At 66.8% G+C, this 56,664-nt stretch carries 54 protein-coding genes and 2 tRNA genes (1 of these 56 only partly in view); 18 read left to right on the top strand and 38 right to left on the bottom strand.

What is annotated here, in order from left to right; translation table 11 throughout:
• Together AC1D2E_RS11375 and hemE are read left to right on the top strand one after the other, a co-directional pair.
• Nucleotides 1–384, top strand: partial view of a redoxin domain-containing protein gene (locus tag AC1D2E_RS11375; protein WP_478197503.1) — the 3' portion only. 309 nt of this gene lie to the left of the window's left edge; 384 of the gene's 693 nt are visible here — the last part of the coding sequence; its start codon lies beyond the left edge, outside the window; the stop codon is at nt 382–384.
• Nucleotides 385–423: 39 nt separating this feature from the next.
• The gene (gene hemE / locus AC1D2E_RS11370; RefSeq protein ID WP_478197502.1) at nt 424–1,527 is read left to right on the top strand and encodes a uroporphyrinogen decarboxylase; all 1,104 of its coding nucleotides are present in this window, start codon (nt 424–426) and stop codon (nt 1,525–1,527) included.
• 35 nt (nt 1,528–1,562) lie between these two features.
• Here hemE and AC1D2E_RS11365 read toward each other — a convergent pair whose 3' ends face one another.
• Nucleotides 1,563–1,757 (bottom strand): hypothetical protein, encoded by a 195-nt coding sequence (locus tag AC1D2E_RS11365; RefSeq protein ID WP_478197501.1) that lies wholly within the window; start codon nt 1,755–1,757, stop codon nt 1,563–1,565.
• 140 nt (nt 1,758–1,897) lie between these two features.
• Between AC1D2E_RS11365 and AC1D2E_RS11360 the strand changes: the two genes are divergently transcribed.
• The gene (locus AC1D2E_RS11360) at nt 1,898–4,000 is read left to right on the top strand and encodes a primosomal protein N' (RefSeq protein WP_478197500.1); all 2,103 of its coding nucleotides are present in this window, start codon (nt 1,898–1,900) and stop codon (nt 3,998–4,000) included.
• Between the two features lie 14 nt (nt 4,001–4,014).
• On the opposite strand, the gene AC1D2E_RS11355 is transcribed toward AC1D2E_RS11360, so the two are convergent.
• A complete protein-coding gene (locus AC1D2E_RS11355) occupies nt 4,015–4,221 on the bottom strand; it encodes a hypothetical protein (protein ID WP_478197499.1) in 207 nt (68 codons plus the stop codon).
• Nucleotides 4,222–4,436: 215 nt separating this feature from the next.
• On the opposite strand from AC1D2E_RS11355, the gene AC1D2E_RS11350 reads away from it, so the two are divergent.
• From AC1D2E_RS11350 to AC1D2E_RS11330, 5 genes are all read left to right on the top strand, one after another.
• Nucleotides 4,437–5,078, top strand: a complete 642-nt coding sequence (locus AC1D2E_RS11350) for a hypothetical protein (protein WP_478197498.1) — start codon at nt 4,437–4,439, stop codon at nt 5,076–5,078.
• 263 nt (nt 5,079–5,341) lie between these two features.
• On the top strand, nt 5,342–7,441 hold the full coding sequence (locus AC1D2E_RS11345; RefSeq protein WP_478197497.1) for an ATP-dependent helicase: 2,100 nt from the start codon (nt 5,342–5,344) through the stop codon (nt 7,439–7,441).
• Nucleotides 7,438–7,914: a hypothetical protein gene (locus AC1D2E_RS11340; RefSeq protein WP_478197496.1), complete on the top strand. Its 477-nt coding sequence runs from the start codon at nt 7,438–7,440 to the stop codon at nt 7,912–7,914. The genes AC1D2E_RS11345 and AC1D2E_RS11340 overlap by 4 nt, the downstream gene beginning before the upstream one ends.
• Nucleotides 7,911–9,053: a phospholipase A gene (locus AC1D2E_RS11335; protein ID WP_478197495.1), complete on the top strand. Its 1,143-nt coding sequence runs from the start codon at nt 7,911–7,913 to the stop codon at nt 9,051–9,053. Before AC1D2E_RS11340 ends, AC1D2E_RS11335 begins: the two co-directional genes overlap by 4 nt.
• A 36-nt stretch (nt 9,054–9,089) precedes the next feature.
• Nucleotides 9,090–9,773: a YceH family protein gene (locus AC1D2E_RS11330; protein ID WP_478197494.1), complete on the top strand. Its 684-nt coding sequence runs from the start codon at nt 9,090–9,092 to the stop codon at nt 9,771–9,773.
• A 13-nt stretch (nt 9,774–9,786) separates the two neighbouring features.
• Here the strand turns inward: AC1D2E_RS11330 and AC1D2E_RS11325 are convergent, their stop codons facing one another.
• On the bottom strand, nt 9,787–10,035 hold the full coding sequence (locus tag AC1D2E_RS11325; RefSeq protein ID WP_478197511.1) for a tripartite tricarboxylate transporter substrate-binding protein: 249 nt from the start codon (nt 10,033–10,035) through the stop codon (nt 9,787–9,789).
• A gap of 2 nt (nt 10,036–10,037) precedes the next feature.
• On the opposite strand from AC1D2E_RS11325, the gene AC1D2E_RS11320 reads away from it, so the two are divergent.
• The 3 genes from AC1D2E_RS11320 (at nt 10,038) to AC1D2E_RS11310 (ending at nt 12,629) form a co-directional block, all read left to right on the top strand.
• Nucleotides 10,038–10,637 (top strand): TetR/AcrR family transcriptional regulator, encoded by a 600-nt coding sequence (locus tag AC1D2E_RS11320; RefSeq protein ID WP_478197493.1) that lies wholly within the window; start codon nt 10,038–10,040, stop codon nt 10,635–10,637.
• 158 nt (nt 10,638–10,795) lie between these two features.
• The gene (locus tag AC1D2E_RS11315; protein ID WP_478197492.1) at nt 10,796–11,608 is read left to right on the top strand and encodes an oxidoreductase; all 813 of its coding nucleotides are present in this window, start codon (nt 10,796–10,798) and stop codon (nt 11,606–11,608) included.
• Nucleotides 11,609–11,627: 19 nt separating this feature from the next.
• Nucleotides 11,628–12,629: an NADP-dependent oxidoreductase gene (locus tag AC1D2E_RS11310; RefSeq protein ID WP_478197491.1), complete on the top strand. Its 1,002-nt coding sequence runs from the start codon at nt 11,628–11,630 to the stop codon at nt 12,627–12,629.
• A 39-nt stretch (nt 12,630–12,668) separates the two neighbouring features.
• Here the strand turns inward: AC1D2E_RS11310 and AC1D2E_RS11305 are convergent, their stop codons facing one another.
• The 25 genes from AC1D2E_RS11305 to AC1D2E_RS11185 all read right to left on the bottom strand — a co-directional run bounded on the left by AC1D2E_RS11305 (nt 12,669) and on the right by AC1D2E_RS11185 (nt 41,118).
• Nucleotides 12,669–13,886 carry an RtcB family protein gene (locus AC1D2E_RS11305; protein ID WP_478197490.1) on the bottom strand — a complete coding sequence of 406 codons (1,218 nt, stop codon included), beginning with the start codon at nt 13,884–13,886 and terminating at the stop codon, nt 12,669–12,671.
• A 332-nt stretch (nt 13,887–14,218) separates the two neighbouring features.
• Nucleotides 14,219–14,294: transfer RNA gene (locus AC1D2E_RS11300), tRNA-Phe, on the bottom strand.
• A gap of 18 nt (nt 14,295–14,312) precedes the next feature.
• Nucleotides 14,313–15,008, bottom strand: coding sequence for a response regulator (locus AC1D2E_RS11295; protein WP_478197489.1), 696 nt, complete (start codon nt 15,006–15,008; stop codon nt 14,313–14,315).
• Nucleotides 15,009–15,083: 75 nt separating this feature from the next.
• Nucleotides 15,084–17,408 (bottom strand): sensor histidine kinase, encoded by a 2,325-nt coding sequence (locus AC1D2E_RS11290; RefSeq protein WP_478197488.1) that lies wholly within the window; start codon nt 17,406–17,408, stop codon nt 15,084–15,086.
• Entirely contained in the window at nt 17,405–17,983 is a 579-nt protein-coding gene (locus AC1D2E_RS11285; RefSeq protein WP_478197487.1) for a DUF4390 domain-containing protein, read from the bottom strand. The genes AC1D2E_RS11290 and AC1D2E_RS11285 overlap by 4 nt, the downstream gene beginning before the upstream one ends.
• A gap of 34 nt (nt 17,984–18,017) precedes the next feature.
• Nucleotides 18,018–19,382: a 16S rRNA (cytosine(967)-C(5))-methyltransferase RsmB gene (gene rsmB, locus AC1D2E_RS11280; RefSeq protein WP_478197486.1), complete on the bottom strand. Its 1,365-nt coding sequence runs from the start codon at nt 19,380–19,382 to the stop codon at nt 18,018–18,020.
• Nucleotides 19,383–19,439: 57 nt separating this feature from the next.
• Nucleotides 19,440–20,036, bottom strand: a complete 597-nt coding sequence (locus AC1D2E_RS11275) for a LemA family protein (protein ID WP_478197485.1) — start codon at nt 20,034–20,036, stop codon at nt 19,440–19,442.
• An 84-nt stretch (nt 20,037–20,120) separates the two neighbouring features.
• The gene (gene rpoC, locus AC1D2E_RS11270; protein ID WP_478197484.1) at nt 20,121–24,359 is read right to left on the bottom strand and encodes a DNA-directed RNA polymerase subunit beta'; all 4,239 of its coding nucleotides are present in this window, start codon (nt 24,357–24,359) and stop codon (nt 20,121–20,123) included.
• A gap of 65 nt (nt 24,360–24,424) precedes the next feature.
• Nucleotides 24,425–28,549, bottom strand: a complete 4,125-nt coding sequence (gene rpoB, locus AC1D2E_RS11265; protein WP_478197483.1) for a DNA-directed RNA polymerase subunit beta — start codon at nt 28,547–28,549, stop codon at nt 24,425–24,427.
• Nucleotides 28,550–28,842: 293 nt separating this feature from the next.
• A complete protein-coding gene (gene rplL, locus AC1D2E_RS11260) occupies nt 28,843–29,217 on the bottom strand; it encodes a 50S ribosomal protein L7/L12 (RefSeq protein WP_478197482.1) in 375 nt (124 codons plus the stop codon).
• A gap of 43 nt (nt 29,218–29,260) precedes the next feature.
• Nucleotides 29,261–29,797: a 50S ribosomal protein L10 gene (gene rplJ / locus AC1D2E_RS11255; protein WP_478197481.1), complete on the bottom strand. Its 537-nt coding sequence runs from the start codon at nt 29,795–29,797 to the stop codon at nt 29,261–29,263.
• Between the two features lie 256 nt (nt 29,798–30,053).
• Complete coding sequence (rplA, locus tag AC1D2E_RS11250; protein WP_478197480.1) at nt 30,054–30,752, bottom strand: 50S ribosomal protein L1; 699 nt, start codon at nt 30,750–30,752, stop codon at nt 30,054–30,056.
• On the bottom strand, nt 30,753–31,184 hold the full coding sequence (rplK, locus tag AC1D2E_RS11245; RefSeq protein WP_007831051.1) for a 50S ribosomal protein L11: 432 nt from the start codon (nt 31,182–31,184) through the stop codon (nt 30,753–30,755).
• A gap of 201 nt (nt 31,185–31,385) precedes the next feature.
• Nucleotides 31,386–32,000: a transcription termination/antitermination protein NusG gene (gene nusG, locus AC1D2E_RS11240; RefSeq protein WP_478197479.1), complete on the bottom strand. Its 615-nt coding sequence runs from the start codon at nt 31,998–32,000 to the stop codon at nt 31,386–31,388.
• Nucleotides 32,000–32,383 (bottom strand): preprotein translocase subunit SecE, encoded by a 384-nt coding sequence (gene secE, locus AC1D2E_RS11235; protein WP_478176954.1) that lies wholly within the window; start codon nt 32,381–32,383, stop codon nt 32,000–32,002. Before secE ends, nusG begins: the two co-directional genes overlap by 1 nt.
• Before the next feature lie 137 nt (nt 32,384–32,520).
• A tRNA-Trp gene (locus tag AC1D2E_RS11230) sits at nt 32,521–32,596 on the bottom strand.
• A gap of 13 nt (nt 32,597–32,609) precedes the next feature.
• Nucleotides 32,610–33,803: an elongation factor Tu gene (tuf, locus tag AC1D2E_RS11225; protein ID WP_021005418.1), complete on the bottom strand. Its 1,194-nt coding sequence runs from the start codon at nt 33,801–33,803 to the stop codon at nt 32,610–32,612.
• A 185-nt stretch (nt 33,804–33,988) separates the two neighbouring features.
• Nucleotides 33,989–36,091, bottom strand: coding sequence for an elongation factor G (gene fusA / locus AC1D2E_RS11220; protein WP_478197478.1), 2,103 nt, complete (start codon nt 36,089–36,091; stop codon nt 33,989–33,991).
• Nucleotides 36,092–36,177: 86 nt separating this feature from the next.
• Entirely contained in the window at nt 36,178–36,651 is a 474-nt protein-coding gene (gene rpsG / locus AC1D2E_RS11215; protein WP_478109883.1) for a 30S ribosomal protein S7, read from the bottom strand.
• Nucleotides 36,652–36,824: 173 nt separating this feature from the next.
• A complete protein-coding gene (rpsL, locus tag AC1D2E_RS11210; RefSeq protein WP_013543948.1) occupies nt 36,825–37,202 on the bottom strand; it encodes a 30S ribosomal protein S12 in 378 nt (125 codons plus the stop codon).
• A 170-nt stretch (nt 37,203–37,372) separates the two neighbouring features.
• Nucleotides 37,373–38,542 (bottom strand): D-alanyl-D-alanine carboxypeptidase family protein, encoded by a 1,170-nt coding sequence (locus tag AC1D2E_RS11205; RefSeq protein WP_478197477.1) that lies wholly within the window; start codon nt 38,540–38,542, stop codon nt 37,373–37,375.
• Between the two features lie 11 nt (nt 38,543–38,553).
• The gene (locus AC1D2E_RS11200) at nt 38,554–39,186 is read right to left on the bottom strand and encodes an alpha/beta hydrolase (protein ID WP_478197476.1); all 633 of its coding nucleotides are present in this window, start codon (nt 39,184–39,186) and stop codon (nt 38,554–38,556) included.
• 13 nt (nt 39,187–39,199) lie between these two features.
• Nucleotides 39,200–39,553, bottom strand: a complete 354-nt coding sequence (locus tag AC1D2E_RS11195) for a (2Fe-2S) ferredoxin domain-containing protein (protein ID WP_478197475.1) — start codon at nt 39,551–39,553, stop codon at nt 39,200–39,202.
• A 9-nt stretch (nt 39,554–39,562) separates the two neighbouring features.
• Nucleotides 39,563–40,684, bottom strand: coding sequence for a VanZ family protein (locus AC1D2E_RS11190; RefSeq protein WP_478197474.1), 1,122 nt, complete (start codon nt 40,682–40,684; stop codon nt 39,563–39,565).
• A 5-nt stretch (nt 40,685–40,689) separates the two neighbouring features.
• Nucleotides 40,690–41,118 (bottom strand): CopD family protein, encoded by a 429-nt coding sequence (locus tag AC1D2E_RS11185; RefSeq protein ID WP_478173229.1) that lies wholly within the window; start codon nt 41,116–41,118, stop codon nt 40,690–40,692.
• Nucleotides 41,119–41,467: 349 nt separating this feature from the next.
• On the opposite strand from AC1D2E_RS11185, the gene hemB reads away from it, so the two are divergent.
• Nucleotides 41,468–42,472, top strand: a complete 1,005-nt coding sequence (hemB, locus tag AC1D2E_RS11180; protein ID WP_478197473.1) for a porphobilinogen synthase — start codon at nt 41,468–41,470, stop codon at nt 42,470–42,472.
• 78 nt (nt 42,473–42,550) lie between these two features.
• Nucleotides 42,551–43,684, top strand: a complete 1,134-nt coding sequence (locus AC1D2E_RS11175) for a magnesium transporter CorA family protein (protein WP_478197472.1) — start codon at nt 42,551–42,553, stop codon at nt 43,682–43,684.
• A 145-nt stretch (nt 43,685–43,829) separates the two neighbouring features.
• On the opposite strand, the gene AC1D2E_RS11170 is transcribed toward AC1D2E_RS11175, so the two are convergent.
• The gene (locus tag AC1D2E_RS11170; protein ID WP_478173226.1) at nt 43,830–44,177 is read right to left on the bottom strand and encodes a DUF4148 domain-containing protein; all 348 of its coding nucleotides are present in this window, start codon (nt 44,175–44,177) and stop codon (nt 43,830–43,832) included.
• 213 nt (nt 44,178–44,390) lie between these two features.
• Entirely contained in the window at nt 44,391–44,741 is a 351-nt protein-coding gene (locus tag AC1D2E_RS11165; protein ID WP_478197471.1) for an alpha/beta hydrolase, read from the bottom strand.
• A 122-nt stretch (nt 44,742–44,863) separates the two neighbouring features.
• On the opposite strand from AC1D2E_RS11165, the gene AC1D2E_RS11160 reads away from it, so the two are divergent.
• Nucleotides 44,864–45,766, top strand: coding sequence for a LysR family transcriptional regulator (locus tag AC1D2E_RS11160; RefSeq protein WP_478197470.1), 903 nt, complete (start codon nt 44,864–44,866; stop codon nt 45,764–45,766).
• Here the strand turns inward: AC1D2E_RS11160 and AC1D2E_RS11155 are convergent.
• Genes AC1D2E_RS11155 through AC1D2E_RS11145 form a run of 3 tightly spaced genes read right to left on the bottom strand, consistent with a single transcriptional unit; the run spans nt 45,759 to nt 47,973 of the window.
• Nucleotides 45,759–46,649 (bottom strand): amidohydrolase, encoded by an 891-nt coding sequence (locus AC1D2E_RS11155; RefSeq protein WP_478197469.1) that lies wholly within the window; start codon nt 46,647–46,649, stop codon nt 45,759–45,761. The two genes, AC1D2E_RS11160 and AC1D2E_RS11155, sit on opposite strands and share 8 nt — an antisense overlap.
• Nucleotides 46,650–46,663: 14 nt before the next feature.
• On the bottom strand, nt 46,664–47,347 hold the full coding sequence (locus AC1D2E_RS11150; protein WP_478197468.1) for a dienelactone hydrolase family protein: 684 nt from the start codon (nt 47,345–47,347) through the stop codon (nt 46,664–46,666).
• A gap of 2 nt (nt 47,348–47,349) precedes the next feature.
• Entirely contained in the window at nt 47,350–47,973 is a 624-nt protein-coding gene (locus tag AC1D2E_RS11145) for a DsbA family protein (protein ID WP_478197467.1), read from the bottom strand.
• A 74-nt stretch (nt 47,974–48,047) separates the two neighbouring features.
• Here AC1D2E_RS11145 and AC1D2E_RS11140 point away from each other — a divergent pair, with 74 nt between their 5' ends.
• Complete coding sequence (locus tag AC1D2E_RS11140) at nt 48,048–48,794, top strand: SDR family oxidoreductase (RefSeq protein ID WP_478197466.1); 747 nt, start codon at nt 48,048–48,050, stop codon at nt 48,792–48,794.
• Nucleotides 48,795–48,808: 14 nt separating this feature from the next.
• Nucleotides 48,809–49,450: a MarC family protein gene (locus tag AC1D2E_RS11135; protein ID WP_478107523.1), complete on the top strand. Its 642-nt coding sequence runs from the start codon at nt 48,809–48,811 to the stop codon at nt 49,448–49,450.
• A 3-nt stretch (nt 49,451–49,453) separates the two neighbouring features.
• Here AC1D2E_RS11135 and AC1D2E_RS11130 read toward each other — a convergent pair whose 3' ends face one another.
• Genes AC1D2E_RS11130 through AC1D2E_RS11110 form a run of 5 tightly spaced genes read right to left on the bottom strand, consistent with a single transcriptional unit; the run spans nt 49,454 to nt 53,594 of the window.
• Entirely contained in the window at nt 49,454–49,912 is a 459-nt protein-coding gene (locus tag AC1D2E_RS11130) for a metallophosphoesterase family protein (RefSeq protein ID WP_478197465.1), read from the bottom strand.
• A gap of 29 nt (nt 49,913–49,941) precedes the next feature.
• Nucleotides 49,942–50,592 (bottom strand): ABC-type transport auxiliary lipoprotein family protein, encoded by a 651-nt coding sequence (locus AC1D2E_RS11125; RefSeq protein WP_478197464.1) that lies wholly within the window; start codon nt 50,590–50,592, stop codon nt 49,942–49,944.
• A gap of 19 nt (nt 50,593–50,611) precedes the next feature.
• Nucleotides 50,612–51,595, bottom strand: a complete 984-nt coding sequence (locus tag AC1D2E_RS11120; RefSeq protein ID WP_478197463.1) for an MlaD family protein — start codon at nt 51,593–51,595, stop codon at nt 50,612–50,614.
• A 5-nt stretch (nt 51,596–51,600) separates the two neighbouring features.
• Nucleotides 51,601–52,428: an ABC transporter ATP-binding protein gene (locus tag AC1D2E_RS11115; protein WP_478197462.1), complete on the bottom strand. Its 828-nt coding sequence runs from the start codon at nt 52,426–52,428 to the stop codon at nt 51,601–51,603.
• Nucleotides 52,428–53,594: an MlaE family ABC transporter permease gene (locus AC1D2E_RS11110; protein WP_478197461.1), complete on the bottom strand. Its 1,167-nt coding sequence runs from the start codon at nt 53,592–53,594 to the stop codon at nt 52,428–52,430. The genes AC1D2E_RS11115 and AC1D2E_RS11110 overlap by 1 nt, the downstream gene beginning before the upstream one ends.
• A 200-nt stretch (nt 53,595–53,794) precedes the next feature.
• Between AC1D2E_RS11110 and AC1D2E_RS11105 the strand changes: the two genes are divergently transcribed.
• Entirely contained in the window at nt 53,795–55,423 is a 1,629-nt protein-coding gene (locus tag AC1D2E_RS11105; protein ID WP_478197460.1) for a GMC family oxidoreductase, read from the top strand.
• A gap of 292 nt (nt 55,424–55,715) precedes the next feature.
• The gene (locus AC1D2E_RS11100) at nt 55,716–56,471 is read left to right on the top strand and encodes a sulfite exporter TauE/SafE family protein (protein ID WP_478197459.1); all 756 of its coding nucleotides are present in this window, start codon (nt 55,716–55,718) and stop codon (nt 56,469–56,471) included.
• Nucleotides 56,472–56,664: the final 193 nt, after the last annotated feature.

Genomic DNA, 56,664 nt, shown 5'->3' with positions numbered 1-56,664 from the left:
TCCCAGAAGGCCGCCACCGCCAAGGGCGTGGTCTGGCTGGCCATCAACTCGACCGAGCGCGGCCACGGCGACTACCTGAAGCCGGCGGCGCTGGCAGACTGGATGAAGGCGCAATCCGGCGCCCCCACCGCGGTGCTGATGGACGAGGACGGCGTCATCGGCCGCGCCTACGGAGCCCGCACCACGCCCCACATCTTCATCGTCGACCCCAAGGGCACGCTGGTCTATGCCGGCGGCATCGACAGCATCCCCTCGGCCCGCGCGGAGGACATCAAGACCGCCACCAACTACGTCAACCAGGCGCTCGGCGAAGCCTTCGGCGGCAAGGCGATCAGCGCCGCAGCCACCCGCCCGTACGGCTGCTCGATCAAGTACAAGACTTGAGGCCGGCCGGGGCGGGGTGGCCCCTGCGACAATCGCAGGATGCCTTTCGCCCCCCTGAAGAACGACACCTTCCTGCGCGCCTGCTGGCGCCAGGCCACCGACCACACGCCCGTCTGGCTGATGCGCCAGGCCGGGCGCTACCTGCCCGAGTACCTCGCGACCCGCGCCAAGGCCGGCAGCTTCATGGGCCTGGCCACCAACGTCGACTTCGCGACCGAGGTCACGCTGCAGCCGCTGGAGCGCTTCCCGCTCGATGCCGCGATCCTCTTCTCCGACATCCTGACGGTTCCCGACGCGATGGGGCTGGGCCTCTCTTTCGAGGCCGGCGAAGGCCCGCGCTTCGCCCGGCCGGTGCGCGACGAAGCCGGCATCGCGGCCCTGGCCGTGCCCGACATGGACAAGCTGCGCTACGTCTTCGACGCCGTGGCGTCGATTCGCCGCGCGCTCGACGGCCGGGTGCCGCTGATCGGCTTCTCGGGCAGCCCGTGGACGCTGGCCTGCTACATGGTCGAGGGCGCGGGATCGAGCGACTACCGGCAGGTGAAGAYGCTGCTCTACAGCCGTCCCGACCTGATGCACCGGCTGCTGGCGGTCAATGCCGATGCCGTGGCCGCCTACCTCAACGCGCAGATCGATGCCGGCGCCCAGGCCGTGATGGTGTTCGACAGCTGGGGCGGTGTCCTGGCCGATGGCGCCTTCCAGGCCTTCAGCCTGGCCTACACCCAGCGCGTGCTGTCGCAGCTGAAGCGCGACGGCGCCGATGGCAGGCCGGTGCCCCGCATCRTCTTCACCAAGGGCGGCGGACTCTGGCTCGAGGAGATGCAGCCGCTGGACTGCGAGGTGCTCGGGCTGGACTGGACCGTCAACCTCGGCCGCGCGCGCGCGCTCGTCGGCGAAGGACCGCGCGGCAAGGCCCTGCAGGGCAACATCGACCCCAACGTGCTGTTCGCGCAGCCGCGGCAGATCGAGGACGAAGTCGCCAAGGTGCTGCAAAGCTTCGGCCGGCCGCACACCGACCCCGCCAGCACCGGACCGACGCACATCTTCAACCTCGGTCACGGCATCAGCCAGTTCACGCCGCCGGCGCATGTCGCTGCGCTCGTGAATGCGGTGCATTCGCAGTCACGCATGCTGCGTGATTGAGCGTTCTGTTATGAGTTGTAAGTGTCGAGAACGCCTCACAGGCGTTTGTCAAGCGCCAAAAGCGTAAGGAGGGACTGACTTATGCACAAAACGACTGCTGCGGTGCGCAAAACCTTCTGACCTTTGTCAAGGCTTGCTCCTAAAGCGATAGCGAAGCTAAGTTGTTGATTCATATAGGATTTGAACTTTGCTTTTTTTGCGGGCATTCCAGCGGGAGCCTTGATTTTCAAGGGCTGGCGACGTGTCGAGCCCTGATATCAACAAAGTTATCCACAGAAACTCTGGATGTCCCGCAAAGCGCTGAAAAATCAACGACTTAAGCCGTTTTGCTCCACTTCTCTTTAACAAACCTGCCTAGTGGGAAGCTGCCTTGACTTGGTGCATCGACGTCGCCGTTCAGACTCCGGCGCACAGTGCACTAGGGGATGTACTTAGCTACAAAAGCCCCGCCGCTGTGGCGCCGGGCGCACTGGTACGGGTGCCTTTGGGCCGCCGCGAGGTGCTGGGAGTCGCCTGGGCGGCCCGCGGCCCGGACGACGTCACGCCGTCGGCCATGGAACTCAAGTCCTTGGCCGGTGTGCTGGACGCCTTGCCGCCGCTGGGCGAGGCCTGGCGCGACCTGGTCGCCTTCGCGGCGCGCTACTACCAGCGCTCGCTCGGCGAGATCGCGCTGGCCGCCCTGCCGCCGCAGCTGCGGGACCTGAGCGCGGTCCAGCTGGCGCGACGGCTCAAGCGCCAGGGCGGCCCTACGGCGCGCACCGGCGGCGCGGACACCGTGGCGCCCGCGGTGGCGCTCACCGCCGAGCAGACCGCCGCGCTGGCCCGCTTCGAGGCCGAGCCCGGCCCTTTCCTGCTGTTCGGCAGCACCGGCAGCGGCAAGACCGAGGTCTATTTGCGCAGCGTGGCGGCATTGCTCGAGCGCGAGCCCGATGCGCAGGCGCTGGTGATGGTGCCCGAGATCAACCTGACGCCGCAGCTCGAAGCCCGCTTCAAGGCGCGCTTCGGCGCCGATGCGGTGGTCTCGCTGCACAGCGGCATGACCAACCCGCAGCGGCTCGCGAGCTGGCTGGCGGCGCACGGCGGCGCGGCGCGCATCGTGCTCGGCACCCGGATGGCGGTATTCGCCTCGATGCCGGCACTGCGGCTGATCGTGGTCGACGAGGAGCACGACCCCAGCTACAAGCAACAGGAGGGCGCGCGCTACTCGGCCCGCGACCTGGCGGTGTGGCGCGGCCGGCGTGAGGGCGCCAAGGTGATCCTCGGCTCGGCCACGCCCTCGCTCGAGAGTTGGCACCGCAGCCGGCCGGCGGAGGGCACGGATGCCGGCGGCAGCTACCTGCGGCTGGCGATGCCCTCGCGCGTGGGCGCCGGCGCGCTGCCCGCGGTGCGGCTGGTCGACATGAACCTGCAGCCGCCGAAGACCGTGCTGTCCGGCGCGCTGCTCGAGGCCATCGGCCAGCGCATCGCGCGCGGCGAGCAGAGCATGGTGTTCCTGAACCGGCGCGGCTACGCGCCGGTGCTGACCTGCGGCGACTGCGGCTGGAAGAGCGAATGCCCGCATTGCAGCGCCTACCGCGTGTTCCACAAGATCGACCGCACCCTGCGCTGCCACCACTGCGGCTTCACCGAGCGCGTGCCGCGCGCCTGCCCGGCCTGCGGCAACCCCGACATCGCGCCGGTCGGCCGCGGCACCGAGCGCCTGGAGGAGCACCTGGGCGAACTGTTCGCCGCGGTCCGGCGGCCCGACGGCAGCGCGGTGCGCATCGCCCGCATCGACGCCGACAGCACGCGCAAGCAGGGGGCGCTCGAATCGCAGCTCGCCGCCGTGCACGCTGGCGAGGTCGACGTGCTGGTGGGCACGCAGATGATCGCCAAGGGCCACGATTTCCGCCGCATCACGCTGGTCGCGGCCGTCAACCCGGACGGCGCGCTGTTCTCGAGCGACTTCCGGGCGCCGGAGCGGCTGTTCAGCCTGCTGATGCAGTCGGCGGGCCGCGCCGGCCGCGATGCCGCCTACCTGACGGCGCAGGAAGCCACCGCCGAGATGTGGATCCAGACTCACCATCCGCAGCACCCGCTGTTCGCGGCGCTGCGCCGGCACGACTACGCGGCCTTCGCCGAGGGGGAGCTGAAGGAGCGCGCGCCCGCCGGCATGCCGCCCTTCGCCTTCCAGGCGCTGCTGCGGGCCGACGCGCGCACGCAGGAAACCGCGCAGGCCTTCCTCAACGCCGCCAGTGCCGCGGCCGACGCGCTGCCGGGCGCCGACCGGGTCACGCGCTATCCGGCGGTGCCGCTGACGATCCAGCGGGTGGCGAACGTGGAGCGGGCGCAGATGCTGATCGAGAGTGGTTCTCGCGCGGCCCTGCAGCGGCTGCTGGCGCAATGGCAGCCGCTGCTGCACGCTCTGCGCCGCCAGCCCGAGGGCAAGGGCGTGATCCGCTGGCTGGTCGATGTGGATCCGCAGAGCATCTGAGCCCCGCAGCGGCGTCAGAGCAGGCCGACCGGCTCCTTGCCCATCTCCACGTATTGAAGGCCGGACCGGCGACGTCGCACGGTCACGGGAAGCAGAAAGAGCAGCGGGCTCGGCAAGATCGCCGCCAAGGCGGCGCCGGTCCCGAGCGAACCGGCGAACCACAGCCAGCCGATGCCGGCCAGCCATGCCATCCAAAGCACCCCGCGTGTCAAAGTCGTCATGCCACTCTCCCGGTCCAGGAAGCCACTGTAGCAGCGCTTCTGAGTACCGAAGCATTAGTCGAAAGCAATATTGCACGAAATTCGGATCTGAAACGACCGGCGGCAGGAAATACTCTGCAACAACGGTTGACTCTGCGCCGGCGGGCTGGACAAGCTATCGACGCGGCAGGGCTCAGTCCGGGCTCCTGCGAAAGGCTCATCCGGTGAAGTCGCTCTTGAGGATTTTGTGCTTCCTTGCCCTCAGCGGCATGGTCGCCAGCGTGCCGGCAGCCACCCTGGAGCTCGAGGGCAACCGCCTGCTGGTCAGCGGCATGCTCGACGGCAGTGCGTTCAAGGAGTTCGAATCGCAGCTGGCCAGTGGCCGGGTTCGCACCGTGGTCTTCGAGAACGCGTTGGGCGGCTCGGCCGAGGTTGCCGGCGACTACGCGCATGCGATCCGGGCCGCCGGCGCCAACACCGAGGCCAAGGGCCAGTGCCAGGCCGCCTGCGCCTTTGCCTTCCTGGCGGGCAAGGAACATCGCTTCGGCCGCGGCTTCCAGGTCAACGCGCTGCTGATCCCGGTCGCCAGCCGGCCCCGCCCCGGCGAACTCGCCAGCCGCTGGAGCGGCGAGGACGCTCAGCGGATGCTGGCGGAGTTCATCGCCCCGGCCGGCGAACCGGCGGCCGCGGCAGCGGCCGAGCCGGCCGCCAAGGACCGGTGGCAGCCGAACCAGGGGGTGCTGTTCACCTCGTCGCCGACCCTGTTCGGGAAGGTCTACAACACCTTTTATTGCGACGGCACCCAGGGACGCGACCTGTCACGTTGCGAGTTGCTGTCCGACGCCGATCCACACAAGCTGGGCGTCCTCACGCCCTGACCCAGACCGCGGCCAAGGGGAAGCTGAAGAAGGCCAGGGCTGTGGTCCACAGGATGATGCGGGCGATGCGCCCAGCCGCATAGCCTCCGGCTATCAGGGGGCGAAGAAGGGAACGGCAACAACGAAGATCTGCAGCACGCAGCGATTGCGCTTGGCGCCGCCGGCCATCCCGGCCTGCGGGCGCCCTAGCACACTCCGGCGACCCGGCGCGCGCGGTGCCCCCCGTATCATTGCCCGTTTGCGCCTTCCGTTCCCGCACCTCCATGTCTTCCGGTCTCAATCTCGCGCAACAAGAAGCCGTCAACTACATGCACGGCCCCTGTCTGGTCCTCGCCGGCGCTGGCTCGGGCAAGACGCGCGTGATCACCCACAAGATCGCGCGCCTGATCCAGGCCGGCCTCGAACCCAAGCGGATCGCGGCCATCACCTTCACCAACAAGGCGGCCTCCGAGATGCGCGAGCGCGCCAAGGGCCTGATCGGGCGCGACGCCAGGCACGTGGTGGTCTGCACCTTCCACGCTTTAGGCGTGCGCATGATGCGCGAGGACGGCGCGGTGCTGGGGCTGAAGCCGGCCTTCAGCATCCTCGACAGCGACGACGTGACGAAGATCCTCAAGGATGCCGGCGGCACCACCGATRCCGCCACCGCGCGGATCTGGCAGTGGACCATCAGCAAGTGGAAGAACATGGGCCTCAACGCGGCCCAGGCCGAGGCGCTGGCAGCCGACGACAACGAGCGCATCACGGCCCGCATCATGGCGCGCTACGAGGAGCGGCTGGCGGCCTACCAGAGCGTCGACTTCGACGACCTGATCGGCATGCCGCTGAAGCTGCTTCAGCAGCACGACAAGGTGCGCGCCAAGTGGCAGGCGGCGCTCGGCCACGTGCTGGTCGACGAATACCAGGACACCAACGCCACCCAGTACGAGGTGCTGAAGGCGCTGGTCGGCGAGCGCGGCCGCTTCACCGCCGTGGGCGACGACGACCAGTCGATCTACGGCTGGCGCGGCGCCACGCTCGACAACCTCAAGAAGCTGCCGGTCGACTACCCGAACCTCAAGGTCATCAAGCTCGAGCAGAACTACCGCAGCACCAGCGCGATCCTGCGCGCGGCCAACAACGTGATCGGCCCGAACCCGAAGCTGTTCCCGAAGACGCTGTTCAGCGAACTCGGCGAGGGCGAGCCGGTGCGCATCGTCGATGCCGACAGCGAAGCCCACGAGGCCGAGCGCACGGTGGCGCGCATCCAGAGCCTGCGCGCCGGCGACGCCACCGCGCAGGGCCCGCAGTTCAAGGAGTTCCGCGACTTCGCGATCCTCTACCGCGCCAACCACCAGGCCCGGGTGTTCGAGCAGGCGCTGCGCCGCGCGCAGATTCCGTACAAGGTCTCGGGCGGCCAGAGCTTCTTCGACCGCGCCGAGATCAAGGACCTGTGCGGCTGGTTCCGGCTGTGGGTCAACAACGACGACGACCCGGCCTTCCTGCGTGCCGTGACCACGCCCAAGCGCGGCGTCGGCCACACCACGCTGGCCAGTCTCGGCACCTTCGCGAGCCAGTACAAGCTGAGCCTGTTCGAGGCGCTGTTCAGCCCGTCTCTGCCGAGCGTGATGCCCAAGCGCGCCCAAGAGGGCCTGCACGAGTTCGGCCGCTACATCAACGACCTCGAATACCGGGCCCGCCGCACCCTGGGCGCCGAGGATGCGCGCGCCTTCCTGGCCGAATGGCTCAAGGAGATCGACTACGAGAAGCATCTCTACGACGGCGAGGACAGCGAGCAAGCCGCGGCCAGCCGCTGGACCAACGTGATGGAGTTCTGCGACTGGATGTCGCAGCGCTGCGGCGGCCAGATCGACGACGCCTCGGGCGCCACCGTCGAGAGCGAGCGCAAGAGCCTGCTCGAAGTCGCGCAGACGATCTCGCTGCTGTCGACCATCAGCGAGCGCGAGCAGGACCAGAACGTGGTCACGCTGTCGACGCTGCATGCCTCCAAGGGCCTCGAGTGGCCGCACGTGATGCTGGTCGGCGTGACCGAAGGCCTGCTGCCCTTCAAGCTCGACGACGACGGCGGCCGGCAGGAGAAGATCAGCGACGACACGCTGACGCGGCTGCAGGAGGAACGCCGGCTGATGTACGTGGGCATCACGCGGGCCCAGCGCAGCCTGGCCGTGAGCTGGACCAAGCGGCGCAAGAAGGGCCGCGAGATGGTCGCCGCGCAGCCGAGCCGATTCATCGCCGAGATGGCGCTCGACAAGAAGACCGCCAAGGAAGACCCGCGCGAGAAACTCAAGGCGCTGCGCGCCGAGTTCGCGCGCAAGGTGCAGGACAACGCCGCCGCAGCAGCAGCGGCCGCCTCGGCGCCATGAAGTGGCTGCGGACGGCCGGGCTCGCTGCCGGCTTGATTGCAGTGGCCGCCGCCGCGCAGGACGCCCCCAAGGGCGCGCCGGCGCCCAGCGCCGCGGCCTGCCCCGCCAGCGCATCGGAGCTGCCGCTCGCGGCGCTGTTCGGCACCTGGGAAGCGCGCATCGACGGCCAGAAGGGCGTCGCAAAAGTCAAGCTCGACCCACATCCCGACTACGCCGGCGTGCGCGGCACAATCAGCCGGGGCGGCGACGGCGCTCCCGCCACCGTCTCCCAGCTGGCGGGTGACATCGACGACGACGGCATGCTGAGCCTCGACGAATCGCTGGACGGCCGCGCCATCAGCGGCGTCTGGCTGGGCGCGCTGGAAGCGGCGTCGTGCGGCCGGGAGTTCAAGGGCATCTGGCGCGATGCCGCGAGCGACAGCACCCATCCCTTCGTACTGAACAAGACTGGCAATTCGGCAACCGATCGATGAATCAACGCATTCTGTTTTTCACCGCTCTCTTCGCCGGAATCGGCGCCACCGCTGTGCAAGCCCAGGCGGTGGACAAGCCGCCCAGCCCCCTGGCCGAATCTCAACTGACCTGGCAGCAGTGCCAGCGCCTCGCGGGCAGCGACAACAAGGAAGCGCGGCTCGCCTGCTTCGATCGCTGGGCCCAGCAGCAGACCCTGCCGGCCGCGGCGGTGCCGCCGGCGCCGCCGGTGCTGGCCGAGACGCAGCCGCCCGTGGACGCCACGGTGCCGGCCACGCGCGTGATCACCCTCACCACCGAGGACGGCTGCCGCGACCGCCAGTACTCGCCGCTGTCGCGCTTCTGGGAACTCGAGGCCGGCAGCAACTGCGGCACGCTCGGCTTCCGCGGCTACCGGCCGCTCAGCGTCGGCGTCGGCGTGGCGGCCCGGGAGCCGGAAACCCCGACGTCGCCGGCGCCCAACCACACCGGCGTCGACCGGCCCTACCAGGCCCAGGACATGCGCATCGGCCTGTCGGTGCGCACCAAGCTCGCGCAGGGCCTGCTCACCGGGGACGACCCGAGCAAGAAGGACGGCCTCTGGTTCGCCTACTCGCAGGCCTCGACCTGGCAGGTGTTCAACGAAGATCTCTCGCGCCCCTTCCGCACCACCGACCACGAACCCGAGCTGATCTACAGCTACCCGACCGATTTCAAGCTCGGCGGCGGCTGGCGCATGCGCTACACCGGCCTGGGCCTGGTGCACCAGTCGAACGGCCAGGACTTGCCGTATTCGCGCAGCTGGAACCGGGTCTACCTGATGGGCGGCGCCGAGCTCGGCGACAAGTTCGTCGTCACCGGCCGGGTGTGGAGCCGAATCTCCGAGAATTCCGCGGACGACGACAACCCCGACATCACCAAGTACCTGGGCCACGCCGAGGTGCGCGGCGCCTGGCAGATCGACCGCCTGAACCAGGTCGGCGTGGCGGTGCGCGGCGGCAAGGGCGCGGTCCGGCTCGAGTGGCTCAAGGCGATCGGCGACCCGGTCAAGAGCAACCTGCGCTTCCAGGCCCAGCTGTTCTATGGCTACGGCGATACGCTGGTCGACTACAACCGCAAGCGCACCGTGTTCAACGTGGGCTTGGCGCTGGTCGACTTCTGATCGGGGGGCGGGCGAGGCCGCGACGACAATGCCGCCATGACGCCCACTTTGCCCACCCTGTCGCTGCTCGAAACCCGTGTGCTGGGGGTGCTTGCCGAGAAGCAGCGCACCGTGCCCGACAGCTATCCGCTGACACTCAATGCGCTGGTCGCCGGCTGCAACCAGAAGACCAGCCGCAACCCGATCCTGGAGGTGACGGATGCCGAGGCGCAGGCGGCGCTCGACAGCCTCAAGGGCTACAGCCTGGTGTCGGAGACCAGCGGCGGGCGAAGCTTCCGCTACGCCCACAACATCGACGGCGTGCTGCGCATCCCCTCGCAGTCGATCATCCTGCTGACCGTGCTGATGCTGCGCGGCCCGCAGACCGCGGGCGAACTGCGCATCGCCTGCGACCGGATGCACAACTTCGCCGACATCTCGGCGGTGGAGGGTTTTCTGGACGAGATGGCGGAACGGCCGGCGGGTGCGCTGGTCGTGAAGCTGGCGCGGCTGCCGGGTGCGCGTGAAAGCCGCTGGGCGCATTTGCTGAGCGGAGCGCCGGCGGAGGATGCGGGCGGTGGTGCCTTTGCAGGGCCGGCGGCGGGCGCAGCAGACGTGTCGCTGGGCGAAGTCGCGGCGCTGAAGGCCAATGTGGCGCGGCTGGAGGCCGAAGTCGCGGGACTGAAGGCCCTGGTGGCGCGGATCTGTTCCGAACTGGGGATCGAGGCCGGAGGCCGCTGAGTTCCCGCCGAACTCACTCCAGCTTGATGCCCGCCTTGGCAATCACGTCGCGGGACCTCTGGTTGTCCACGTGCGCGACGCTGCCGGTGCCCGAGGTGGCGAAGCCCATCGGCTTGGCCTTGGCAGCTTTCAGGAAATCGGCCCAGGTCTTGTACGGCGAGGCTTCGTTGACCAGCAGCACCATGGGCGCTTCCACCGCGAGGGCGATGGGCGTCAGGTCCCGGCCGGATCTCTTAGGCGCCGTACGTGCTTTGCGAAAAATGTATGATGCGCATCATGCGAAACACGAAGCACAAGGTCAGAGCAGCGGCCAAGGAAGCCTCGCACGAGCGCATCGTGTCCGTCGCTGCGCGGGCGATCCGTCGTAGCGGCTACGACGGTACCGGAGTCGCCGACATCATGAAGGAGGCCGGCCTGACCCATGGCGCCTTCTACGCCCATTTCGCATCGCGCGAAGCCATGTTGGCAGAAGCAGCGAATCGGGCGTGCGCCGAGTCGGCCGCCGTCGCGGCGAACGTCGTTGCCAGCGTGCCGGCCGAGCAGGCTTTGGCATCCATGCTTCGCACCTATCTCTCGAGGGAGCACCTGGAGCATGTGGAGATGGGGTGCCCCCTGGCCGCGCTGGGCTCGGAGACGCCTCGCCAGGCACCCGAAGTCCGCCGAGCAACCACCCGGCATGTCAAGGAAATGATTGATCTTGTCGCCCGTCAGTCGCCTGACTGGGGGCAGCCCGGTGCCCACGAACGCGCACTCGTGACCGTCTCCACCATGGTGGGCACATTGCTGTTGGCCCGTGCAGTCGACGAGCCCGCGCTCTCGGACAGCCTGTGCGAGGCCGCACTGAAGCATCTGGCCCCCGCCTGAATCCACTGAGACACGCTGCCTGTTCGCTCGCCTAGAAATATGATGATCATCATTCCAAATGGACATGACGCCCTTCAAGCGCGCCCTTGTCCTTCTGTTTGGCAGCGCACCCCGCATGCCGACGCGTCCCGAATCCCACACGCCGAAGGAGAAACGTCATGAACTTGAACAGCAAGGTTGCCCTCGTGACGGGGGCCTCCTCGGGCATCGGCGAAGCGACCGCGCAGCGGCTTGCGATGGCCGGCTACAAGGTATACGGCACCAGCAGACGTGGGGGCCAGGCAGGCCGACGATCGTTCGAGATGTTGCCCCTTGATGTGACCCGGGACGAGTCGGTCGAAGCTGCGGTCCGGAAGGTCATGCAACTGGAAGGCCACATCGACCTTCTCGTCAACAACGCCGGCTTCGGGGTCGCTCCAGCCGGAGCGGAAGAGAGCTCGATCGAGCAGGCCCAGTCGATCTTCGATACGAACTTCTTCGGGATGGTCCGGATGACCCGGGCCGTCGTGCCGCATATGCGCCGCCAAAGGGGTGGGCGCATCATCAACATCGGCTCCGTGCTGGGTTTCCTGCCAATGCCCTACATGGCGCTGTATTCCGCCACCAAGCATGCGGTCGCGGGCTATTCGGAATCGCTCGACCATGAACTGCGCACGATGGGCATCCGCGTCTCAGTGGTCGAGCCCGCCTACATCAATACGCCGTTCGACGCGAACTTGTTGAAACCCGATGCTTCCCTTGAGGTGTATCGCGAAGTCCGCGCGGGCGTGGAGAAGCGGGTCAAGGAAGTGCTGGTGGGTGCTGATGGGCCTGACGTCGTGGCCGAAATCGTGTTGAAGGCGGCCAAGGCGGTTCATCCGAAGATCCACTACGCCCCCGGCCTCGCCAGCCGCATGCGCCTGCTGCGCAGGTTTGCGCCTGCCCGCGTGCTCGATGCAGGGGTTCGAAAAGACCTGCGGCTCGGCGCATAGGCAGGAACAAGGAAGAACCATGAAAGCATTTGTTCTCGATCGATACGGCAAGAAAGGTGCGCTGCGGTCGGCAGACATGCCGACTCCGGAATTGCGCGATGACGAGGTCTTGGTCCAGGTCCACGCCGCTGGCGTGAACCTGCTGGACGCCAAGATCAGGAATGGTGAGTTCAAGCTCATCCTGCCCTATCGCCTGCCCCTCATCCTGGGCCACGACGTGGCAGGCGTCGTGGTCAAGGTCGGACCCCGCGTGCGGCAGTTCAAGCTGGGCGACGAGGTCTATGCGCGGCCGGATGATTTTCGGATCGGTACCTTCGCTGAATTCGTTCCCGTCAAGGAAGCTTCCCTGGCGCTCAAGCCCAAGGGTCTCACGATGGAAGAAGCCGCTTCCATTCCCCTGGTGGCTTTGACGGCTTGGCAGGCACTGATAGCGAAGGCCGACCTGAAGAAGGGGCAGAAGGTCTTCATTCAGGCTGGCTCCGGCGGCGTAGGCACTTTTGCCATCCAGTTGGCCAAGCATCTGGGCGCAACCGTTGCCACGACGACGAGCACGACCAATGTCGCGCTCGTGAAGAGTCTGGGCGCAGACATCGTCATCGACTACAAGACGCAGGACTTCGAGGATGTCCTGCGCGACTATGACGTGGTCCTGAACAGCCAGGACGGCAAGACACTCGAAAAATCCCTCCGCGTGCTCAAGGGCGGCGGGAAGCTCATCTCCATCTCCGGACCGCCTGATCCCGAATTCGGCAAGGAAAGCGGGGCACCCGGGTTCGCGAAACTGGTCATGCGGCTGCTGAGTTCGGGAATCCGACGAAAGGCAAAGCGCCGCGGGGTCAGCTTTGCGTTCCTCTTCATGAAGGCGAACGGGAGCCAACTGCGCGAGATCACCCGCCTCTTCGATGCTGGCGTCATCCGCCCCGTGATGGACCGGGTCTTCCCGTTCGAGTCAACCAACGAGGCCATGGCCTACGTCGAAGCAGGCCGCGCAAAAGGCAAGGTCGTCGTCAAGGTGAGATAGAGCGGGCGGGTTCGGTGTCCCGGCGGCCCGGCTTCGCGCTCAGCCCTTCACGCACACCACCTGCTTCAAGGTGTGGACGACTTCAACCAGGTCCTTCTGCGCCTCCATCACCGCATCGATGTTCTTGTACGCGGCCGGCGTTTCGTCGATCACGTCCTTGTCCTTGCGGCATTCGACGCCTTCGGTCGCCGCGCGGTGATCCGCCAGCGTGAAGCGGCGCTTGGCCTCGCTGCGGCTCATCACGCGGCCGGCGCCGTGCGAGCAGCTGTCGAAGCTGTCCGCGTTGCCCTTGCCGCGCACGATGTAGCTGCGCGCGCCCATGCTGCCGGGAATGATGCCCAGTTGCCCGGACTTTGCGCTGACCGCGCCCTTGCGGGTGACGTAGACGTCCTCTCCGAAGTGGCGTTCCTTCTGCACGTAGTTGTGGTGGCAGTTCACCGCCTCGATGTGGCTCTGGAAGCTCTTTCGGATCACCGTCTTCGCGGCCTCGATCACGCGCTTCATCATCAGCTCGCGGTTGATGGCCGCGAACTTCTGCGCCCAACCCACCGCGCGCACGTAGTCGCCGAAGTAACGGCTGCCTTCCTCGAAGTAGGCGAGGTCGCGGTCGGGCAGGTTGACCTGGTGGCGCATCGCGTCCTGCCTGRCCAGCTCGATGAACATCGTGCCGATGAAGTTGCCCACGCCGCGCGAGCCCGAGTGCAGCATGAACCACACGAACCCCGCTTCGTCCAGGCAGACCTCGATGAAGTGGTTGCCCGTGCCCAGCGTGCCCAGGTGCTGGATGTGGTTGGTCTTCGCCAGCTTCGGGTAGTCGCGGCACAGCGCGGTGAACTCGGGTTCGAGTTGCGCCCATGCGGTATTGACCGAGCCCGGCGCCTTCTGCCACGCGCCCGGGTCGCGCGCGCCGGGCGAGCGGCCGTGCGGCACGGCGCGCTCGATGGCCGAGCGCAGCGGGGCCAGGTTGTCCGGCAGGTCTTCGGCCACCAGCGTGGTCTTGCAGGCGATCATGCCGCAGCCGATGTCCACGCCCACCGCCGCCGGAATGATCGCGCGGAGGGTCGGGATCACCGAGCCCACGGTGGCGCCGATGCCGAAGTGCACATCGGGCATGGCCGCGATGTGCCTGAAGACGATGGGCAGGCGCGCAGCGTTGGTCAACTGGCGCTTGGCCGCGTCTTCGACCGGCACGCCGCGCGTCCACATCTTGATGGGCACGCCGCCGGGCACGTCTTCGTGGAGGCAGTTGGTTTCCATGGTGTTCTTGCATTGTTGAGCACGATGGGGCTCGAGCCCGTGTCACTGCGAGGAACAGGGGTTTGATCGAGCGGCAATGCGGCATTGATGCCCATTGGCTCGACCAGGAAGGCCTCGGACTTCTTCCGCGATCTCTGTCCGCGTAGCGCATCGCCGCGATCCATGACGGGCCCCGGCTCGATCTCGGTTTGAGTCACCGCCTGAGGCAGTTCCTCAACTCAGGCAGCGCTTGACCCTGAGGGACGGTCGCACAGCGCCCGAGCCGTGAAGACATCGGCGCAACAAACAAAACGCCCCAGGACCCGAATCGGGCACTGGGGCGCTTGAATATCTGGTGGCCTGGGGCGGAATCGAACCACCGACACGCGGATTTTCAATCCGCTGCTCTACCAACTGAGCTACCGGGCCTTGGTGTGCAGCCCGCGATTATACAGCGCTTCTGCGCCCTCTCGAAAGATCGACGCCAAGTTGCTTCAGTTTTCGATACAGGTGGGTGCGCTCGAGACCGGTCTTCTCGGCCACGCGCGTCATCGAGCCGTTCTCCATCGCCAGGTGGAATTCGAAGTACGCCTTCTCGAAGCCATCGCGCGCATCGCGCAGCGGGCGGTCGAGATCGAAGCTCTGCGTCGACTGGGGGCCCAGGTCGGCCGCCGGCAGCGCCGGCGCGGCCGGCACCAGCGCGCTGTCGCCGACCGTGGTCACGACCGCGGCGAAACTGCTCGACGGCGGCACCACGCTGGCAGCGGCACGGCGCGCGCTTTCGCGCGCCAGCCCCTGCTCGACCGCCTTCAGCAGCTTCTGCAACGTGATCGGCTTCTCGAGGAAGGCGAAGGCACCGATGCGCGTGGCGTCGACCGCGGTGTCGATCGTCGCGTGGCCGCTCATCATGACCACCGGCATGCTCAGCAGGCCGGCCGCCGACCACTCCTTGAGCAGCGTCACGCCGTCGGTGTCGGGCATCCAGATGTCGAGCAGGACCAGGTCGGGGCGGGCCCGCTGTCGCGCGGCGCGCGCCTCGGCCGCGTTCTCGGCGAGTTCCACGTTGTGGCCTTCGTCATTGAGAATTTCGAAGAGCAGGTCCCGGATGCCCAGCTCGTCGTCGACCACGAGGATGTTTGCCATGTGTGCTTGAGTGTGCGCGTTGTAGTTAGAGTGATCGGTCCGTTTGCCGGGTCCACTGCCGCGCGCGGCAAGCGCTCAGATGATGGATGACTTCGAATCTTCGGTGTAAGCGGCCGCTACCTGCGGCTGCGCTGCAAGCGCGAATGATAGCGAGACTTGCGCCCCAGCCACAGCCCCATCGACCAGGCGGTTCGAAAGTTCGATCCGGGCCCCGTGCTCGTCGGCGATCTTCTTGACCACCGCCAGGCCCAGCCCGGTGCCCTTGGCCTTGGTCGTGACGTAGGGCTCGAAGGCCCGCTTGAGGATGTGCTCGGCAAAGCCGGGGCCGCTGTCCTGCACCGTGAGGCGCACCCGCTGGCCCGATTCGCCGAGGCGGGTGCGGATCACGACCTCGGCCGGCTGCCCGGTGCGCCCGGCATTCGCCTCCGCCGCATCCTGGGCGTTTTGCAACAGGTTGTGAATGACCTGGCGGATCTGCTGCTCGTCGGCCCGGATCGGCGGACAGCGCGCGTCGAGTTCGGGCCGCAAAGCCACCGGCRCATTCTCGGCCGGATAGAGATGCAGCACATCCAGGATCAGACCGTTCAGGTCGACCGGCCGGAGATCGGCCGCGGGCAATCGCGCGTAGTCCCGGAATTCGTTCACCAGCCGCTTCATCGCGTCGACCTGGTCGACGATGGTCTTGACCGACTTGGTCAGGATCGCCTGCTCAGGCTGGGCGACCTTGCCCGAGAGCTTCATCTCGAGCCGCTCGGCCGAGAGCTGGATCGGCGTCAGCGGATTCTTGATCTCGTGGGCCAGCCGGCGCGCCACCTCGCCCCAGGCCTGCGCGCGCTGGGCCGAGACGATCTCGGAGATATCGTCGAACACCAGCAGCCGCTCGGCGCCCGGCAGTTCGGCGCCGCGCGCCACGATGTTGATGGTGTCCTGGTCCATGACGTCGCCGCCCGCGTGCAGCTCGAAGGCGTGCTGCCAGTGATCGAGGCCGTGCTGGAGCCGTTCGACCTCGAAATCGTCGAATTGCTGCTGGACGTTCTGCGCGAACTCCGTCAGGCCCGGCACGTCGGACAGCCGCTGGCCTTCGAAGGCCGCCAGCGGCGCCCTCAACACCCGCGTCGCGCCGGGGTTGGTCGAACGGATGAAACCCTGGGCGTCGAGCACGATCACGCCGGAGGTGAGGTTGTCCAGGATGGTCTGCAGGTTCGAGCGGGCGGCGTCGAGCTCGCCCATGGTCTTCTCGACCGCGCCGCGCGCATCGGCGAGCTGCTGCGTCATCATGGCGAAGGAGCGCGTCAGGCCGCCGAGCTCGTCGCGGCCCTGCAGCACCGCAGTGGGCCGCAGGTCGCCGCCGGCCACCTGCCGCACGCCGTCGGCCAGCACCAGCAGCGGCCGGGCCAGCTGGGTGCCGAACAGCACGGCCAGCAGGACGGCGCCGAACACCGCCAGGAACAGGGTCAGCGTCAGCGTGCCGATGTACATGCGGCGCAGCCCCTCGCGCGCCAACGCCCGCTCCTGGTACTCGCGGTTGGCCTCCTGCACCGCCAGCGCGTTGCTCACCACGGCCGGCGGCAGCGGCTGGGTGATCTGCAGGAAGCGCGGCTCGGTGTTGAACTCGAAGCCCTGGCTCTGCACCAGCGCCAGCGCCCTGACGCTGGCGACCGGCGCCGGCGCGCCCGGCGCCGAGCTCTCGTCGAGGCCTTCGATGTGCGCGACCGCGCGGTCGGCCCGCACCTGCCGCAACTGCTGCGGGGTCGGCCGCTCGGGGCTGAGCTGGAAGCGCGACGCGCCCGCGCTGGCCACCAGCTGGCCGCTGCCGGTCCAGAGGATGACATCGGTGGCGCCCAACTGGTCCCGGATGCGCTCGAGCACCAGCCCGGCGCGCGTGTCCGGCACGTTGGCCAGCTGCGCACTGGCGGTGCGCGCCTTGCTCGCGAGCTCGTCGGCCAATGAATCCAGCGTGGCGCGTCCGAGGTTCAAACCGGCGTCGAGGGCGCCTTCGACCTTGACGTCGAACCAGCTCTCGATCGAACGGGCGACGAACTGGTAGGAGACCACGTACACCAGCAAGCCCGGCACCACGCCGACCAGCGCGAAGATCATCGCCAGGTTGATCAGCAGCCGGCTGCCGAACTTGCCCTGCCGCAGTCGCCGCAGCAGCCGGAACGCGACCCATCCGATGACGATCACCAGCACGGTCGCGACCACCACGTTGATGCCGAACAGGCGGGTGTAGTTGCGCTCGTACAGGGCGCGGTTGTTGGTGGCCTGTGCCAGCAGGAACATCAGCACCAGGCCGATGGCCGTGACCAGCGCGGCCACCACCCCGATCGCCCAGCGGATGGCGCGCGAGCGCCGCGCCGCCGGCGACGCCCGAGGGGTCGCCCGCAGGTTTGTGCTCACTTCGATTTCTCCAGCGGAAGCCGGACGCTCTTTTCGACCGAGATGTTCCAGTCGGTCTGGCCGACCGCACCGATCTGGAAGGGCCGGGGCAGCTGCGAGGTGTCGAGCCGGAAGCGGAAGCTCACGGGGTGGGTGGCGTCGTCACCGATTTCGGCCAGGTCGCCCAGCCGCAGCCGACCGACCCGGCTGATGGCCTCGAGGGCATCGGCGAGGGTGTCGAAGTTCTGGTTCAGCGAGACGCCGAAGCCGGAGTTGGTGATGGGCACGGGGGATACGTTGAGACGCCATCGGCGGGTCAGGGGCTGGTAGGCCAGCCGCATGTAGCGCGCCGCCTGAGCCATTTTGAGATCGGTCCAGTACCAACGTTCCCGGTACAGCTCGGCCTCGGCCACGAAATAGATCGCGATGCCCTTTTCGAGCACCTCCTCGACCACCGGCGGCAGCTCGAACTGGACCTGGGCCGTGAGGTAGACGCCGTCGTCCGCCTGCTCGAGCCGCAGATGGGAGATCGAGGGACCACGCGAATCCGCCCAGGCGGAGCCGGGCAACCAGGCCGATAGCACCCAGACCAGCATCAGGAACGCGGCCAGCCGAGCCGGCCAGCGCCTTTCAGCGTGGCAGCTTCTCGAGCAGCGCGTAGAAGAAACCGTCGTGATCACCCAAGGCATTGTCCGGGACGCCGCGCGCATTCACCCCGCTTTGGGGTAGCAAATGGCCCGGCGAGGGCAGCAAACGGGCATCGGTGTTGTGTCCAAGGAACGCCTCGATCTGGTGCGCACCCTCCTCGAAAAACACCGAACAGGTGCAATAGAGCAGCCGGCCGCCCGGCCGGACCAGCGGCCACAGGCCCGCCAACAGCATGGCCTGCTGCACCGCCAGTTGCTCGATGTCGCTTTCGCGCCGCAGCCAGCGCACATCGGGATGGCGGCGAACGATGCCCGATGCGGTGCATGGGGCGTCGAGCAGGATGGCGTCGAAGGGTTGGCCGTCCCACCAGTCGGAGGGCCGCGAGGCGTCGGCGACGACGACCCTGGCGCCCAGGCCGAGCCTGGACAGGGTCTCCTCGATGCGCCGGCTGCGGGCCGCATCGACCTCCAGCGCGGTGACTTCGATCGCCGCGCTGCCGGCCGCCTCGAGCAGATGCGCCGTCTTGCCGCCCGGCGCCGCGCAGGCGTCCAGCACCCGCAGCGGCGCGCCGCCCCGCCGGCCGAGGCCGGACAGCAGCAAGGGGGCGGCGATTTGCGCGGCCKCATCCTGCACCGAGCATTCGCCCGCCGAGAATCCGGGGATCTGGGACACCGGCCGGGCTCGCGCCAGCTGCAAGCCGCTGGGGCCGACCGGGACCGCCGGCAGGTCCGCGGCGGCCAGGCCCTGGCGGAACGCGGCGACGCTGGTCTTGCGCAGGTTGACGCGCAGGGTCATCGGCGCCTGGGTGTTGTCGGTTGCCAGCACGCGCTGCCATTCGCGCGGATGCTGGCGCTTGAGCCGCTCGATCCACCAGCGCGGATGGTTCCACTGGGCGACCGGCTCGCGGTCGGTGATCTCCACCAGTTCGTCGCGCTCGCGCAGGAAACGCCGCAGGCAGGCATTGATGAAGCTGGCCTGGGCCCGGGTGCCCGGATTGCGCTTGGCGGCCTCGACCGCCTGGTCGACCAGCGTGAAAGGCTCGTAGGGCGAGCGCTCGGCGTCCCAGGCCAGCGCCAGCGCCGTGCAGAGCAAGGCGTCGGCGGCCGGTGGCGGGGTCCTCTTGGCCAGCTGGCGGCGCAGCGCCTCGGCGCGGCCGAGCCAGCGCAGCACCTGGAAGCCGAGCGCCTGCACGCCGGGCCGGAGCGCCGGCTCGACGGCCTCGAAGGCGGCCGAGCCCGACTGCCCGCTGCGGATCGAGGCGAGCGCCGCGGCGGTGCACTGCAACTGGCGCCACAGGGGCGGCGAAGCGTTCGGCGAAACGGAAGGGGTGTCTGAAAGATCTGGCAACTTGGGTCGATGGTAAAGGCGCGGGAAATGAGAGGGGCGGCGATTGCCGCGAGCGAGTCAGCGCAACAGGGCCGCCGGACGCAGCTGCATGATCCACGCCACCAGCAGCGCGGGAAACTGGCCGATCGCCGCGTTGTACCGCAGCACCGCCTGGTTGAACTGGCTGCGGGCGATTTCCGCCGCCGCCGAGGGCTCGGGCCAGGCCAGCGGCACGCTGTCCGGCGCGGGCTCGTCGGTGCCGTGGAGGGGCACCGGCCGCGACAAGGTGCCGTCGGCCTCGAAGCTGACGACGGCTTCCGGATGCAGGTGCAGCCAGGCCGCCAGCAGCACGTGCAAGGCGGTGCCCAGGGCGGCGATGCCGGCCGGGTCGAGCGGCCGCAGCCGGGTCGCGGCCAGCAGCGTCGCCAGCTGGCCGGCCGCGGCCTGCAGCGAAACGCCGGAGGGCGGCTCGGCGGACGCCGTTGCGGCCGCGTCGGACTCGGCCGTCCGCGCCAGCACGAACTCGAGCTGGCGCACCAGCGCGGCGTCGAGCGTCGCATAGGCCTGCAGGGCGGCCGAACGCAGCCGCACCAGCCGGTTGTAGGCGCCGACGAACCAGAACAGCGCCAGCGCGCCGCCGATCCAGAACGGCAGTGAATCGGGCCAGCTGCTCATGTCGCCGGCCTGAATGAAAAAGCCCCCGATCCGCGGGCGGAAAGGGGGCTTCGTGTTCCGGTCATGGCCGGAGATGCTAACCAGTTATTCGCTGGCCGCACCTTCGCTGGCATCGACCGTGGTCGTGGCTTCGTCGGCGACGCTGCCGGCACCGGCCAGTTCGGCCGCTTCCGACTCGGCGATCGCGCGCCGCTCGGCCTCGTCCATCGCGTCCTTGACCTTGCGTGCCTGGTGGTACGCCATGCCGGTGCCCGCAGGGATCAGGCGGCCGACGATGACGTTTTCCTTCAGGCCGCGCAGCTCGTCGCGCTTGCCCATGATCGCGGCTTCGGTCAGCACGCGCGTCGTTTCCTGGAACGATGCGGCGCTGATGAAGCTGTCGGTCGAGAGCGATGCCTTCGTGATACCCAGCAGCAGGTTGGTGAACGTCGCGGGGATCTTGCCAGCGGCGCGCAGAGCGTCGTTGGTGTTGAGCATCTCGCTGCGTTCGACCTGTTCACCGGCGATGTAGTTGGTGTCGCCGACGTTCTCGACCACGACCCGGCGCAGCATCTGGCGAACGATCACCTCGATGTGCTTGTCGTTGATCTTCACGCCTTGCAAGCGGTACACGTCCTGCACTTCGTCCACGATGTAGCGCGCGAGCTCTTCCGAACCCAGCAGGCGCAGGATGTCCTGCGGGTCCGCCGGGCCGTCGACCACGCTTTCGCCCTTGTTCACCACCTGGCCTTCGTGCACCAGGATGTTCTTTTCCTTCGGCACCAGGTCTTCCCAGACCGTGCCTTCGGGGTCGGTGATCTGCAGGCGGATCTTGCCCTTGGTCTCCTTGCCGAACGACACGGTACCGGTCATCTCGGCCAGCATGCCCTTGTCCTTCGGCGAACGGGCCTCGAACAGCTCGGCCACGCGCGGCAGACCGCCGGTGATGTCGCGGGTCTTCTGGCCTTCGACCGGAATCCGCGCCAGCACTTCGCCGGGGCCCACGTCCTGGCCGTCGCGCACCTGCACCAGCGCGCCGATCGGGAAGCCGATCGTCACCGAGTGGTCGGTGCCGGGGATCTTGACCTCGGCGCCCGAGGCGTCGATCAGCTTCACTTGCGGACGCACGACCTTGGCAGCGCCGCGGCGCTTCGGATCGATCACGACCAGCGTCGACAGGCCGGTGACTTCGTCCACCTGCTTGGCGACCGTGAGACCTTCCTCGACGTTCTCGAACTTCGTCAAGCCGGCGAATTCCGTGATGATCGGGCGGGTCAGCGGGTCCCAGTTGGCCAGCACGTGGCCGGCCTTGATGGTCTGGTCGGCCTTCACCGCCAGGATCGCACCGTACGGCACCTTGTGGCGCTCGCGCTCGCGGCCGTGCTCGTCATGGATGACGATCTCGCCCGAACGCGAAATCACGACCAGCTCGCTCTTGCTGTTGGTCACGTAGCGCATCGTGGCGTTAAAGCCGATCGAACCGTTCGACTTGGCTTCGACGCTCGAGGCGACCGCCGCACGCGAGGCCGCGCCACCGATGTGGAAGGTCCGCATCGTCAGCTGGGTGCCGGGTTCGCCGATCGACTGGGCGGCGATCACGCCGACCGCTTCGCCGTTGTTGACCAGGCCGCCGCGGCCGAGGTCGCGGCCGTAGCACTTGGCGCAGATGCCGAAGCGGGTCGCGCAGGTCAGCGCGGTGCGCACCTTGACCTCGTCGACGCCTTCGGCTTCGAGCKCTTCGATCAGGTCCTCGTCGAGCATGTCGCCGGCGTTGGCCAGCACCGCACGGGTTTCCGGATGCAGCACGTCCTCGGCCGCGGTACGGCCCAGGATGCGGTCGCGCAGCGATTCGATGACTTCACCGCCTTCGACGATCGCGCGCATCACGGCACCTTCGTGGGTGCCGCAATCCTGCTCGATCACGACCAGGTCCTGCGTCACGTCGACCAGGCGGCGCGTCAGGTAACCGGAGTTCGCGGTCTTCAGCGCCGTGTCGGCCAGACCCTTTCGGGCGCCGTGGGTGGAGATGAAGTACTCCAGCACGTTCAGGCCTTCGCGGAAGTTCGCCGTGATGGGCGTCTCGATGATCGAGCCGTCGGGCTTGGCCATCAGGCCCCGCATGCCGGCCACCTGGCGGATCTGCGCGGCGGAACCGCGAGCGCCCGAGTCGGCCATCATGTAGATCGAGTTGAAGGACTCCTGCTCGACTTCCTTGCCGTGGCGGTCGATGACGGTCTGCTTCGACAGCTTGGCCATCATGACCTTCGACACTTCGTCGCCGGCCTTGCCCCAGATGTCGACCACCTTGTTGTAGCGCTCGCCGGAGGTCACCAGACCCGAGACGTACTGCTGCTCGATCTCCTTCACTTCCTTGGCGGAGCGGTCGATGATGCCGTGCTTCTCGGCCGGAACCAGCATGTCGTCGATCGCGATCGAGATGCCGGCCTTGGTCGCCAGGCGGAAGCCGTTCTGCAACAGCTTGTCGGCGAACACGACGGTCTCTTTCAGGCCGCACTTGCGGAACGAGACGTTGATGAGCTTGGAGATCTCCTTCTTCTTCAGCGCCTTGTTGATGTTCGAGAACGGCAGGCCCTTCGGCAGGATCTCGGACAGCAGCGCACGGCCCACGGTCGTGTCCACCAGCGAGGTCGACGGCACGAACGCGCCGCTTTCCTTGTCCTTGGTGTACTCGGTGATGCGGACCGCGACCTTGGCGGTGAGCTCGACCACGTTGGCGTCGAGCGCGCGCTGGACTTCGCCGATGTCGGAGAAGATCAGGCCTTCGCCCTTGGCGTTGATGCGGTCGCGGGTCGTGTAGTACAGGCCCAGCACCACGTCCTGCGAAGGCACGATCGACGGTTCGCCGGAGGCCGGGAACAGCACGTTGTTGGAGGCCAGCATCAAGGTGCGGGCTTCCATCTGCGCTTCGACCGACAGCGGCACGTGGACGGCCATCTGGTCGCCGTCGAAGTCGGCGTTGAAGGCCGCGCAGACCAGCGGGTGCAGCTGGATCGCCTTGCCTTCGATCAGGATCGGCTCGAAGGCCTGGATGCCCAACCGGTGCAGCGTAGGCGCACGGTTCAGCATCACCGGGTGTTCCTTGATCACTTCTTCAAGGATGTCCCAGACCACCGGCGTGCCCGATTCCACTTCCTTCTTGGCCGCCTTGATGGTGGTCGCGATTCCCATGGCTTCGAGGCGCGAGAAGATGAAGGGCTTGAACAGTTCGAGTGCCATCAGCTTCGGCAGGCCGCACTGGTGCAGCTTGAGCGTCGGGCCGACCACGATGACCGAACGGCCCGAGTAGTCGACGCGCTTGCCCAGCAGGTTCTGGCGGAAGCGGCCGCTCTTGCCCTTGATCATGTCGGCCAGCGACTTCAGCGCGCGCTTGTTGGCGCCCGTCATGGCCTTGCCGCGACGGCCGTTGTCCAGCAGCGAGTCGACCGCCTCTTGCAGCATCCGCTTCTCGTTGCGCGCGATGATTTCCGGCGCCTTGAGCTCCAGCAGGCGACGCAGACGCGAGTTGCGGTTGATGACGCGGCGATACAGGTCGTTCAGGTCGGAGGTGGCGAAGCGGCCGCCGTCCAGCGGCACCAGCGGACGCAGGTCCGGCGGCAGCACGGGCAGCACTTCGAGCACCATCCAGTTGGGCTTGATGCCCGACTTGCGGAAGGCTTCGAGCACCTTGAGGCGCTTGGAGTTCTTCTTGACCTTGACTTCGGAGCCGGTCAGGTCGCCGCGCAGGCGTTCGATCTCGCTGTCGAGTTCGATGCCTTCGAGCAGGTCCTTGATGCCTTCGGCGCCCATCTTGGCGACGAACTCGTCGCCGTATTCCTTGCGTTTGGCGTCGTAGTCGTCCTCGGACATGATGTCGCGCTTCTTGAGCGGGGTCATGCCGGGGTCGGTGATCACGTAGGCTTCGAAGTACAGCACGCGTTCGATGTCGCGCAAGGTCATGTCGAGCACCAGGCCCAGGCGCGACGGCAGCGACTTCAGGAACCAGATGTGGGCGCAGGGCGCGGCCAGGTCGATGTGACCCATGCGCTCGCGACGCACCTTGGTCTGCGTGACTTCGACGCCGCACTTCTCGCAGATCACGCCGCGGTGCTTCAGGCGCTTGTACTTGCCGCACAGGCACTCGTAGTCCTTGATGGGGCCGAAGATCTTGGCGCAGAACAGGCCGTCGCGCTCGGGCTTGAAGGTCCGGTAGTTGATCGTCTCGGGCTTCTTCACTTCGCCGAAGGACCACGAACGGATCTTCTCGGGCGAGGCCATGCCGATGCGGATGGCATCGAAATGCTCGTCCGGCGTGAATTGCTTGAACAGGTCGAGTAATGACTTCATGTGACTCTTTCCTAGTAAATCAGTTGAGGACAGAGCACGCTTCGCGTGGTCTGTCCCGCAAGGTCTCAGGACCGTTCGAGTTCAATATCGAGACCAAGGGAACGAATTTCCTTGACCAGCACATTGAACGATTCCGGCATGCCGGCTTCGATCGAGTGTTCGCCCTTGACGATGCTCTCGTAGACCTTGGTACGGCCCACCACGTCGTCGGACTTCACCGTGAGCATTTCCTGCAGCACGTAGGCGGCGCCGTAGGCTTCGAGCGCCCACACTTCCATTTCACCGAAGCGCTGGCCACCGAACTGGGCCTTGCCGCCCAGCGGTTGCTGCGTGACCAGCGAGTACGGGCCGGTCGAGCGGGCGTGCATCTTGTCGTCCACCAGGTGGTGCAGCTTCAGGAAGTGCATGTAGCCGACGGTGACCGGACGCTCGAACTGGTCGCCGGTGCGGCCGTCGTACAGGTAGGCCTGGGTGCGGGTATCGGTCAGGCCCTTGAGCTTGGCGATCTCGTCCGGATAGGCGAGCTTCAGCATGCCGCGGATTTCTTCTTCCGAGGCGCCGTCGAACACCGGGGTCGCGAAGGTCACGCCGCTCGACAGGTTGGCCGCCATCTCGAGCACGTCGGAGTCGCTCAGCTTGCTGAGGTCTTCCTTGCGGCCCGAGCCGTTGTACAGCTCGTCCATGAACTTGCGCACTTCGGCCACCTTGGCCTCTTGCTGCAGCAGGTCGCCGATGCGCTGGCCGATGCCCTTGCCGGCCCAGCCCAGGTGCACTTCGAGCACCTGCCCGACGTTCATCCGCGAGGGCACGCCCAGCGGATTCAGGCAGATGTCGCACGGCGTGCCGTCGGCCATGTGCGGCATGTCTTCGACCGGAACGATCTTCGACACCACACCTTTGTTGCCGTGGCGGCCGGCCATCTTGTCGCCGGGCTGCAGGCGGCGCTTGACGGCCAGGTAGACCTTGACCATCTTGAGCACGCCCGCGGGCAGCTCGTCGCCCTGCGTGAGCTTCTTGCGCTTTTCTTCGAACGCGAGGTCGAAGCTGTGGCGCGTCTGCTCGAGCGAGTTCTTGATCGACTCGAGCTGGGTCGCCACTTCGTCTTCCGCCGGGCGGATGTCGAACCAGTGGAACTTCTCGATCGACGTCAGGTAAGCCTTGTCGAGCTTGGTGCCCTTGGCCAGCTTGTTCGGGCCGCCATTGGCGACACGGCCGGTCAGCAGCTTCTCGATCCGGTCGAAGGCGTCGGCTTCGACGATCCGCAGCTGGTCGTTCAGGTCGAGGCGGAAGCGCTTCAGCTCGTCGTCGATGATCTGCTGGGCGCGCTTGTCGCGCGTGATGCCTTCGCGGGTAAACACCTGGACGTCGATCACGGTGCCTTGCGAGCCCTGGTCGACGCGCAGCGAGGTGTCCTTCACGTCGGAGGCCTTCTCGCCGAAGATCGCGCGCAGCAGCTTCTCTTCAGGGGTCAGCGTGGTCTCGCCCTTCGGCGTGACCTTGCCCACCAGCGTGTCGCCCGGCTGCACTTCGGCGCCGACGTAGATGATCCCGGATTCGTCCAGGCGGTTGAGCTGCTGCTCGGCCAGGTTCGGGATGTCGCGGGTGATTTCCTCGGCACCGAGCTTGGTGTCGCGGGCCATCACCACCAGTTCCTCGATATGGATCGAGGTGTAGCGGTCTTCGGCGACCACGCGTTCGCTGATCAGGATCGAGTCTTCGAAGTTGTAGCCGTTCCAGGGCATGAACGCGATCAGCATGTTCTGGCCGAGCGCGAGCTCGCCCAGGTCGGTCGACGCACCGTCGGCCACGACGTCGCCCTTGGCGATCTGGTCGCCGCGCTTGACGATCGGACGCTGATGGATGTTCGTGTTCTGGTTCGAACGCTGGTACTTGATCAGGTTGTAGATGTCCACGCCGACTTCACCGGCGGTGGCTTCGGCGTCGTTGACGCGCACCACGATGCGGGTCGCATCGACGTAGTCGACGATACCGCCGCGGGTGGCCGTGACCACGGTGCCCGAGTCGACCGCCGAGACGCGCTCGATGCCGGTACCGACGAAGGGCTTTTCGGGGCGCAGCACAGGCACCGCCTGACGCTGCATGTTGGCGCCCATCAATGCGCGGTTCGCATCGTCGTGCTCCAGGAAGGGCACGAGCGATGCGGCCACCGACACGATCTGCGCCGGCGACACGTCCATGTACTGGACGCGTTCGGCGCTCACCAGGATCGATTCGCCGGTTTCACGGGCCGACACCAGGTCGCCGGTCAGGCGGCCGTCCTTGTCCAGGGCCGCATTGGCCTGGGCGATGACGTACTTGCCTTCCTCGATGGCCGACAGGTAGTCGATGTCCATCGTGACCTTGCTGTCGACCACGCGGCGGTACGGCGTCTCGATGAAGCCGTATTCGTTGAGGCGGGCGTACAGGGCCAGCGAATTGATCAGGCCGATGTTCGGGCCTTCGGGCGTTTCGATCGGGCACACGCGGCCGTAGTGGGTGACGTGCACGTCGCGCACTTCGAAGCCGGCGCGCTCGCGGGTCAGACCGCCCGGGCCAAGGGCCGAGACGCGACGCTTGTGCGTGATCTCGGACAGCGGGTTGGTCTGGTCCATGAACTGCGACAGCTGCGAGGCGCCGAAGAATTCCTTCAGCGCGGCCGAGATCGGCTTGCTGTTGATCAGGTCGTGCGGCATCAGCGGCTCTTGTTCCGCTTGACCCAGACGTTCCTTCACGGCCTTCTCGATCCGGGCCAGGCCGGTGCGGTACTGGTTCTCGGCCAGTTCGCCGACGCAACGCACGCGACGGTTGCCGAGGTGGTCGATGTCATCGACTTCGCCGCGGCCATTGCGCAGGTCGACCAGGATCTTGACCACGGCCAGGATGTCCTCGTTGGTCAGCACCATCGGGCCGGTCGATTCGTCGCGGCCGACCTTGGCGTTGAACTTCATGCGGCCGACGCGCGACAGGTCGTAGGTGTCCGGGTTGTAGAACAGGCGCTGGAACAGGGCCTGCACCGCGTCTTCCGTCGGCGGCTCGCCGGGGCGCATCATGCGGTAGATGGCCACGCGGGCCGCGAATTCGTCGACCGTCTCGTCGATGCGCAGGGTCTGCGAGATGTACGCGCCCTGGTCGAGTTCGTTGGTGTAGATCGCCTGCACGTCCTGCACGCCGGCCGTGCGCAGCTTCTTCAGCAGCGCTTCGGTCAGCTCGTCGTTGGCCTTGGCCAGGATTTCACCGGTGTCGGGATCGACGATGTTGCGGGCCACGACACGGCCGACCAGGAAGTCTTCCGGCACACTGATGTGCGTCGTTTCCGACTGCTCGAGTTCGCGCGTGTGGCGCGCGGTGACGCGCTTGTCCTTGGCGACCACGACCTTGCCGGCCTTGTCGGTGATGTCGAAGCGGGCGACTTCGCCGCGCAGGCGCTCGGAGACGAACTCCATCTGCGCGCCGCTGTCCATCAGGCGGAAGTTGTCGTTGACGAAGAAGTTCGCCAGGATCGATTCCGGGTTCAGGCCGATGGCCTTCAGCAGGATCGTGACCGGCATCTTGCGGCGACGGTCGACGCGGAAGTACAGCATGTCCTTCGGGTCGAACTCGAAGTCGAGCCACGAGCCGCGGTAGGGAATCACGCGGGCCGAGAACAAGAGCTTGCCCGAGCTGTGGGTCTTGCCCTTGTCGTGCTCGAAGAACACGCCCGGCGAACGGTGCAGCTGCGACACGATGACGCGCTCGGTGCCGTTGATGATGAACGAGCCCTTGTCGGTCATGAGCGGCACTTCGCCCATGTAGACCTCTTGCTCCTTGACTTCCTTGACCACCTTCGACTGCGAGGTCGACGACTCGCGGTCATAGATGATCAGCTGGACCTTGGCACGCACGGCCGAGGCGAAAGTGAGGCCGCGGGTCTGGCATTCGCGGACGTCGAAGGCGGGTTTCGCGAGGTTGTACTCGAGGAACTTCATCTCGACGAAACCGTTGTGCGAGACGATCGGAAACGCCGCATCGAACGCAGCCTGGAGGCCTTCCACGGTCCGTTTCTGGGGCGGGATGCCGGCTTGCAGGAACGCGGTGTACGCGTCTTTCTGCATCTGCAGCAGGTAGGGAATTTCGACGACGCTGTCGCGATTGCCGAAATTCTTTCGGATGCGCTTGCGTTCGGTGTAACTGTACGTGGACGTTTGGGCCATGAGAGCTCCGGAGCTTGAGATCTTCAGCGACGTGGTGAGGTGCGCGAGCACCACTCTCCTTGGCGGCTGGCCACTACCAGCCCTGGCGGACGGCGATGCGTTGCACATCGCCCGAACCAAGGGGGTCTTCTGCAGTCGGGGTCAGAAGACACTCGAAAAACATCTTGATTTGGCTTTCCGTCGACCTGAAAAGGTCTCCGGGAAGCCGGCATCAAGCCGGCTTTCGGGTGCGCTCTGAAAGCGGCAAAGGCTGGAGGGCCTTTCGGCGCCTCCAGCCCTTCAAGAGAACCGAATTACTTCAGTTCCACCTTGGCGCCAGCTTCTTCCAGCTTCTTCTTGGCGGCTTCAGCGTCAGCCTTCGACAGGCCTTCCTTGACAGCCTTGGGAGCAGCTTCCACCAGGTCCTTGGCTTCCTTGAGGCCCAGGCCGGTGATTTCGCGCACGGCCTTGATTGCCGACACCTTGTTCGCGCCAGCTTCCATCAGCATGACGTTGAACTCGGTTTGCTCTTCGACCACGGCGGCAGCTGCGCCACCGGCGGCCGCGGGAGCCGACATCGCAGCGGCGCTCACGCCGAACTTCTCTTCGATGGCCTTCACCAGGTCGTTGAGTTCCAGGACCGTCATGCTGTCGAGCGCGGTCAGAAATGCGTCTTTATCGAATGCCATTTTTGTTTCCTAACAATTGGGTTGAATGTTTCAAACGCAAGGCTCAAGCGGCCTGCGGTTCTTCGGCTGCCGGAGCTTCCGCCGGTGCTTCGCCAGCACCACGCTTCTCGGCGAGCGCGGCCAGAACACGGGCCGTGCGCGAGATCGGGGATTGCATCAAGCCCAGCAATTGCGCCAGCAGCACTTCCTTGGAAGGGATGTTGGCCAGTTGCTTCACGCCTTCGACGTCCAGGGCCTTGCCACCGAATGCGCCGCCGCGAATCACCAACTTGTCGTTGGTCTTCGCGAAATCGGCCACCACTTTCGCGGCAGCCACAGCGTCTTCGGAGAAGCCATAGATCAACGGACCGGTCATCTGGTCGCCGACGATCTCAAACGCGCTACCAGCGACAGCACGGCGTGCCAGCGTGTTCTTGAACACGCTGAGAGTCACACCCTTGCTGCGCGCTTCGTTGCGCAGTTTGGTCATATCGGCCACCGTGATGCCACGGTATTCCGCCATCACGAGCGTTTGAGCTTTTGCGGCGAGGCTGGTCACATCACTGATGACCGCTTCTTTCTCACTGCGATTCAGACTCAAGGTCTACTCCTTTTCAATGCGATCCTCGGCAGGAGCCTCGGATCGCGCTTCATGCAGCGACCAACTGTTTCGGAACAAAAATCAAATTCCTTGCAGTGGGGTCGCCATCTGCGCTGGCCGCTCGACGGAGGTCGGGCGATTAAGTACAGGCAACCTGCACACCAGCGGTCTTGGATGGCTCGCGGCAACCGAAGCTGCCCCGACCCACCACATCCGCCTCACCGTTTGACGGGCGAGGCAAATCTCATCAACGCTCTCAGCTCGCAGCGATGGTCTGGAGGTCCACGCGGACACCCACACCCATCGTCGAGGACACGGCCACCTTGCGCAGGTAGAGGCCCTTGCTCGAAGCCGGCTTGGCCTTGACCAGGGCTTCGACCAGCGCTGCCAGGTTGCCCTGCAGCTTGTCGGTGTCGAACGAACGACGGCCGATCGTGCCGTGAATGATGCCGGCCTTGTCGACGCGGAACTGGACCTGGCCAGCCTTGGCGTTCTTGACGGCGGTCGCGACGTCGGGCGTCACGGTACCGACCTTCGGGTTCGGCATCAGGCCGCGCGGGCCGAGGATCTGGCCCAGCGTACCGACGACGCGCATGGCGTCCGGAGCGGCGATCACGACGTCGAAGGGCATGTCGCCAGCCTTCACCATCGCTGCCAGGTCGTCCATGCCGACGATGTCGGCGCCGGCGGCCTTGGCTTCATCAGCCTTGGCGCCCTGGGCGAACACGGCCACGCGCTTGGTCTTGCCGGTGCCGTTGGGCAGCACGACGGCGCCACGCACGACCTGGTCCGACTTCTTCGCGTCGATGCCGAGCTGCACCGCGACGTCGATGGATTCATCGAACTTGGCGGTGGCGGCTTCCTTCACGAGACCGATCGCATCGGCCAGCGGGTACAGCTTGTTGCTGTCGACCTTGCCTGCGAGGGCTTTTTGCTTCTTGGTGACCTTGGCCATTTACACGCCCTCCACATTCACGCCCATCGAGCGGGCCGAGCCGGCGATGGTGCGAACTGCCGCGTCCAGATCGGCCGCGGTCAGGTCCTTCATCTTGGCCTTGGCGATTTCCTCGAGCTGTGCGCGAGTGATCTTGCCGACCTTGTCCGTGTGCGGACGTGCGGAACCCTTTTCGAGCTTGATCGCCTTCTTGATCAAGGTGATCGCCGGCGGCGTCTTGATGATGAAGGTGAAGCTCTTGTCGGCGAACGCGGTGATGACCACCGGCAGCGGCAGGCCCGGCTCGACGCCTTGGGTCTGCGCGTTGAACGCCTTGCAGAATTCCATGATGTTCAAACCGCGCTGGCCCAGAGCGGGACCGATGGGCGGTGACGGGTTGGCCTTACCAGCTGGCACTTGCAGCTTGATGAAGCCGACGATTTTTTTCGCCATGCTTTGCTCCTTGCGGGTGATGACGCCTTGGCTTTGTCAGCCTGGGCTCCCCGGGGGTTAACGACTCTTTCTACAACTCTTCGCGCCGAGTCGGGTAGCGCGAAGAAATTTGATCAGTTGAGGACAGAGCACGCTTCGCGTGGTCTGTCCCGCAAGGTTTCAGGCTTAGAGCACGCTTCGCATGGTCTGTCCCGCAATATCTCAGGTCTTCTCTACCTGACTGAATTCGAGTTCGACAGGCGTCGCGCGGCCGAAGATCATGACCGACACGCGCACCTTGCTCTTCTCATAGTTGACTTCCTCGACCGTGCCGTTGAAGTCGGTGAACGGGCCTTCCTTGACCCGCACGAACTCGCCGGCCATGAACTCGACCTTGTGGCGGGGCTTCTCGGTGCCCTGCTGCATCTGGTTCACGATGTCTTCGACTTCCTTCTGGGAAATCGGGGCCGGGCGGTTCTTGGCGCCGCCAACGAATCCGGTCACCTTGTTGGTGTGCTTCACCAGGTGCCAGCTCTCGTCGTCCATGATCATCTCGACCAGCACGTAGCCCGGGAAGAATCGGCGCTCGGTGGTGCGCTTCTGGCCATTCTTGATCTCGACCACTTCTTCGGTCGGGACCAGGATGCGGCCGAACTTGCTCTGCATGCCGGCGCGGTTGATGCGCTCGAGGATGTTGCGCTCGACCGCCTTCTCCATGCCGGAATAGGCATGCACCACGTACCAGCGCAGATCCGGGTTGGCGGCGGGCGCCAGCAGCGGATGGATTTCCGGGTGAGTTTCCGGCGTGGTTTCTGCTTCGACGGCTTGGTCAGTCATTATTTTCTCCAGCCCAGAATGAGGTCGAAAAACACCCATTCGAGCGTCTTGTCGGTGAGCCAAAGGAAGATGGACATGATCGCCACGAAGGCGAACACGTAAGCCGTCATCTGGATCGCTTCCTTGCGGGTCGGCCAGACGACTTTCTTGACCTCGCGCCACGAATCGCGGCCGAAGGCCCACAGCTGGCGGCCGCTCTCGGAGCTCCCGAAGGCACCCACGGCAGCAGCCAGGCCCACCAGCAAGGCGACCCACTGCACCACGGCACCCTGGCGCGCGAGCAGGTAGAACGCCACGATGGCGCCCACCGCCAGCACGACGGCCATCGCCAACTTGGCTTTGTCCGCGTTGGTGCTTACGGTTTCGACTTGAGAAGTGGCCATCTTGGGCTTTGTTCCTGCGGCCTTTCGGCCTTCAAATTCAATGCGTCTTCTGAGACGCCGAAGCCCGTCAGGCTGTGACGGGCTTTTTCTGCCTTCCCGTCAGGCTGCGACGGGCCGCTTTGGCGAAGCCACCTAAGTGGCAGGGGCAGTAGGAATCGAACCTACAACCTTCGGTTTTGGAGACCGACGCTCTGCCAATTGAGCTATACCCCTGTGGAATGCGTTATCAGATGTCGAGGATCTTGGCCACGACGCCCGAACCCACGGTGCGGCCGCCTTCACGGATGGCGAAGCGCAGGCCTTCTTCCATCGCGATCGGGTTGATCAGCTTGACCGTGATCGACACGTTGTCGCCCGGCATGACCATTTCCTTGTCCTTCGGCAGCTCGATCGCGCCCGTGACGTCGGTCGTGCGGAAGTAGAACTGCGGACGGTAGTTGTTGAAGAACGGCGTGTGACGGCCGCCTTCGTCCTTCGACAGAACGTACACCTCGGCGGTGAAGTGCGTGTGCGGCTTGATCGAGCCCGGCTTGCACAGGACTTGGCCACGCTCGACTTCTTCGCGCTTGGTGCCGCGCAGCAGCACGCCGACGTTGTCGCCGGCCTGGCCCTGGTCCAGCAGCTTGCGGAACATTTCCACGCCCGTGCAGGTGGTCTTGACCGTCGGGCGGATGCCCACGATCTCGATTTCCTCGCCGACCTTGATCACGCCGCGCTCGACCGCGCCCGTCACCACCGTGCCGCGGCCCGAGATCGAGAACACGTCTTCCACAGGCATCAGGAAGGTGCCGTCCACGGCGCGCTCGGGCGTCGGGATGTAGGTGTCCAGCGCATCGGCCAGCTTCATGATGGCTTGTTCGCCCAGCGGGCCCTTGTCGCCTTCGAGAGCGAGCTTGGCCGAGCCRTGGATGATCGGGGTGTCGTCGCCCGGGAACTCGTACTTGTCGAGCAGTTCGCGCACTTCCATCTCGACCAGTTCGAGCAGTTCGGCGTCGTCCACCATGTCGCACTTGTTCAGGAACACGATGATGTAGCCCACGCCCACCTGGCGCGCCAGCAGGATGTGCTCGCGGGTCTGGGGCATCGGGCCGTCAGCGGCCGAGCACACCAGAATGGCACCGTCCATCTGGGCAGCGCCGGTGATCATGTTCTTCACGTAGTCGGCGTGGCCGGGGCAGTCGACGTGCGCGTAGTGGCGGTTGGCCGTCTCGTACTCGACGTGCGCGGTGTTGATCGTGATGCCGCGCGCCTTTTCTTCCGGAGCCGCGTCGATCTGGTCGTAGGCCTTCGCTTCGCCGCCGAACTTGGCCGACAGCACGGTGGCAATCGCCGCCGTCAGCGTCGTCTTGCCATGGTCCACGTGACCGATCGTGCCCACGTTGACGTGCGGCTTCGTGCGGGTGAATTTTCCTTTTGCCATTTTCTATCCTTGAAAGAGCATTGCCCGTGTGAGGTTTAACGTCTGCACCCTGTTGCTGGTTCTCTCGCCACGGGCAACGAGAGGCACAGGGTCGCAGAATGCAACTGGAAGGAAACAAGGCAGCTCTGCCGCCTTGTCCTTGTGTGCAGCTGCGCTGCCTTTTGATTGGGCTGCGCAGTCTTGTATTACTTCGAGCGCGAGGCGACGATGGCTTCGGCCACGTTGCGCGGTGCTTCGGAGTAGTGCTTGAATTCCATCGTGTACGTGGCGCGGCCTTGCGTGGCCGAGCGCAGCGTGGTCGAGTAGCCGAACATTTCCGACAGCGGGACTTCAGCCTTGATGAGCTTGCCGCCACCGATCATGTCGTCCATGCCCTGCACCATGCCGCGACGCGACGAGAGGTCGCCCATCACGTTGCCGGCGTAGTCTTCCGGGGTCTCGACTTCGACCGCCATCATCGGCTCGAGGATCACCGGCGAAGCCTTGCGGGCGCCTTCCTTGAAACCGAAGATCGCGGCCATCTTGAAGGCCATTTCGTTCGAGTCCACGTCGTGGTACGAACCGAAGTGCAGCGTGACCTTGACGTCGACCACCGGGTAGCCGGCCAGCACGCCTTGGGTCAGCGCTTCGATCACGCCCTTCTCGACCGCGGGGATGTACTCGCGCGGCACCACGCCGCCCTTGATCGCATCGACGAACTCGAAGCCCTTGCCGGCTTCGTTCGGCTCGAGCTTGAGCACCACGTGGCCGTACTGGCCCTTGCCGCCCGACTGGCGCACGAACTTGCCTTCGGCATCTTCGACCGTCTTGCGGATGGTTTCGCGATAGGCCACCTGCGGCTTGCCGACGTTGGCTTCGACGCCGAACTCGCGCTTCATGCGGTCGACGATGATTTCGAGGTGAAGCTCGCCCATGCCGGAGATGATGGTCTGGCCGGATTCTTCGTCGGAACGCACGCGGAACGACGGATCTTCCGAGGCCAGGCGCTGCAGCGCGATGCCCATCTTTTCCTGGTCGGCCTTGGTCTTCGGCTCGACGGCCTGCGAGATCACGGGCTCGGGGAATTCCATGCGCTCGAGCGTGATGATGGCGTCGGGGTCGCACAGCGTTTCGCCGGTCGTGACGTCCTTCAGGCCCACGCAGGCGGCGATGTCGCCGGCACGGATTTCGTCGATCTCGAGGCGCTCGTTGGCGTGCATCTGCACGATACGGCCGATGCGCTCCTTCTTGCCCTTGACCGGGTTGTAGACGGTATCGCCCTTGCTCAGCACGCCCGAGTAGACGCGCACGAAGGTCAGCTGGCCGACGTAGGGGTCGGTCATGAGCTTGAAGGCCAGCGCCGAGAACTTCTCTTCGTCGGTGGGCTTGCGGTTGGTTTCCTTCTCGTCGTCGTCCGTGCCTTCGACCGGCGGGACGTCCTGCGGCGAGGGCATCAGTTCGATCACGGCGTCGAGCATGCGCTGAACGCCCTTGTTCTTGAACGCGCTGCCGCACATCATCGGCTGGATCTCGCCGGCGATGGTGCGCTGGCGCAGGCCGGCGGTGATTTCTGCCTCGGTGAGGTCGCCCTCTTCGAGGTACTTGTTCATGAGCTCTTCAGAGGCTTCAGCGGCGCTTTCAACCATCTTCTCGCGCCACTCCTTGGCCGACTCGAGCAGTTCGGCCGGGATCTCGCGGTAGTCGAACTTCATGCCCTGCGAGGCTTCATCCCAGTAGATGGCCTTCATCTTGCGAAGATCGACCACGCCCTGGAACTTGTCTTCGRCACCGATCGGGATCACGATCGGCACCGGGTTGGCCTTCAGGCGGTCGACCATCATCTGGCGCACGCGGAAGAAGTTGGCGCCGATGCGGTCCATCTTGTTCACGAACGCGAGACGCGGCACGCGGTACTTGTTGGCCTGGCGCCAAACGGTTTCGGACTGGGGCTGCACGCCGCCGACCGAGTCGTACACCATCACGGCGCCGTCGAGCACGCGCATGGAACGCTCGACCTCGATGGTGAAGTCCACGTGGCCCGGGGTGTCGATGATGTTGATGCGATGCTCGGGCATCGAGTGGTCCATGCCCTTCCAGAAGCAGGTCACGGCAGCCGAGGTGATCGTGATGCCGCGCTCTTGTTCCTGTTCCATCCAGTCGGTGGTGGCGGCGCCGTCATGCACCTCGCCCATCTTGTGGGTCACGCCGGTGTAGAACAGGATGCGTTCGGTGGTGGTCGTTTTGCCGGCGTCGATGTGCGCCGAGATACCGATGTTGCGGTAGCGCTCGATGGGGGTCTTGCGTGCCATGAAATTTACTCCGTTAACGGATGAAAGCCCGCCCACCGCTCTCGGTGGGTCGGGCTTCCAGCCTGTCTGATTTGGGGGGACGACTCTTAGAAGCGGAAGTGGCTGAAGGCCTTGTTGGCCTCGGCCATGCGGTGCACTTCATCGCGCTTCTTCATGGCGCCGCCACGACCTTCCGTGGCTTCCATGAGTTCGTTGGCCAGACGCAGGGCCATCGACTTTTCGCCGCGCTTGCGAGCGGCTTCCTTGATCCAGCGCATCGACAGCGCCAGACGACGGACCGGGCGCACTTCGACCGGCACCTGGTAGTTCGCGCCACCGACGCGGCGCGACTTCACTTCGACCATCGGCTTCACGTTGTTGATGGCCATCGTGAAGGCTTCCAGCGGGTCCTTGCCCGGGTTCTTCTTCTCGATCTGGTCGAGCGCACCATAGATAATGCGCTCGGCGATCGCCTTTTTGCCGCCTTCCATGATCACGTTCATGAACTTCGACAGCTCGACATTGCCGTACTTCGGATCCGGCAGGATTTCACGTTTGGGGACTTCGCGACGACGTGGCATTTTTCTAACCTCTTTGCTTCAGTTGGCGCCTTTGCAGACACCGCGAGAGCCAACAAGAACTCTCACTTACTCGACCCAATATCGGGTCACTTCGTTCGATGCGCCGGCCAGGGCACCCGAACACCGCTGAATGAACTACAGAAAGCCTCAAGCCTTCTTGAAAAACAGAAGGCTTAGGCCTTCTTGGGACGCTTCGCGCCGTACTTGGAACGCGACTGCTTGCGGTCTTTCACGCCTTGCAAGTCGAGCGAACCGCGCACGATGTGGTAGCGAACACCGGGCAAGTCCTTGACACGACCGCCGCGAACCAGCACGACGCTGTGTTCCTGCAGGTTGTGGCCTTCGCCGCCGATGTAGGAAATGACTTCGAAGCCGTTGGTCAGGCGCACCTTGGCGACCTTGCGCAGCGCCGAGTTCGGCTTTTTCGGGGTCGTGGTGTAGACCCGGGTGCAGACACCGCGACGTTGCGGCGAGTTCTGCATGGCAGGGCTCTTCGAATTGATCTTTTCGACCGTCCGACCCTGACGCACCAGTTGATTGATGGTTGGCATGAATGAATAAGTCCCAAAACTGCCCCGAAGGCCCTAGGCGTGAACCGGCCGGACGGGGAAACGACCAAGAATTGGTCGAAAACGTAAATCCCTTCGGAATTTCCGAAAAGCCCACGAGTATACAACAGGCGTTGCCAGGTGGGGCTAACTTTGTGTAGCCCGGCCCGGCACTACTTGATCCAGAGCCGGACGGCGTCCCAGGCACGACCCAGGACACCGGCTTGCTGGACCGCATCCAGCGCCACCAGCGGCACTTCGGCCACGGGCTCGTCGCCGAGCGTGACCTTCAGGGAGCCGACCGGCTGGAACTTGGTGAAGGGCGCGACCAGCGGGTCGGGGCGCACCACCTGGGTCTTGATCTTGGCGGCCGCGCCGGCCGGCACGGCGACCACGATGGCGTCGGGGCGGCCCAGCTTGACGGTGTTCTGATTGCCCTTCCAGACGGCGGGCGTCGCCACGGCCTGGTTGGCCTCGAACAGGCGGACCGCGTCGAAGGCGGTGTAGCCCCAGTTCAGCAGCTTCTGCGACTCGTTGGCGCGCGCGTTCTCGCTGGCCGTGCCCAGCACGATCGACAGCAGACGGCGGCCGCCCGTCAGGTTCGGGAAGTCACGCTTGGCGGTCGCGACCATGCAGTAGCCGGCCGCCGAGGTATGGCCGGTCTTGAGGCCATCGACCGTCGGGTCGCGGAACAGCAGCAGGTTGCGATTGGTGTCGTTGGTCGAGGGCGTGCCCGGGAAGCGGTACTTCTTGATCGCGTAGTAGTGCAGGTACTCGGGGAAGTCGCGCATCAGGCGGGTCGCCAGGATGCTCAGGTCGCGCGCGGTGGTGGTGTGGCCCGGCTCGGTCAGGCCTTCGGGGTTCTTGTAGCTCGTGTTCTTCATGCCGAGGGCCTTGGCCTGCTCGTTCATGAGCTCGACGAAGTGCTCGACCGTGCCGCCCACGCCTTCGGCCAGCGCCACCGTGGCGTCGTTGCCCGATTGCACGATCAGGCCCTTGATCAGGTCCTCGACCGGGACCTGCATCTTCGGGTCGATGAACATCCGCGCGCCGGGCATCTTCCAGGCCCGCGCACTGACCGGCAGGGTCTGCGTCAGGGTGATCTTCTTGGCGCGCAGCGCGTCGAAGACCAGGTAGGCCGTCATCAGCTTGGTCAGCGAGGCCGGCTCGACGGCGGCGTCGATGTCCTTCTGGGCCAGCATCTGGTTGGCCGTGACATCCAGCAGCAGGAAGCTGCGGGCCGCCACCTCGGGCGGCGTCGGCACCTGGGCCCCGGCGGCAAGACACGAAAATGCGGCAGCAGCCACTGCGAAGGCGCGCAGCGCTTCAACGAAACGATTCATGGGGGAAAAGGCTAGCCCGCGCGCAGATGACGGACGACAAGATTCTTGAGCAGGGGCAATTGTCCGTGAAAGAAATGGCCGCCCCCGGGAACGACTGTGACAGGAAGTGACTGCGGCCGCGCCCAGTCCAAGACAGCGGCCAGCGGGACCGTGTCGTCCTGCTCGCCGTGCACCACCAGCGCACGCTCGTGGGCCGCGGGCGGCAGCGCCGCGACCGAGAAGCGCGCCGCCGCGGTGCCGACCAGCACCACGTGGCGGAGGTCGCGCGCGGCCCAGAGTTTTTCGACCGCACAGCTGGCGACGAAGGCGCCGAAGGAAAAGCCGGCGATCGCCAGCGGGCCCTCGGGCGCCAGTTGCTGGACCACCGCGCGCATGTCCTCGCATTCACCGCGCCCTTCGTCGTGCACGCCCTCGCTGGCGCCGACACCGCGGAAATTGAAGCGCACCGCGGTCCAGCCGCAGGCGACGAAGGCGCGCGCCAGCGTCTGCACCACCTTGTTGTCCATGGTGCCGCCGAACAGCGGATGCGGGTGCGCGATCACCGCCACGCCGAGCGCCGGCGCGCCGTCGGCGGCGCGGTCGCGCAGCACTTCGATGGCGCCGGCGGCGCCCTGGATCTGGAGCTTCTCGGTCCGGGAGTTCATGGATGGCCGCCCCTCAGCGCCCGATGTCGGGAGCCAGCAGCAGCCGTTCGACCACTTCGCCGTTCTTCAGGTGCGATTCGACGATTTCATCGATGTCGTCGGCATCGACGTAGGTGTACCAGACCGCCTCGGGATAGACCACCGCGACCGGGCCGCCCGCGCAGCGGTCCAGGCAGCCGGCCTTGTTGACCCGGACCTTGCCGGGTCCGGCCAGCCCGGCCTCCCTGACGCGCGACTTGCAGCGGTCGAAGCCGGCCTGGGCCTCGTGCTTCGAACAGGAATCCTCGCCGGTCTTGCGTTCGTTCAGGCAGAAGAAGATGTGGCGGCCGTAGTAGCCCGCCGACGGGGGAATGCTGGAACTCGACATCGGCTCATTCTATTGAGGAGGCGCTGCGGACGCCCTGCGCGACAACACGGCCAGCACGTAAACAAGGGTTGCGAAGGGCCAGATCCAGCCCAGCCACTGCGCCAGGCCGTGGAAGCGGATGAAGCGCCCCTGCTCCCAGGTCGCCAGCGTCTGGGCGAAATAGGCACTCTCGGGCGCCTGGTTCAGCAGGCTCAGGTGAACCACCAGGGCGATCAGCAGCAGGGCCGCGCAGAAGCGCCGAGGCGCGCCCAGCAACAGCACGCCGATGAACAGGGCAGCCGCGATCCCCACCTGCACCGGCAGGCTCAGCCAGGCCCAGGCATGCGGCGGACCGTAGCTCAGGGCCGCCGACAGCGCCGAGGCCGCCACCCCCGCCAGCAGGATCGACGGCAGCAGGATCGCTCGCCGGGCCACCGAACGGGTGATCAGGAAGCCGAGCAGGCAAGGCACCAGCGCGCCCAGCATGACGCACAGCAGTTCGACGCCCGGCACCAGCGGCTCCAGTTCGAACTCGCGCACCGGCATCCATTCGATGAAGGGCGTATCGATCAGCAAGTCGGCAATGGCGGCTTCGAGCCGTTCGAACACCTGGCCCAGGCCGAAGCTGACGGCGGCCGGAAACAGCAGCGCGATCGGCCACAGGGCCAGCAGCACCAGGCCGCCGCGCGAGTCGTCGACGAACCAGTTGGAACGGGCCCGGTGCCAGTGCGCCACGGCGCCCAGGCGCTCGAGCACCGCCGCCAGCACCGCCCCGACCAGCGTGCCGACGATGTTGAGCCCGAGATCGACATTGGAAGGAATGCGCGCCGGCAGGTAGCTCTGCAGCGTTTCCATGGCGAAGGAGATCGCAGCCCCGGCCGCGGCGGCGCGAAGCACGGCGCGCACGACGCCGGTGGCAGGCCGGTTGCGGATCACCGCGATCGCGGCCAGGAAGCCCAGCGGCAGGTAGCCGACGACGTTGATGCCGAAGTCGAAAGCGGTCCAGTATTTGGGCCAGGGCGCCGCCAGGTAGGCCCAGGGCGCAATGCCCTGGTCGCGCCAGTCGGCGAAGGGATAGAGGCTGGCGTAGACGATCAGCGCCGCATAGGCGAGCGCCAGCGGCAAGGCAACGGATTTGTGCTGCGTGGCCACCGCATTCAGAAGGGCTTGACCACCACCAGCACCACGATGGCCAGCAGCAGCAGCACTGGCAACTCGTTGAACCAGCGGTAGAAGCGGTGGCTGCGGCGGTCGGTGCCGGCGACAAAGCGGCGCAGCAGCACGCCGCAGCCGTGGTGGTAGCCGAGCGCCGCCCCCACCAGGACCAGCTTGGCGTGCATCCACCCGTTGCCCGGCCCGCGCCCGATGCCGTAGCCGAGCCAGAGCCAGAGGCCGAAGCCGAGCGCCGGCAGCGCCAGCAAGGTGGTGAAGCGAAACAGCTTGCGCGCCATCAGCAGCAGTCGGCTGCGCTCGGCGACCGATTCGGGCGCGACCATCGCCAGGTTGACGAAGATGCGCGGCAGATAGAACAGCCCGGCGAACCAGCTGGCGATGAAGACAATGTGCAGCGATTTGACCCAGAGCATGGCGGCAGTTTAGTGGGCGCGTACGGGCCGCAACGTCGCAGCCGCCCGCTGCCGTCGGACGCGCAAAAAAAAGCCCGACGTCAAAACGTCGGGCTGGGAAGCCCTTTTGCTGTCACACATCAAGGCACCCGCTCAGGGAGGAAAAGCGGGGAGCGGCAAGCCGCCCAAGACAGAATTTAACAAAGGCAAAACAACCTATCAAGCAACGGCTGCGTTTTTTTGAACTTATGGCTAAGACACCTAGTACCAACGATTTCGTTTTTCATCCATCTGTGCACAGAAAACAGACCGAAGATGGCACGCTCGCCTTTCCCAAGCTGCATGACACTCTTGGGGCACAATTTTCGACATGACCCTCCACGCCCCTTTTCCCGCGGGCCGGCCGCGCCGGCTGCGCCGGGACGCCTTCACGCGCAACCTGGTACGTGAGCATTCGCTCTCCGCCCACGACTTGATCTATCCCGTATTCGTCCAGGAGGGGGAGAAGCGACGCGACGCCGTACCGTCGATGCCTGGCGTGGAAAGGCTGAGTCTCGACCTGCTGCTGCCGGTGGCCGAACAGTGCGTGGCGCTCGGCATTCCGGTCATGGCGCTGTTCCCGGTCATCGATGCCCGCCTGAAGACGCCGGCCGGCGACGAAGCCTTCAACCCCGGCGGCCTGATTCCTCGCGTGGTGGCCGCGCTCAAGTCGCGCTTTCCCGAATTGGGCGTGATGACCGACGTGGCGCTGGACCCCTACACCAGCCACGGGCAGGACGGACTGCTCGACGACAGCGGCTACATCCTCAACGACCCGACGGTCGAGGTGCTGGTCAAGCAGGCGCTCGCGCAGTCGCGCGCCGGCGTCGACATCGTGGCACCGAGCGACATGATGGACGGCCGGATCGGCGCGATCCGCAACGCGCTCGAAGCGCGCGGCGACATCCATACGCGGATCATGGCCTACAGCGCCAAGTACGCGAGCGCCTTCTACGGCCCTTTCCGCGACGCCGTCGGCTCGGCCGCCAACCTCGGCAAGAGCAACAAGAAGGTCTACCAGATGGACCCGGGCAACAGCGACGAAGCGCTGCGCGAGGTCGCGATCGACATCGCCGAGGGCGCCGACATGGTGATGGTGAAGCCCGGAATGCCCTACCTGGACATCGTGCGCCGGGTGAAGGACGAGTTCCGGGTTCCGACCTTTGCCTACCAGGTCAGCGGCGAGTACGCGATGCTGAAGGCCGCGGCGCAGAACGGCTGGCTGGACCACGACGCGGTGATGCTCGAAAGCCTGCTGGCCTTCAAGCGCGCAGGGGCCGACGGGGTGCTGACCTATTTCGCGCTCGATGCCGCCCGGCTGCTGAAGCAATCCTGACACCTTGCCGGACAGACCCACAAAACTGCGCAGCAGTTTTTTGCTCTGTCCTCAACTGACTAGGAATCGGCATCCCCCATGCGCATCTTCAAGATCGACGGCACGCAGGTCACGGAGCACGACGCGCTGGCGCCCATGGCGGCGCCCGGTGCCTGCGAACGGGGCTACCTGTGGCTGTCGCTGACCCGCGAGGAGTTCCAGGCCTCGCTGCCGCAGGTGCAGGAGGTGCTGCAGTCGCTGTGCGGCACCCTGCTGCTCGACCTCCACGTGAGCGACCTGCTCAACGACCAGTTGCCCTCGCGCTTCGACTACACCTCGCAGTACGACCTGCTGGTGTTCCGCCGGCTGGCCGCATCCAACGGCAAGGGGCTGCCGAAGCCCGACGAACCCGCCCGCGGCGGCCCCAGCGTGCTGCGCCGGGTCGACACGCGCCCGGTGGGCTTCGCGGTCTTCGACCGCGTCCTGCTGTCGGTGCACCCCGAGGACGGCAGCGTGCGCGATGCCTTCGCCGCCAAGCTGCTGGCCGCCGCCGCGCCGGCCGAACGCGGCCGCAGCCCGATCCCGGCGCTGGATGTCCGCGCGGTCTCCGCCCGCATTCCCTCGGGCCCGGCCGACCTGATGCTGCGGGTGATCAACCAGATCGTCGACGCCTACCTCGACCTGCGGCGCGAACTGACCCGCCAGCTCGACCACTGGCAAGCCGAACTGATCGACCCGCACAGCCGCTTCACCAACTGGAGCGCGCTGATGGACTCCCGCCAGTCGCTCTACCACCTCGACGAGATCTGCGAAGACCAGCGCGCGGCGATCCAGGACTGGATCGATTCGCTCGAAACCCTGCCGCCGCCGGCCGGCAGCACCGAGCAACGCGAGCGCGAGCTCGTCATGGTGCGCAGCCGCGACGTGCTGGAGCACATCGAGCGCGTCGTCCACCACGTGCGCCGGCTCGAGCAGAACGCCGAAACCGCGGTCCAGATGCACTTCAGCGTCCAGGGCCACCGCGCCAACGACATCATGCGGGTGCTGACTGTGCTGACCGCGGTCTTCCTGCCGCTGAACCTGATCGCCGGGATCTTCGGCATGAACTTCGAATTCATCCCGCTGGTGCACAAGGCCGACGGCTTCTGGATCGCGATGGGGTCGATGGGCGTGATCGCGGTGGTTCTGGTCGTCGTCTTCTGGCGCAAGCGCTACCTGGCCCGAACCCGATAACAAGAACGACGGCGAAAAACAAAAAAGCCCGGCGAAGCTCGGGCTTGTTCGTGAAACACCGCGGAACCGGCTCTGCCGGGCCGCCGGTGTTGCCCCCGGCGAGGGGGTGGGCGGCTACACGAAGTGAGCCAACCTGGGGGAGTGCTTACTTTCCGGCTTGAACGCGCGGCTCGGCCGGCTTGTTCATGGTCGAGATCACGCGGCTGTTGACGCGCGAACCGGCGCTGACGTTCTGGTCGGGCGCGCTGGCGGTGGCGATGGCCTGGGCACGCACGGCCTCGGGGTTGGCGACCGAGTTGAAAGGCTCGGCACCACGCGAACCGCGCACCACGTTCTGGTTCGGTGCGGCGGCGGTGCGGGCAGCTTCGGCGCTGACTTCGTCGCGGCTCTTGGCCGAGACGCCGGCGTGCACGCCGTCGTAGCTTTCGGCTTGTGCGCCAGCGGCAGCGAGGAAGGACAGGGCGGCAGCGGCGAGGATACGGGAGGTCTTCATTTCGGTTCCTTTGGGTTCTTCGGAGTTGGCTTCAAACCAGGCTCGCTGTCGCTGGCCTGTGCGAGCGAGTGTCGAACGGAAACCCTAGGGGAAAACACCGAGAAATGAGACACCGCGTTTCCTGGATCGAAACAATGACGATTCCCACGGCCCTCAAGGAAAAAACCGAACCGCGCTTTCGCACGGCCCGGCTCCCATCGGAAACGGCGCGGATCAGAGACCGGCGCGCTGCGTCACCGGGCGGGCGATGTTGTATTGCGACGGCACCGTGCTGTTCACGAAGGCCTTGCGATCCAGGTTCTGGTTCGGTTCATGGGCGGTGGCCACGGCCTGCGAGCGGATGACCTCACGGTCGGCCGAAGCGGTCAGCGCCGGGGCGACGCGCGAGGACACGCCGTCCGCATACGGATTCTCGCTGCGGGCGGCGACCACGGCCTGGGCGTTCACTTCGGCGCGGCTGGCGACCGACACCGGCGCTTGCACGCCTTCGTAGGTTTCGGCCTGGGCGCCGGCGGCGGCCAGGATCGACAGGGCGGCGGCGGCGATGATCTTCGAGGTCTTCATTCGGATGTCCTTCGTTGTGGTGGAGAGGAAAGCGCGGTGGGATAGAGTTTGCCTCGGATTTCTAGGTAGAAACCCTATAAAAATGAATCAGGGTGTTCATCAAACGGAAACAATGGAGTGCCATGGACGGTCTGGAACTGCTCAAAACCTTTAGAGAAGTCGCCTTGCGCGGCAGCTTTTCGCGCGCCGCGCACTCGCTGGGCATGTCGAAGGCCAACACGAGCAAGTACGTGGCCCAACTGGAGACCCGCTTCGGCGTCCGCTTGCTGAACCGCTCGACGCGCTCGGTCAGCCTGACCGATGCCGGCCACCTGCTGCTGGAGCGCAGCAAGCCGCTGCTGGAGATGATCGAACGGACCGAGTCCGAACTGCAGGGGCACGCCGGCCACCCGCGCGGCCGGCTGCGGGTCACTGCGCCGCACGGCCTGGGACAGAGCAGCTTTTCGGGCCTGATCGGCGAATTCATGATCACCTATCCCGACGTCCACGTGAGCCTGCACCTGAGCAACCGAGTGATCGACCTGGTCGAGGAAGGCGTCGATGTCGCCTTGCGGCTGGGCCGCATCCGCGACGAGAACGTGATCGTGCGGCGGCTGCGCCTGATGGACCTGGCCCTTTGCGCGACGCCGTCCTACTGGGCCCGGCGCGGCATGCCGAAGAAGCCCGACGACATGCGCCGGCACGACGTCCTGACCTATTCGCTCGCGGGCGGCGGGCCGCAACTGCCGTTCGAGGTCGACGGCCAGCCCTACAGCGTGCCGGTCACCAGCCGCATGGACGCCAACGACGCCGCACCGCTGGTCGGCGTGGCGCTGGCCGGGCTCGGGGCCGTCTGCGTGCCGATGATCATGGCGCAGCAGCACATCGAACGCGGCGCGCTGGTGCCGGTGCTGAGGGAGTTCATGCCGCGCGATCTCTGGCTTTACGCGGCCTACTCGCAACGCCGGCACAACAGCGCCGCGCTGCGGGCGCTGCTGGATTTTCTCGAGGCCCGGGTGCGCGATCCCGACCCTGCGGCTACCTGATGCCGAAGATCGCCGCCGCGTTGCCCCAGGCGATGCGCTGTGCGACGTCCGGCGGCAGGTCGCCGAGCCACGTGCGGTAGCCGCGCATGATCTCGTCGTAGGCGCTCCAGCGCTGATTGACCCAGGTGTCGGAACCGACGAGGAAGCGATCGGGGTATTTCAGCATCAGCGCGCGCCATTCGGGGCACAGCTTGCCGCCGTCGCAGGTGAGTCCCGGCCGGTACGACAGCTCGCCCATCAGCAGCGGATAGCGCTCCAGCAGCGCCTGGACCCGCTCGATCGGCGGGCCGCCGATGCCGGTGTGGGCCCAGATCAGGCGCAACGCGCGGCCTTGCGAAGGCGCATGGGCCATCAGCAGGTCGATCGCGACCTCGTCCACGTGCGCCAGCACGGCGAGCTGCTTGCGTTCCGCCAGGACGATCAGTTTCCGTGCGACAGGCCCGTTGGCATTGGCGCTGTCGTAGAGATGGAACTCGCCCAGTCCCTTGTAAGGCCCGCTCGCCGTGCCGCGGGCCAGTTCGGCCTGCACCATCTCGTAGATGCTGTCGTCGCGGAACCAGTTTTCGTAGTCGTCGCGGTTGCGGTAGAGGCGCACGAAGGGCACCACGGCCACGCCGGCTTCGCGCGCCTCGCGGGCCGCCGCAAGGGTCTGCGTGCCGGCATTGGGCCGCGAGTTGGCGACGATCGCATTGACGCCGTTGCGCTGGATCCGCGCCAGCGCCTCGGCCGGCGGGTAAGGCCCGGTGTTGCCGTCCCAGGCCTCCTGGTTGTAGTGCAGGTGGGTGTCGAAAAGCGGGCCGGCATAGTCGGCCGACCAGGCGCTCGGTGCCAGCAGCGCCGCCGCCAGGGCGAAAGGCGCAAAGCGACAGCGCCGGCCAGCCACGGCTCGCGCCCCGCTCAGCCGAGCTGCTTGGCGAAGAAAGCCAGAGTGCGCTCCTTCGCCAGCTTGGCGGCGGCCGCGTCGTAGGAGCCGCGCTGGTCGCAGTTGAAACCGTGGCCGCATGCGTAGACATGCACCTCGACGTCCGGATGCGCCTTCTTGAAGGCGTCGACGGTGTCGAGCGGAATCCAGTGGTCGTTGTTGCCGAAGTGGACCAGCACCGGCACCTTGGGCTTGCGCGCACTTTCCTCCGGGGTGGTCATGCCGCCGCCGTAGTACGGCGCGGCGGCGGCCAGGCCCGACACCTCAGCCGCCGCGCGCCAGGTCAGGAGCCCGCCCCAGCAGTAGCCCACGATGCCCACCTTGCCGGCCCGCGCCGCGTAGTCGACCGCGGCCTGGAGGTCCTGCAGCACGCCCGGGGCGGGCAGCGCCTCGACCGCGGTCTTGAGCCCGAAGCCGGCCTTCATGTCGTCCTCGGCGTAGCCCAGTTCGACGCCCTGCTTCACGCGATGGAAGGTGGCCGGCGCGACCGCCAGGTAGCCCTCGGCCGCGTAGCCGTCGGCCACCGAGCGGATGTGCGAGTTGACGCCGAAGATCTCCTGCACCACGACCACCGCGCCCCTGGGCTTGTCCGCCGGCTCGGCGACGTAGGCGGGAAAGGTGAAGCCGTCCTTGGCGGTGAGATCGATGAATTGACCCATGGTCATGCTCCTTGGCGGGATGGTTGTTGTTTCTTCAATGCGCGTTCGACGAAATCGAGCCGGTCCTGGCCCCAGAAGATCTCGCCGTCGATCACGTAGCTCGGGGCGCCGAAGACCTTGCCGTCGATGGCCTGCTGGGTGTAGTCCTCGTAGCGCTCCTGCACCGCCTGGCTCTGCGCCTGGTCGACCCGGCGCGCGTCGAGCCCGCATTCTGCCGCCAGTGCCTCCAGCACCTTCGGGTCGGCGATGTTGCGCTCCTGCACCCAGACCGCCGCGAACACGGCGCCGCAGATCTTCATCGCGGCCTCGATGCCATCGTGCAGGTCGGCGGCGATGATCAGCCGGGCTGCATCGTCGCTGGCGACCGGGAAGAACTTGGGTTTGGGATTGAGCTCGATGTCGAGGTACTTCGAGAAGCGCGCCAGGTCGACCAGGCGATAGGCCTGCCGCTGCGGCGCCCGCTTGCCGAGCGGCAATCCGCCCGAGACCGGGAACACGGCGCCGAAATCGATCGGCCGGACGCGCACCGTGGCGCCGGCGGCCTTCGCGATGGCGGCGAAGCGCGCATGGCCGAGGTAGGTCCAGGGGCTTTGCGGCGTGAAGTAGTAGTCGATGGTGCGGCTCAAGAGCGTCTCCTCGATGATGTAATCCGACGCAGACGGTTTTAACTGAGGCACGGCTTCCGTGCAGGAGGTGGGATTTGGACCATGTACTTCTGATCACCGGCGGCAGCCGCGGCATCGGCGCCGCGACCGCGCTGCAGGCCGCCCGCCGCGGCTGGGCGGTGGCCGTCAACTATGCCAGCAACTCGCTGGCTGCCGACGAGGTGGTGCGCTGCATCCGGGCCGCAGGCGGCACCGCGATCACGGTGCAGGCCGACGTCGGCGACGAGTCCCAGGTGCTGGCGATGTTCGAGAAGGTCGACGCCAAGCTGGGGCGCCTGACGGCGCTGGTCAACAACGCCGGCGTGGTCGACACGCAGGCCCGGGTCGACGAGATGAGCGTGGCGCGGCTCGAGCGCATGCTGCGCATCAACGTCATCGGCAGCTTCGTCTGCGCTCGCGAGGCCGTGCGGCGCATGAGCACGAGGCATGGCGGCAGCGGCGGCGCGATCGTCAACCTCTCCAGCGCCGCCGCGCGCCTGGGCTCGCCCGGCCAGTACGTGGACTACGCCGCCAGCAAGGGCGCGATCGAGAGCTTCACGATCGGCCTAGCCAAGGAGGTGGCCGAGGAAGGCATCCGCGTCAACGCGGTGCGCCCCGGCCTGATCGACACCGAGATCCACGCCTCGGGCGGCCTGCCCGACCGCGCCTTCCAGCTCGCCTCGACCGTGCCGATGAAACGCACCGGCAGCGCCGACGAGGTGGCCCACGGCATCCTGTGGCTGCTGTCGGCCGAGGCCGGCTACGTCACCGGAAGCTTCCTCGACATCACGGGCGGACGCTGATGGCACCCCCTGCGATGGACCTGATCAAGCCGCTGATCACGCTGCTGGCCATCGTGAACCCGCTGGCGATCGTCCCCTTCTTCATCCACTACACGCAGGGCTGCACCGACCAGCAGCGCAAGCGCACCGCCTGGGTGTCGGCCTTCAGCGCCTTCATCGTGATCGCGGTCAGCGCGCTGCTGGGGCTGCAGCTGCTGTCCTTCTTCGGCATCTCGATCGCGAGCTTCCAGGTTGGCGGCGGCATGCTGCTGCTGATCAGCTCGCTCTCCATGCTGAACGCCGAGCCGGCGGAGTCGAAGACCAACAAGGACGAGATCCGCGCGACGGAGGTGAAGGCATCGCTCGGCGCCTCGATCGCGGTCGTGCCGCTGACCATCCCGCTGCTGACCGGCCCGGCCACCATGTCGACGGTGGTCATCTTCGCCGACCGCACGCAGCATGTCTGGGAGCTCGCGATCCTGGTCGGCTACGGTGTGGTGATCGGCCTGGCGACCGGCGTCACCTTCTCGCTGGCCGAACCGATCGCGCGGGTGCTCGGCAAGACCGGCATCAACGTCATGACGCGGCTGATGGGCCTGATCCTGGCGGCGCTGGCGGTCGAGGTGATGGCCGACGGACTGGGCACCCTGTTCCCGGTGCTGCACCGCGCCACCTGAGCGCTACGCGCCCAGCTCGACGATGCGCGGCACGATCGCCTCGCCGTCGAACCGCAGTTCGGCCACCGAGACCGGCAGCCTGAAGCGGCGCGGCCCCGCACTGCCCGGATTCAGATAGAGCACCGGGCCGCGCTGCTCGGCCCGCGGGCGGTGCGAATGGCCGGACACCACGACGCGAATGCCGGCCGCGACCGGGTCGATGCGCAGTTGCGCCAGATCGTGGATCGCGAAGAGGCGCAGGCCACCGGCTTCCAGCAGCGCCGTCTCCGGCACCGCCTCGGCCCAGGCGCCGCCGTCGTTGTTGCCGCGCACGACGGTCAACGGGGCCAGCGCGGACAGGGCGTCGATGATCTCCGGCCCGCCGATGTCACCGCCATGCACGATGTGGTCGGCGCCGCGCAGAAAGTCCAGCGCTTCGGGCCGCAGCAGCCCGTGGGTGTCGGAGATGATGCCGATGCGCATGGCTCGCCGATGGTCTCGGACGCGCCGGCCTACTGCGCGTCGACCCAGGCCACCAGCTCGGCCACCACGACCTCGCTGGCCGCCGCCAGGGCCTTGACGCCGCCGGGCCCGTCGGCGGTCGGCGCCGGCTTGCGGACCGTGAAGCTGCGCTGGGCCAGCACCTTGTCGCCGGCGGTCTGGCTGCGGGTCAGCGTGGCGCTTACGCGCACCAGGCCGATGCTGCGCTCGGGCGACTCGAAGTACTGGCTGAACTCCTCCAGCGTGACGCGCAGGGTGTCGGGCAGGCGGCCCGCGCTGCGGGCGATGGGGGCGCTCTCCTCCGGGCCCAGCACCGTGTGGCCGGCCGAGAGCGCCTCGCGCAGGCGCTGGCGCAGCAGCTGCGCCGGCGGCTGGCTCCAGCGCGACTGGCCGTAGGGCCGCAGCTCGTTCGAATCCGCGTAGCCGAGGCGGTACAGCAGCTGGGTGCCGTCGAGCCGCGAATTGRCATCGACCTCGGCCAGCGCGATCATCGGCAGCGCGCGCGGGGCCGGCGAGGAGGCGGCAGCCGGCGCCGGCACCGTGTTGCCGGGCCCGAAATCGTAGAGGGCGGCCCGGGCCGGCTTGTCGGGCAGCGCGCCGCAACCCGCCAGCAGCAGCGCGGCGGCCAGGCCGGCGAGGGAATGCTTCAGAGCGTCGTTCATGGGAATCATGGAATGGCCTTCACGGACTCGTGGTCGCCGCCGGCGCGGAGAAGCCGGGCTCGCCCGGACCGGCAACCACGCCGCCATTGCCGAACAGCAGCGACTGCGGGTTGTCGCTGATACCGTCGGCCGCGCGACCGAGGCGGCGTACCGCACGCGAGGTGTCGTCGGCGACCCGGTTCACGCGCGGCAGCGTCGCGTTGTTGAACGAATCGACGGCCTGCGACAGGGCCTTGGTGCCGTCGGCGAGGCGTTCGATCGGACCGTCCTTGGCGTTCAGGCGGGTCGCGGTCGCGTTGAAGTTGGTGGCGACGCGCGAGATGTCCGTGGCCGCGCCCTTGACTGCGGCCATGGTCTCGCGCGTGCGGTCCACCAGCGGCGGCAGGGCCTTGAGCGCCGGGTTGAGCCCGGTCTTGACCGTGTTGTCGAGCGACTTGGTCAGCTGGTTGGCGCTGGCCGCGGCGCTCGCGATGTTCTCCAGCGCATCGGCGACGCGCTTCTGGTTGTCGTTGCCGAGCAGCGCGTCGACCTTCTTGGTGACTTCCTCGACCCGGCCGAGGATGAGCTCGCCGCGGTCCTGCAGCTGGGCCAGCAGCGAGGGCTTGAGCGGGATGCGCGGCGGATTGTCGTTGTCCGGCACCAGCGAGACCTGCGATTCGCCCTTGTCGTCGAGGGCGATGAAGGCCAGCCCGGTGACGCCCTGGTAGCTCAGCGTCGCAAAGGTCGAGGTGGTGAGCGGCACCCGCTCGTCGACCGTGATGCGGACCCGCACGTTGCCTTTCACCTTGGGGTCGAAGTCGATCGATGCGACCTTGCCGACCGCGATGCCGCGGTAGCGCACCATCGCCTGCGGCTGCAGGCCGCTCACCGGATCGCGGGTCGACAGCTCGTAGATGTTGCGCACCGTGTCGTCGCGCGTGAGCCAGACCACCAGCGCGACGATCACGGCGACCAGGCCGAGCACGAAGGCCCCGGCGGCGAGGGCATGGGACTTGTTTTCCATGGCGGCTACCTTTCGGACGAGGGGGCCGGCCGGCTGGCCGCCCCTTCATGCAGTGCTTCCATGGCGCGCTGGCCGCGGCCACCGAGGAAGTACTCGTGGATGAACGGATGCGGATAGGCGATCACCTCGCGCGTCGTCCCCGCGACGATCACCTTGTGGTCGGCCAGCACCGCGATCCGGCTGCTGAGGTCGAACAGGGTGTCGAGGTCGTGCGTGATCATCACCACCGTGAGGCCGAGTTCGCGGTGCAGGCCGCGCAGCAGGTCGCAGAAGCCGTCGGCGCTTTCGGGATCGAGGCCGGCGGTGGGCTCGTCGAGCAGCAGCAGGGGCGGGTCCATGATGAGTGCCCGCGCCAACGCCACCCGCTTGATCATGCCGCCCGAGAGATCGGCCGGACTCTTGGTGGCCTGCTGGGGACTCAGCCCGACCATCTGCAACTTGACCAGCGCGGCATCGCGGATCAGGTCGTCGGGCAGCAGCTTGAGTTCGCGCAGCGGAAAGGCGATGTTGTCGAGCACGCTGAAGGCCGAGAACAGCGCGCCGTGCTGGAACAGCATGCCGACATTGGCGGCGCCCGTCGCGCTGAGCTGCCCCGGCGGCCGGCCGAGCACCGTGACCTGGCCTCGGGTCGGATGCTCGAGCCCGAGGATCTGGCGCAGCAGCACGGTCTTGCCGGTGCCCGAGCCGCCCACCAGCGACAGCACCTCGCCGCGCACGATCGTGAGGTCGAGGTCGCGGTGCACCACCTGGTCGCCGTCGGGCGACCGGAAGACGGTCCAGAGCTTGCGGATCTCGACCACGCGTTCGGCGTCGCGGGGAAAGTTGTCGACCATCAGCGCAGCCCCACGCCCTTGAACAGCACCGCGAACAGCGCATCGACCAGGATCACCACCGTGATCGAGGTCACCACCGACGAGGTCGTGCCGCGGCCGAGGCTCTCGGTATTGGGTTTCACCTTCAGGCCGAAATGGCAGCCGATCAGCGCGATCAGGATGCCGAACACCGCCGACTTGGACAGCGCGAGATACAGGTTCGACATCGGCACCGCGCGCGGCAGCGCCGAGAGAAAGTACGCGGGCGAGATGTCGAGCGACAGGTCGGCCGCGATCATGCCGCCGAACAGCGCCGCCATCGAGGTCCACGTGCTGATCAGCGGCATCGTGATCGCCAGCGCCAGCACCCGCGGCATCACCAGCCGGAAGCCGTGCGGGATGCCCATCACGCGCATCGCGTCGAGTTCCTCGGTGACCCGCATGACGCCGATCTGCGCCGTGATGGCCGAGCCCGATCGGCCGGCGATCAGCACCGCCGCCAGCACCGGGCCGAGCTCGCGGATCAGCGACAGGCCCAGGATGTTGACGATGAAGGTCTCGGCGCCGTACTGGCGCAGCTGCTGCGAGGTCAGGTAGGCCAGCACCACGCCGATCAGCAGGCCGACCAGCGCGGTGATCGGCAGCGCGGTGGTGCCGAACTGGTAGATCTGGCCCGAGAAGTCGCGCCAGGGCCCGCGGTGCGGTGCCCGCAGCAGCTTGCCGAGGTCGAGCGTGAGCTGGCCGATGAGGCCGAGGAAATCGCGCGCCACGAACATCATCCGCGGGCCGTTGTGGGCGAAGGCCTTGAAGCGGTCGGCCAGCGTCACCGGGGGCTCGTCCGGCGCGCTGCAGGTGTACCGGGCGACCTGGTCGAGCACCGCCTTGTGCTGCGAATCCATTTCGAGCCGCGCCGGCCAGGCCTGCCCCCAATGGTCCCAGAGCAGCTGGGCGCCGATGTGATCGAGCTGCTCGATCGGACGCAAGTCCCAGGGGCGGCCTTCCTGCGCGGGGACGCCCTTCAGGCTGTCCGACAGCGCGCCCCAGGCCGGCGCCGACGACATCGCCAGCACGGTCCATCGGCCGGTGGCCACCGCCCACCGGCCGCCGTCCTGATCGCGTTCGTCGACGCGCGGTTGCGCGCCCTGCGCTTCCTGCGCATCGGCGGGCATCGGCGAATCGGTCGGCATGAGGGCAGCGGCAGGTCGTGAAGCGAATGACGCAACATCGTAACCGGGGGCGTCCGCGCCGGACCTCCAGGATGCCGCCCCTGCGCGCAGGCGGTCGCGCAAGCCCCGGGGGTTTGCCACAATCCGGTGCCGACGGCGGCGCAGCGTCCGGTCGCCGGCGGCCGTATTTCCCATAACGACAAGAGACAGGCAAGACCCGAATGAGCGACACCACCTTCGACTACATCGTGATCGGCGGCGGCACCGCCGGCGCGTTGATGTGCAACCGCCTGACGCGCAGCTCACAGCAGCGCACCCTGCTGATCGAGGCCGGCGGCAAGGACGACTACCACTGGATCCACATCCCGGTGGGCTACCTCTATTGCATCGGCAACCCGCGCACCGACTGGCTCTACAGCACCGAGCCCGACGCCGGGCTCAACGGCCGCACGCTGCGCTACCCGCGCGGCAAGACGCTGGGCGGCTGCTCGAGCATCAACGGGATGATCTACATGCGCGGCCAGTCGCGCGACTACGAGCACTGGGCCGCCCTCACCGGCGACGACACCTGGCGCTGGAACAACGTGCTGCCGGCCTTCAAGCAGCACGAGGACTACTACCTCGGCGCCGACGAGATGCACGGGGCCGGCGGCGAGTGGCGGGTCGAGAAGCAGCGCCTGCGCTGGGACATCCTCGACGCCTTCGCGCAGGCCGCGCAGGAGGCCGGCATCCCGCACAGCACCGACTTCAACCGCGGCAGCAACGAGGGCGTGGGCTACTTCCAGGTCAACCAGAAGGACGGCTGGCGCTGGAACACCGCCAAGGCCTTCCTGCGGCCCACCTGCTACGGGCGGCCGAACTTCGAGATGTGGGTCAACGCCCATGTGACGAAGCTGATCCTCGAGACGCAGGCCGATGGCAGCCGGCGGTGCACCGGCGTGCAGGTCTGGGACGGCCACGAGACGGTCACGGCGAAGGCCACGCGCGAGGTGCTGCTGTGCGCCGGCAGCATCGGCTCGCCGCAGCTGCTGCAGCTCTCGGGCATCGGCCCGGCGGAGCTGCTGCATCAGCACGGCATCGAGGTGGTGGCCGACCTGCCCGGCGTCGGCGCCAACCTGCAGGACCACCTGCAGATCCGCGCGGTCTACAAGATCAAGGGCGCGCCCACGCTCAACGTGCTGGCCTCGTCGCTCTATGGCAAGGCGAAGATCGGGATGGAGTACCTGTTCAAGCGCAGCGGGCCGATGAGCATGGCGCCCTCGCAGCTCGGCGCTTTCACGCGCAGCTCGCCCGAGCACGAGTGGCCGAATCTCGAATACCACGTGCAGCCGCTGTCGCTCGACGCCTTCGGCGAGCCGCTGCACAGCTTCCCGGCCTTCACGGCCAGCGTCTGCAACCTGAACCCGACCAGCCGCGGCACCGTGCGCATCAAGAGCCCCAGGTTCAGCGACGCACCGGCCATCGCGCCCAACTACCTGAGCACCGACGAGGACCGCAAGGTGGCGGCCGATTCGCTGCGCGTCACCCGCCGCATCGCGGCCCAGCCGGCACTGGCGAAGTACGCCCCCGAGGAATGGAAGCCCGGCCTGCAATACCAGACCGACGAGGAACTGGCGCGGCTGGCCGGCGACATCGCGACCACCATCTTCCATCCGGTGGGCACCACGCGGATGGGCGCCGACGGCGACGCGATGGCGGTGCTCGATTCACGCTTGCGGGTGCGCGGCATCCAGGGACTGCGGGTGGTCGACGCCGGGGCCATGCCGACCATCACCAGCGGCAACACCAACAGCCCGACGCTGATGATGGCCGAGAAGGCGTCCGAATGGGTGCGCAAGGCGGCACTGTGAGATCTTGATGTGTCCATTTGTTTCCAGTGGCGGGTAATCCCCGATGCACTGGCACGGTGCGCCGAACTAAAGTCTCGGCACTCGCAAACGGGCCTGCCCGCAGCGCGGGGGACCGAGGAGACATCTTTCGAAGAACCAGAACCAGATCAGACAAGGCATCCGCACGAGATGCCGTTTTTTTGAACAAGGCGCCGCCAGTCGGCGCCTTTTCTTTTTGGGTGCAGGTCCTGCGACGGCAACGGCCGATGCTATCAAATAGATAGCAATCCGGAATGAGACAATCCGGCCCCCCATGGAAATTCTGGTGCTGACCCTCGCCTCGCTGTTCGCGGGTTTCATCGATTCCATCGTCGGCGGCGGCGGCCTGATCCTGGTGCCGGCGCTGTTCAGCGTGCTGCCGGGCACCGCCCCCGCCACGCTGCTGGGCACCAACAAGAGCGCCTCGGTCTGGGGCACGGCGGCGGCCGCGGCGCAGTTCCACCATCGGGTCGGCCTGCGTTGGCACACGCTGCTGCCGGCCGGCGCCCTGGCCTTCGCGGGCTCGCTGGCCGGAGCCTGGGCCGTGACCGTGGTGCCGGGCGACTTCCTGCGCAAGCTGCTGCCGCTGGTGCTGGTCGCGCTGCTGCTCTACACGCTGGCGCGCAAGGACCTCGGCCACCACCATGCGCCACGCTTCAGCGGCCGTGCCGAACTGCTGGCCACGGCGGCGATCGGCGCCCTGCTGGGCGTCTACGACGGCTTCTTCGGGCCCGGCACGGGCAGTTTCTTCGTCTTCCTGTTCGTGCGCTGGCTGGGCTACGACTTCCTCAACGCGGCCGGCTCGGCCAAGCTGCTCAACACCATGACCAACCTGGGCGCGCTGCTGCTGTTCGGGCTCAAGGGCCATGTGCTGTGGCCGCTGGCGCTGACGATGGCCGTCGCCAACGTGGCCGGCAGCGTGATCGGCGCCCGGGTCGCCATCAAGCATGGCGCGGGCTTCGTGCGCAAGGTGTTCATCGTGGTCGTCGGCGCCCTGATTTTCAAGACCGCCTACGACGCGTTCATGTAGCTCGCCCCCAGGTTGCCCGGCACTTCGTGTCCGGGCGCCCACCCCCTGCCGGGGGCAACACCAGCGGCCCGGCGTTGCCGGTTCCGCGGTGGCACTGTTGCTCGCCCCCAGGTTGCCCGGCACTTCGTGTCCGGGCGCCCACCCCCTACCGGGGGCAACACCAGCGGCCCGGCGAAGCCGGTTCCGCGGTGTT

The sequence above is a fragment of the Variovorax sp. P1_H2 genome (assembly GCF_056405295.1).
The sequence above is the reverse complement of the archived record's forward strand: the minus strand, read 5'-3'. Positions and strand labels throughout refer to the sequence as shown.

Bases quoted from the DNA above. Each gene is read 5' to 3' on its own strand.
- AC1D2E_RS11335 (WP_478197495.1), top strand. From the start codon at position 7,911: ATGAATCAACGCATTCTGTTTTTCACCGCTCTCTTCGCCGGAATCGGC.
- AC1D2E_RS11330 (WP_478197494.1), top strand. From the start codon at position 9,090: ATGACGCCCACTTTGCCCACCCTGTCGCTGCTCGAAACCCGTGTGCTG.
- AC1D2E_RS11130 (WP_478197465.1), bottom strand. From the start codon at position 49,912: ATGCGCATCGGCATCATCTCCGACACCCACGGGCTGCTGCGGCCCGAA.
- AC1D2E_RS11275 (WP_478197485.1), bottom strand. From the start codon at position 20,036: ATGAGCAGCTGGCCCGATTCACTGCCGTTCTGGATCGGCGGCGCGCTG.
- AC1D2E_RS11110 (WP_478197461.1), bottom strand. From the start codon at position 53,594: ATGCCGACCGATTCGCCGATGCCCGCCGATGCGCAGGAAGCGCAGGGC.
- rplK (WP_007831051.1), bottom strand. From the start codon at position 31,184: ATGGCGAAAAAAATCGTCGGCTTCATCAAGCTGCAAGTGCCAGCTGGT.
- AC1D2E_RS11195 (WP_478197475.1), bottom strand. From the start codon at position 39,553: ATGTCGAGTTCCAGCATTCCCCCGTCGGCGGGCTACTACGGCCGCCAC.
- AC1D2E_RS11295 (WP_478197489.1), bottom strand. From the start codon at position 15,008: ATGGCAAACATCCTCGTGGTCGACGACGAGCTGGGCATCCGGGACCTG.
- AC1D2E_RS11285 (WP_478197487.1), bottom strand. From the start codon at position 17,983: ATGCTGGTCTGGGTGCTATCGGCCTGGTTGCCCGGCTCCGCCTGGGCG.
- nusG (WP_478197479.1), bottom strand. From the start codon at position 32,000: ATGACTGACCAAGCCGTCGAAGCAGAAACCACGCCGGAAACTCACCCG.
- AC1D2E_RS11200 (WP_478197476.1), bottom strand. From the start codon at position 39,186: ATGAACTCCCGGACCGAGAAGCTCCAGATCCAGGGCGCCGCCGGCGCC.
- AC1D2E_RS11320 (WP_478197493.1), top strand. From the start codon at position 10,038: ATGATGCGCATCATGCGAAACACGAAGCACAAGGTCAGAGCAGCGGCC.
- AC1D2E_RS11175 (WP_478197472.1), top strand. From the start codon at position 42,551: ATGCGCATCTTCAAGATCGACGGCACGCAGGTCACGGAGCACGACGCG.
- AC1D2E_RS11100 (WP_478197459.1), top strand. From the start codon at position 55,716: ATGGAAATTCTGGTGCTGACCCTCGCCTCGCTGTTCGCGGGTTTCATC.
- rpoB (WP_478197483.1), bottom strand. From the start codon at position 28,549: ATGGCCCAAACGTCCACGTACAGTTACACCGAACGCAAGCGCATCCGA.
- AC1D2E_RS11105 (WP_478197460.1), top strand. From the start codon at position 53,795: ATGAGCGACACCACCTTCGACTACATCGTGATCGGCGGCGGCACCGCC.
- AC1D2E_RS11310 (WP_478197491.1), top strand. From the start codon at position 11,628: ATGAAAGCATTTGTTCTCGATCGATACGGCAAGAAAGGTGCGCTGCGG.
- AC1D2E_RS11135 (WP_478107523.1), top strand. From the start codon at position 48,809: ATGGACCTGATCAAGCCGCTGATCACGCTGCTGGCCATCGTGAACCCG.
- AC1D2E_RS11170 (WP_478173226.1), bottom strand. From the start codon at position 44,177: ATGAAGACCTCCCGTATCCTCGCCGCTGCCGCCCTGTCCTTCCTCGCT.
- AC1D2E_RS11205 (WP_478197477.1), bottom strand. From the start codon at position 38,542: ATGAATCGTTTCGTTGAAGCGCTGCGCGCCTTCGCAGTGGCTGCTGCC.
- AC1D2E_RS11185 (WP_478173229.1), bottom strand. From the start codon at position 41,118: ATGCTCTGGGTCAAATCGCTGCACATTGTCTTCATCGCCAGCTGGTTC.
- AC1D2E_RS11120 (WP_478197463.1), bottom strand. From the start codon at position 51,595: ATGGAAAACAAGTCCCATGCCCTCGCCGCCGGGGCCTTCGTGCTCGGC.
- AC1D2E_RS11150 (WP_478197468.1), bottom strand. From the start codon at position 47,347: ATGGGTCAATTCATCGATCTCACCGCCAAGGACGGCTTCACCTTTCCC.
- rplA (WP_478197480.1), bottom strand. From the start codon at position 30,752: ATGGCCAAGGTCACCAAGAAGCAAAAAGCCCTCGCAGGCAAGGTCGAC.
- rpsL (WP_013543948.1), bottom strand. From the start codon at position 37,202: ATGCCAACCATCAATCAACTGGTGCGTCAGGGTCGGACGGTCGAAAAG.
- AC1D2E_RS11160 (WP_478197470.1), top strand. From the start codon at position 44,864: ATGGACGGTCTGGAACTGCTCAAAACCTTTAGAGAAGTCGCCTTGCGC.
- secE (WP_478176954.1), bottom strand. From the start codon at position 32,383: ATGGCCACTTCTCAAGTCGAAACCGTAAGCACCAACGCGGACAAAGCC.
- hemB (WP_478197473.1), top strand. From the start codon at position 41,468: ATGACCCTCCACGCCCCTTTTCCCGCGGGCCGGCCGCGCCGGCTGCGC.
- rpsG (WP_478109883.1), bottom strand. From the start codon at position 36,651: ATGCCACGTCGTCGCGAAGTCCCCAAACGTGAAATCCTGCCGGATCCG.
- AC1D2E_RS11340 (WP_478197496.1), top strand. From the start codon at position 7,438: ATGAAGTGGCTGCGGACGGCCGGGCTCGCTGCCGGCTTGATTGCAGTG.
- rplL (WP_478197482.1), bottom strand. From the start codon at position 29,217: ATGGCATTCGATAAAGACGCATTTCTGACCGCGCTCGACAGCATGACG.
- AC1D2E_RS11315 (WP_478197492.1), top strand. From the start codon at position 10,796: ATGAACTTGAACAGCAAGGTTGCCCTCGTGACGGGGGCCTCCTCGGGC.
- AC1D2E_RS11115 (WP_478197462.1), bottom strand. From the start codon at position 52,428: ATGGTCGACAACTTTCCCCGCGACGCCGAACGCGTGGTCGAGATCCGC.
- AC1D2E_RS11355 (WP_478197499.1), bottom strand. From the start codon at position 4,221: ATGACGACTTTGACACGCGGGGTGCTTTGGATGGCATGGCTGGCCGGC.
- AC1D2E_RS11165 (WP_478197471.1), bottom strand. From the start codon at position 44,741: ATGAAGACCTCGAAGATCATCGCCGCCGCCGCCCTGTCGATCCTGGCC.